Origin of the sequence: Arenibacter flavimaris (assembly GCF_030291335.1) — a bacterium.
Lineage (GTDB): Bacteria > Bacteroidota > Bacteroidia > Flavobacteriales > Flavobacteriaceae > Arenibacter.
Window position 1 is genome coordinate 19,254 of record NZ_JASWIM010000025.1, and the last position, 57,671, is coordinate 76,924.

The following is a 57,671-nucleotide window of genomic DNA, read 5'->3' on the forward strand; positions in this document are numbered from 1 at the left end:
GCAATCAATAAAAGGTATTAAACCTCAGGGCAGGCCTGTCTGCCGACAAAGGCAGGCCCTGAACCCATTAATAGGAATCGACCCTAGGGTAGAGGTATAGAACCTAGATCCCGCCGAAAAAGGCGGGATTAGTTCAACTTGCAATTTTAAGTGCGCCTTACCGACTTCCCAATATTGAGTTTCACTAATAAAAAACGGTTGACTAGACCCCAAAGTAGCTAACTACCAAATTACGACCACTTGCATGATTCCTGTGCTCGCACAAATAGATACCCTGCCAAATCCCCATATTTAATTTTCCATTGCTAATTGGTATCTGCACGGAGGCTCCCATCAAGGAGGATTTTATATGCGCCGGCATGTCGTCCGAACCTTCATAATCATGAAGGTAATAGGGAGCATTTTCCGGAACCATAATATTCATATGACTTTCAAAATCGGACCTTACAGTGGAATCCGCATTTTCATTTATGGTAAGGCTTGCTGAAGTATGTTTTATAAACACCTGCAGCATACCTGATTTAATCCTATTTAAGTGCGGTAGGTGTTCCAGTATGGTATCCGTAATTAAATGAAAGCCCCTGTTATAGGCCTTTAAACGCAATTCTTTCTGATAAAACAGCATAACTATTAGAGTATATAAAATTATTCAAATTTCGATAAATATTAAGAAATGTGAAACTTTATGCAAGAAGGCCATTAATTAGGTCAATATCAAATACCTTTGCATCTTAATTTATTTGAATGGATCTATCAAAGGTAAAAATGGTGGTCACCGATATGGATGGCACCTTATTGAACTCCAAACATGAAGTAAGTAATAAATTCTTCAAATTATTTGAAGAATTAAAAAAAAGGGACATTAGGTTTGTGGCCGCCAGCGGGCGGCAATACAACAGTATAGTGGACAAATTGGATACCATCAAGGATGATATCATAGTTGTAGCGGAAAATGGAGCTTTTGTTAAAAAGCGGGACCGGGAATTATTGGCTACCCCTTTGAACCAGGATACCATTAAGAAAACTATAGAACTATTAAGAAATGTTGAAGGCATACATCCCGTATTATGCGGAAAGAACAATGCCTATATCAATGGAAAATCCGATGATTTTGTAAACAAATTAAAGGAGTACTATTCCGAGTTCAGCATCCTAAACGATATTTCTTCCTTTGATGGGGAAGTCTTAAAAATAGCCATTTATCATTTTGAAAGTTCTGAAAAGTACATCTACCCTTTGGTAAATCATTTGGAATCCGAATTAAAAGTGAAAGTTTCTGGCGAGAATTGGTTGGATATTTCACATATGAACGCCAACAAAGGATATGCGCTTCAACATATTCAGGAAAAGTATGGGATAAGCAGAAAGGAAACCATGGTTTTTGGAGATTACAATAATGATCTGGAAATGCTGGCAATGGCCGATTTTAGTTTTGCAATGGCCAATGCCCACCCCAACGTAATAAAAGCTGCCAACTATCGTGCCGATAGCAATGATAATTACGGCGTAGAAAAAATCTTGGAATCGTTGCTCGCATATACATAACAACACTGCTAATTATTGGTCCATTCCCAACAAGGTACTTGGCAAATATCCCATGTTTTTCTTAAATGCCACTGTAAAATGTTGTGGGTTGGAATATCCTACCTCATAAGAAGCCTGGGCTATGGTATAATTATCCTCAAGAATCAATACTTTGGCCTTTTGCATTCGCAGACTTGTAATAAACTTAAAAATGGTAGTATTGTGGACCTTCTTAAAATAGCTTTTTAATTTTGTAGTATTATATCCAGCAACAGCCGATAATTCCTTAATAGTCAATGGTTTTTTTAAATGGGTCTCGATATAGCGAACCAAATTTTCAATAGTTTCATAATCCGATGTGGATAAAGACACCTCCCTATCCCTCGCAATCTGTGTTTCTTGCCCCAAAAATAAATCAATAAGCAACAATTTAATTTTAGATTCCAGATAGTGCACCTTGGCATTGCCGGGCAAACTGCAATTTAATATGTCATTCATCGCTAAATGCATTGGCATAGTTATTGGCTTGGATCTGCTCCAAAAACCAAGGGCAGTACTATCCTCAAACAAATTACCATCCACTCTACACTCTTTCCCCAACATTTCTTCAAGAAATTCTACCTTGTAAAATACTTCCAAGGCCACGTAATTTTGACCACTAAGTTTCTGTTCAATTACATCTTTGGACCAGTGAACAATATTATATGAACCAGAGGGTATAAGCAAATTAACAGAATCCTTATGGCGCATACACTCATAGGAGCCTTGCAATACGAAATGTATCCCTATATAGGAATCCTGGCCTTCTACCTCTTCCACAACCCCCTCTACCAAAGACAGTTTACGTATCAGGATCATGGCCTTGTCCATTCTAATCTCTTCTTGCCACCCCCCTATCTTGCCCTTAAGTTCATGTGAGATAAAAGCACTGGAGGATTTTTCCAATACCATTTGATCTACATCACTGTGGATAGGGGTGGACCTCCTTAAATTCCAAAGTCCATTATTCCTTACTTCTTTATTCGTTACTAATAATTCCTTTCTCGTTAGTCCCAACTGAAAACATAATTTAGATTTGCAAAGTTATTTATTTAGATTAAATCTTAATAAGAATAAGCAATTATTTAATGAAAAGATTACTACAACTTTTTTTAATGGTCATAATCTGGTCTGTACAAGGTCAAAAAACATCCGTCACATTGTCCGGAAGGGTAAGTGATGCCTTGGGAAAGCCATTACCCTATGCAAGTGTATTGTTGGAAGGCTTACAATTAGGTGTCCTCACGGACGACAATGGGGACTACTCCATTGGGAAGCTTCCCAAAGGCAAGCACAGGGTAGTGGTTTCCTTTCTAGGTTACCGTTCGCGCTCAATGATAATCGAGGTAAATGAAAACCACAGGGACATTAAAGTTGATTTTACCTTACAGGAAACCTTAGAAAATCTGGACGAGGTAACCGTTAATGGCAAGACCAAAGAGACAGAGCTTGAGACAGAAGGTTTTGCCGTAAATGCAGTAAAAACCGAAGAAGCCAGTCTGCGGAATATTCAGACAAACGAATTACTAAACACTACAGTTGGTGTAAAAATTCGTCAAAATGGAGGATTGGGCTCAGATGTAAGCTATAGTTTAAACGGATTATCGGGAAACTCTGTTCGAATATTCATCGACGCCATTCCCATTTCAACTTATGGCTCTTCCTTTAACTTAAATAGTATACCACCTTCAATGATTAAAAATATCGAGGTATACAAAGGGGTTGTTCCCGGACATCTGGCGGACGACGCATTAGGTGGCGCCATCAACATCGTACTTCATAAGGATACAAAAACCAATTTCAATACTTCGGTTTCCTATGGATCCTTCAACACCTTTCAAACCAGTACTAACGGGTTGTACCGCTTTAATGAATCAGGATTCACCGTTAAAGCGTCCTTTTTCCATAACTATTCCGATAACAATTACAAAGTTTCGGGTAGAAGTGTTGTAGTTACAGGCTTAGGAGGGGTACAAACACCAATCACAGCAAAAAGGTTCAATGACGCCTATAGGTCTACAGGTGGAATGGCCCAAATTGGTTATACCGATGTAAAATGGGCAGACCAATTTTTCATAGGCCTTACCGGTTCGGATGATTATAAAGAAGTTCAACACGGGGCTTTTATGACCATTACCCCCTACAAGGATAGGCACTTGGAATCCGATGCCCTTTTGGCAAGTTTAAACTACCAAAAGAAAGACCTTTTCACCCCTGGCCTCAATGTTGCTATAAACGGTCTGTACGGTAAAAGAAATCGTGCTGTCACCGATACCGTAGCATGGGCCTATAGTTGGAGCGGTGAACGAGCTATTGATTTTAGAGGAGATGAATTTGAGTACACTTGGGGTTCTCAACAAGAAGGTGGTCCTACCCTGGCAAAAATAAAAAGAAATGTTGCCTCCATTAGAACAGGAGTATCCTATTCCATCAATGACCACCACAAGGTATTATTGAACCATGTATATAGTAGTATTGATAGAGAAGATAGTGATGCATTAAGATCTGTACTGGAAAATACATTTATAGGAACCAGGGATCTACATAAAAATATATATTCCTTAACCTATGAATTAACAGCTTTTGACAAAAAATTAAGAGCCAGTTTATTTGGCAAACACTATCAACAAAAAACAGTAAGTGTTGATCCTGCCATAGAAACAGACGTCAACGGAAACGATCTGGTAGTTGATGAAGTTGTCAGCAGTCATAAGAATTACGATGGATATGGTTTTGCGGCCTCCTACGCCCTTATCCGTAATGTAACAGTTTTGGCTTCAGCAGAAAAAGCCATCCGATTGCCAAACGAAACCGAAGTATTTGGGAACGATGGAGACAATGTTGTAGCCAATTCAAGTATAGATCCTGAAAAAAGTAACAACTACAACTTAGGCTTCAGGTTTGGGACGTTTAATATCGATAAGCATGATTTTACCATATCAACAAATGTTTTTACCCGAAACATCAAGGATAGAATTGGTTTACCTATTGAAACTTCACTAAATGTAGATGACGAATTAATTGTATACGTAAATCAAGGCAGTGGTACATCCAAAGGAATAGACGCACAATTAAATTACACCTACAACCATAATTTTGGTCTCAATTTCAACATTTCGCGTTTCAATTTAAAAATTGAGAATCAAGGTATCGAGATAGACGTTCCAAATACCCCATTCTTTACAATGAACGGTGGTTTACGCTACTCCTTTGAAAATGTATTCCTCAAGAGATCACGTTTAAACCTTTTCTACAATGTCTATTTCACTGATGAATTTTCATTCCTGACCGCACAGGGGACGAACACCGTGGGCAATGAGTTTTTTGAAGTACCCCGACAATTGGCACAAGATATAGGACTTAGTTACAATTTTCCAAAAAACAGGTTTGTGCTGAGCTTTGACATCAAAAATATATTGGACGAACCCGTTTACGATAATCTTTCCGTACAAAAGCCGGGACGGGCTTTTTACTTAAAACTGAATTACGCAATTAATAAATTTTAACCTTTTAATAAATACCTAAAATGAAACGAACATTTTTAAACCTTAAAACCTTTGCTGCCATTGTATTAACAGCTGGTCTAATTGGCGCATGTAGCAGCGATGACGATACCATAACCACACCAGGTACCGACAATCCTGAAGAAACTAGATGGATTACCGTTGCCGGAGCCAAAATGGGCGACAACCCTGGCGACGGCAATGGAGGAACTTTAATATATTCAGTTTCTAGCGATGATGCCAAAGACCCAACAGTTTCAATTGAGCCTTTTCAAAATGGCTTTATAGCACCGTCCAATAGAACGGCAAGATTACAATCTTCCGAAGATGGCAACACCATTTTTAATATTAGTTACGCGGGAGATACCGGTGGCAATTATACAAAGTACACCGTAGAAGGGGGGCAAACATTTACACCAACAGGTACCGAGGTAAGCATTGCCCCTTACGTAGGCACCGCTCCAAGATGGATAAAGCTATTTGACGGGGATCAAACAGGGGCGGCAGTGTATGTCTCAACAGAACATGAGTTTGATGAAAACGATAATTATAGCCGTACAGAGGCTACCATCGGTGTAGTAACTTTGGATTTGGTCAACTCATCAATAAAAGAGTTTCAAGAACACAGTGTTGCCTTAAGTGCTGAGGAAGAAGCTAACGGTTACTATATTTCAAGAATCGATATGCCTACTTTAAATGCAGCTGGAAATAAATTATATATTGGTGCACGTTTAAGCAAAGTAAATCCTGCTACTGCTGAAAATGATAGTGATTATGAGATTTTAGGTTCCAAAACCATTGTACTGGACTACCCTTCTTTATTGAACCCATCCGTAATTACCTCCGCGGTAGGTCACGGAAATACAAATGGATACCGCAGTATTAATTCCTTCGAATATAACGGTAGTGTGTATCAGGCAAATCAGGGCGACCCAGAAGGTTCTTACATTTTAAAGATTGATGCTGACAACGAATATGACGATTCTTATGAATTTAATCTAGACGATGCTTTAGGGGTAGAAGGTGCTTACATCCTTGCTTGGAGGCCTGCAGCCAATGGAAAAGCAGTTATTGCCTACCGGCATGATGGTTCTGTAGAAGGAGTAGCAGGAGCGCAAGGATTTTTTGCTTTGGCCGATTTGAACGCTAAAACGGCACAAAAAATCGAAGCTATCCCCTATGACCCAGATTTCTACCTTTTCCAATATCAAGGCTTTGTAGTCGACGGAACTGAAATATACCTTACCCAAGCCCCTGTAGGGCAAAACGGAAATATATACATAGTAGATACCGAAACTGGTGAAGTAACCAAAGGAGCTGAATTGGTAAACGTAGCGGGAAGTCACTTTATAGGCGTTTTTTAAACCCACAGGAGTTATTTTCAGCATCAAAGTAATCCTATATAGCTTTGGCCGCCCGTACACAAAACGGTAGATATTGCTACCAGACACTATTATAATCCCTACCAGGGAATATAAAAAGAAGTGGATTTGAATGCCAAAGCCAATACCTTATAGATCCATACCGGTATACCTAGGATTACTTCACTGCCATAAATTTAAAGACCGTTATCGGAACCACGGTTTCGATAATGGTTTTAGATGTTCAAATACACAAAATCACAAGAAAATGAAAACTACTATTTTTAAGACCATTGCCCTTGTTGTTGCTACAGGCCTAATAGGATTTAGCGCCACAGCACAAAGAATCATGGAAAAATCGAGCAATCCTTTTTTAAACAGGGACTATTGGGAATCGCTACCAACTATTGACGATATTAAATCAGTACAAAAAGAAGGACATTCCATAACAGCTGCCAATGGTGGAGGTTTTGATGCCACTACTTTCGCTATCTTTGGCAACAACCCGGTAAGTACTATTGCGTATTTGGTTTCACAGGGCAATGATGTAAACAAACGTACCCATGACTCCCGTACCTACGTATTTTGGGCCGCATCCCGTGGTAATCTTGATATTGTTAAATTCTTGGTTGAAAAAGGTGCCAAATTAGACATGGCCGACTCTCACGGATGGGGACCTATATCATTTAGCGCTGCCAGCGGACAGACAGATACGGACATCTATGATTATCTTATTGACAAGGGTGCTGACATTCAAAAAGAACAAGACCACCATGGAAACAACGCGCTTCATGTGGCCGCCTCCAGGGCCAAAGACCTAAAGCTGGTCGACTATTTTATCCATAAAGGTATGGATATCAATAGTACGGATCACCAAGGCAATGGTATCTTTCACTACGCCGCACAAGGTGGTAATATTGAAATTCTTAAGCAATTGAAGGAAAGGGGCGTTTCCACAGCAAAGAATGATGCCACTTCTGAAAATGCTATCTTCTTTGCCAGCAAGGGCAGGGAAAGCTCCCTTGCTTTGTATAAATACTTAGAAAGTATAGGCCTCAGTGCCAAGGTAAAGACTAAAAAAGGTGTAACTCCCTTGCATAATTTGGCAAGTTCGTCCATAGACACCAAGATTTTCGATTATTTCATAGAGAAAGGGGTAGACCCAAATACAGTTGATAATGAGGGTAACACTACTCTGTTGACTGCGGCGGCACGAAATAAAATAGAAGCTGTAAAATACTTTGCCGATAAGGCGGATAATATAGACCATGCCGATAAAGATGGCCGTACGGCCCTGGCGGTTGCCGTTCAAAGTAATAGTGGTGAGGTGGTCTCTTACCTGATTTCTAAAGGAGCCGATGTGAACATTAAGGACAGCAAAGGAAACAACTTGGCTTCTTACCTCTTTGCCAGCCGGGGTATACCTCGTGATTTTGATGCCAAGGTGGCCTCGTTGAAAAATAATGGCTTTAATTTTAAACAACTACAGGGCGATAATAGCTCGGTATGGCATTTAGCGGTTTCCAAGAACAACCTGGGGCTACTGAAAAAAGTAAGTGCATTTGGTGCGGATGTCAATGGCAAGGATACCAATGGAAATACCCCACTGCACTATGCGGCCATGACGACAGACAATGCAGACATCCTAAGATATTTGATAAATAATGGAGCTGATCTACAGTCTACGACCGAGTTTGGTGAAACTGCATACGACCTGGCCAGTGAGAACGAACTGTTGGCCAAAAACAAGGTTGATCTTAAATTTTTAAACTAATATTCCATGAGAAATATAATGATCAAAGCAGTAGGAGCCCTGTGTTTGGCATCTACAATTTTCGTGTTGTCCTCTTTTATAAAAGAACCGGAAGTAAGCTATAAATGTATGATACAGATGACCAACTATACAGGTGAAAAAGCCTATGTAGTGGTTACGCTGATCAACCCTAAAGGGCAATACGAAAAGACCCTTTATGTTCAGGGAGACGATGAGGAATGGTTTCCTGATTTAAAAAACTGGTGGAAATTCAGTAATGGGGCCCAGGAAAACATAGATGCCATTACGGGAGCCACCATTGGCAACGGCGAACGAAACATCATCTCATTAGGCTTTAACGCTTCCCAAATTGATGCGGGTTACAAAGTTCGCTTTGAGTCGGCCGTGGAGAATCAGGAATATCATTCCGTAGATGCCGAAATTCAACTAAATTCGGCTACCATAAAGGAAAAGGTGGAAGGTAAAGGTTACATCCGTTATATAAGAATGGTTCCCAATAGATAGATTATATGATTGTATCGGTTTGGAGGTATGGGCATTTACTATTTGCAATTGCCTCTTCTATTTTTCTTTTGATTGCATCGGTCACCGGTGTTATTCTTGCTGTTGAGCCAATTTCGAATAAAATTGAGCCTTACAGTGTTGTCGGGGCCGATGACCTTTCTTTGGCCGAAACCTTAAAGAATATCAATGCTAAATATGAAGAGGTTTTGGCAGTGTCGCGAGACCGAAACGGTTTCGTAAGCGCTACGGTTATCATGGATGGAAAAAATGATGAATTTTACATTGATCCATTCACTGGTGAAAAACTGGGAAGTCTTATTCAAAAAAAGCCACTTTTTCAATTTGCCACCAACCTCCACCGCTCTCTCTTTCTTAAATCCACAGGCCGTTTTATAATTGGATTTTCCTCTTTCCTTTTAATCCTTATCAGTATTTCGGGCATAGTGCTCATTGCAAAGAGACAAGGTGGTTACAAGCAATTTTTTGCGCCTGTTGTCCGCGAGAATTTTTCCCAATACCATCATGTTGTTTACGCAAGATTTGCCCTAATTCCACTTTTGGCATTGGCTCTAACGGGAGTATATCTTTCCTTACTCCGTTTTGATATTATACCGGATTCTCCCGTCTCCCTACAAGTTGACTTCGATTCCATACAGGAGGAACCACTAAAAGATTACACCGAATTTGACCTTTTTAAAACCACCCCCCTATCAGAACTTCGGGAATTGGAATTTCCTTTCTCTGAATTTGTAGAAGATTATTATATAATTCAACTCAAGTATAGGGAAATATACCTCAACCAAGTTACGGGAGACATTCTGGCCGAAGAAACACATCCTACAATAAAAGTTTTGTCTTCGTGGGCAACTGTATTGCATACCGGGGAAGGTAGTATTTTATGGTCGATGGTACTCGGTTTGGGAAGTTTAGCGATACCCTTTCTCACCGTTACAGGTTTCATTGTATATTTCAAAAGGCCCAAAGCCAAGATAAAAAATGAACACTCCAAAAATGAAAGTGAATTTGTTATTTTGGTAGGTACGGAGGGTGGCACCACCCTTCAATTTGCGTTGGAATTACACAAACAACTTCTATCGGCAGGAAAGAAAAGTCACCTCACATTGATGAATCAATACACCCATTTTAAAAAAATAGACCATCTAATCATCATTACGGCTACGTACGGACAAGGAGAAGCTCCGGCGACAGCCGAAAACTTCCTCCAACTTGTTAAAAAAAACCACCAAAAACAAGCTTTCCAATTTAGTGTGGTGGGTTTTGGTTCTACAGCCTATCCCCATTTCTGCCAATATGCTTACACCGCAAATGACGCCTTAAACTCAGCTAAAAACAGTACTGCCCTGCTGGATGTATTTACAGTGAACGATCAATCTTTTGAAGCATTCAACCAATGGGCCAAAGCTTGGGCAAATAAAGTAGGCCTCCCCTTACAGCTGAAAAAACCCAAATTGATTTCCAATTCCAAGCCACCCTCGTCTTTTAAAATTATAAATAAAACCGAACTACCCCAAGATGAAACTTTTCTTTTGTGCCTAAAAAATCTAAATGGAGCAAACCCAATTTCAGGCGACTTGTTATCCTTGGCGCCAGCGGAAGGTGTTCGTGAACGACTGTATTCCATAGGAAAACTAAATAATGATACTTTAGTGATCAGCATCCGAAGGCATCCACAGGGCCTTTGTTCCAACTATTTGTATCAACTGGAACAAGATGAAAAAATTTCAGCCACTGTTATAAATAATAGAAATTTCCATTTTCCGAAAAAGGCCAAAAAAAACATTTTCATTGCTACCGGAACAGGGATTGGTCCGTTCTTGGGGATGATACAGGAAAACATTAAAAGAAAAGAAATCCATTTGTATTGGGGGGCCAGGACCAACGGTTCCTTTCAACTTTACAAAGATTATATTGAAAAGGCTATTCAGGATGGAAAACTGACCAAATTTAATACTGCATACTCCCGAAATCAAGCTGAAAAAATTTACGTACAGCACCTTATTCAACGGGATAAAGAGCTATTTATAGAGGTTTTGAAAAAGAAAGGTTGCATTATGATCTGTGGGTCCCTTGCCATGCAAAACGAGGTCTTACTGGAATTACGGCAACTCTGCCACGAACACTTGGGCAAAGACCTTAGCCATTACCAAAACCGTAAGCAGATTAGAATGGATTGCTATTAAGCCTATTAATATCCATCACTAAAAATGTTGAAAAACTGATTACAACTCAAGTCTTCTGCTTCTTTTTCTGGGCAGCCGGAAACAATACATTGTTTAAAATAAGTCGATAGCCCGGAGAGGTAGGGTGCAGTTCCAATTCTGTTTTGGGATCCCCTACCCTGTGCTGATAGTCTTCCGGATCGTGCCCTCCATAAAAAGTAAAGAACCCCTTGCCTTTAATTCCATGAATATATCGGGCCTCGCCATTAATTTTATTTTCACCCAAAACCAAGACCGTAGGCTTAATCTCCTCTCTGGCGAAAGCGGTGGTCTGCCCCATAAACCCTTTTACCAAAGCTGTATGGTTCTGACAGAGCATAGTAGGAACGGGGTCCCATTTGGCCGAGAAATCCATTAATGAAAAATAATCTGATTCCTTGGGCACATTACCCCTCCTCTTGGTCATATCTATGGAAGAAAATTCATATTGCAGCGGATTCCGTTCCAATATAAAATTAGTAAAGGCAAAAGTTTTCCCATAATCCAACCTAGCTTGATAATTGGCGTCCGAGGGGTCACCATCAAACATGGGCTCACATATATCCACGCCGTCAGCAGCCAAGGCTATATCAAAACTATCGGTAGCGGAGCACATAGCAAACATAAACCCTCCGCCAATAACGTAATTTCTTATTTTCAAGGCTACGGCCCGTTTTTCCTCCGAAACTTTATTGAACCCCAATTTTGAGGCCAAGGCTTCTGCCTGCTGTTTTCCTTCAATATACCAAGGTGCCGCCCTATAGGCGCCATAAAATTTCCCGTATTGACCGGTAAAGTCTTCATGGTGTAGATGCAACCAATCATATAATACCAATTTATCCTCCAATACTTCCTCGTCATAAATCTGATCATAGGGAATTTCGGCATAGGTAAGTACCATGGTAACCGCATCGTCCCAGGGGGAATTGTCCTTAGGGGAATAAACCGCAATTCTTGGTGCCTTCTCCAAAATTACAGCTTCCTGATTTTGTGAAGGACTCGATATTTCTTCCAAAATAACTTGGGCCCTGGAATCCGAAATAATCTCAAAGGATACTCCCCTTATCTGACATTCCCTACGAATGCTTTCGCCATCGGGCAACAAAAAAGATCCACCCCTGTAATTTAAGAGCCATTGTACTTTTTGCTGTTTGGACAATACCCAATAGGTAATACCGTATGCCTTTAAATGGTTTTTCTGACTATCAGCGTCCATAGGAATAAGAATGGACGAGGCCGAAATTTCCATTATAAAAAAAAGAATAAAGGAAAGGGAGAAAAAATACTTTTGCATGTACCAATTTCTAATGTGCATCCCCCCAAAGATAGTGGAAAATTGATGTTTCAATTTTGAAAAGGGTTAAAATTTTGAAAATGACCTTATACTGAGGGAATCGAAATTTCTACATTTTGAAGGTCCGTTACAGTCCAACTAAAAGAATCGGCCATATGATGGACCTATGCACCAAGATTAAAAAGGCACATCGTTATCATCCTGCATGGAATCATCGTTCATGGAACTTCCAAAGGCTTCATTGGCATTCGGCAGGTTTTTGGTGATGAAAGGATTATCATCATCGGCATTCATTTTCGATTGGAATTCGAAGGGAGAATCAAAATCATCCAAGTTGTCAAATTTACCTAAATGCCCAAGGAACTTGAGTCTGATATTTTCCAAACCTCCATTTCTATGCTTGGCCACAATAAATTCGGCCTGACCGGCAGTTGGTGAACGTTCTTCATCATCCCATTCATCAATCTTGTAATATTCCGGTCTATAGATAAAGGAAACAATATCCGCATCCTGCTCAATGGCCCCGGATTCCCGTAAATCCGATAAAATTGGTCTCTTACTACCGCCCCTGGTCTCTACCGCACGCGATAACTGCGACAGGGCTATTACAGGAACGTTCAATTCCTTGGCCAAGGCCTTTAAGTTCCTGGAGATGGTGGATATTTCCTGTTCCCGGTTTCCTCCTTTTTGACTCCCGCCCGCTGTCATCAACTGCAAATAATCAATTATGATCATTTTAATATCGTGCTGTGAAGCCAAACGCCTAGCCTTTGCCCTTAGGTCGAAAATAGAGAGCGAAGGGGTATCATCAATAAATAATGGCGCGGTCTCCAAGGCCTTTACCTTAACGTTCAACTGTTCCCATTCATGCTTTTCCAGTCTCCCTGTTCTTAATTTTTCGGAAGACAGGCCTGTCTCTGAGGAAATCAACCTGGTAATCAACTGTACGGATGACATCTCCAAAGAAAAGAAGGCCACTCCAATATTGGAATTCACCGCAATATTTCTGGCCATGGACAGGGTTAGTGCTGTTTTACCCATACCTGGACGGGCTGCCACAATAACCAAATCACTGGGCTGCCAACCTGATGTTAATTTGTCCAATTTGTCGAAACCGGATGGGATACCACTAAGTCCTTCCTTGCCTGCAATTTCCTCTATTCTCTTCTTGGCCTGAATAACCAAGTTCTGGGCCGTTTCCGCAGATCGTTTTAAGTTTCCTTGGGTAACATCGTACAATTTTGATTCAGCGGTGTCCAATAAGTCGAACACATCGGTAGCATCCTCATAGGCTTCTTCTATTATTTCATTTGAAATCTTAATAAGACTACGCTGGATAAATTTCTGCAGGATAATACGCGCATGAAACTCAATATGTGCCGAAGATGCTACCTTTTGGGTTAATTTTATCAAGTAAAAATCGCCCCCGGCACTTTCCAAACGACCATCCTTCTTCAATTGGGAGGAAACGGTTAATAAATCCACCGGCTCCGAGTTTTCGAACAATTTAAAAATGGCTTCATAGATATATCTATGGGCATCCTTATAAAAGACTTCAGGATGTAGGATATCTATTACTTCATCGACCCCCTTTTTGTCGATCATCATCGCTCCAAGCACAACTTCCTCTAAATCAACAGCTTGAGGGGGAATTTTCCCTTTCTCAAGACTAATGATGGTCGACTTGTCTATTCGATGACCAATAATGGGGTTCGTTTTTTCCATGAGTGCTAAATTATACAAATAAGAATTAAAAAGAGATTTGGGATATTAACAGTTGTTCAACATTATACCTGTTGATAAGTTACGAAATTTGTTCATAAGCAAAAAAAAACCGGAGAATTTCCGCTCCAGTTTTTTTTACCTTGACAAAAAGGGATACTATCCATTAAATACCCCCATATTGGCATATTTATCCATTCGGTTTTTCACCAATTCTTTTGGTGATAACTTTTTTAATTCCTCATAGTGCGAGGAAATTTTATTTTTTACAATTTCAAAAGTCTTATCCCTATTTGCATGGGCACCTCCTACCGGTTCACGAACTATCTCATCTATCAATTTCATTTTCTTCATGTCCGTAGCGGTAAGCTTTAAGGCCTCCGCCGCAATTTCCTTGTACTCCCAACTTCTCCAAAGAATGGAAGAGCAGGATTCGGGTGAAATAACGGAATACCAGGTATTTTCCAACATCAATACCTTATCCCCTACACCTATGCCCAATGCGCCACCTGAAGCACCTTCCCCAATGATGACCACAATTATCGGGACTTTTAAACGTGTCATTTCCAAGATATTCCTTGCAATAGCCTCCCCTTGGCCCCTTTCTTCCGCTTCAATGCCGGGATATGCCCCGGGAGTATCTATTAAGCATACTACAGGGATACCGAATTTTTCGGCAGACTTCATTAAACGCAATGCTTTTCTGTACCCTTCGGGGTTGGCCATCCCAAAGTTTCGCAACTGTCTGGTTTTTGTATTATAGCCCTTCTGTTGCCCGACGAACATATAACTTTGATCTCCAATTTTACCAAGCCCCCCTATCATTGCCTTATCATCCTTTACATTGCGATCTCCATGTAATTCCAAAAAGGTTTCTCCACAAATGGCCCTAATATAATCCAACGTATAAGGTCTGTTGGGGTGTCTAGACAGTTGTACCCTTTGCCATGCCGTTAGATTCTTATATATTTCCTTACGGGTCTCAATTAGTTTTTTTTCTATTTGTTTGCAAGTCTCAGAAACATCAACTTCACTTTCTTCACCGATTATCATGCACTTATCCAATTGCTCTTCCAGCTCCTTAATTGGCAGTTCAAAATCTAAATACTCCATAGGTTTATAGGTTTAGTTCTTTTCAACGAACAAATATAAAACTTTAATGGGAAGGTAACCCATTAGTCGTTTTTTTTAATTTTTTTCTATTTTTCAAAATCCCGTTTGCCACCACCGTTATCAATACCAATAGTGCCCCGACATAGAAAAGCGGTTTCATTTTTTCACTGTCCCCAAGAAGAAGAACTCCCAATATTATTCCATAGACCGGTTCCAAATTGTTGGTCAACATTACCGTATATGGAGAAATATATTTCAGAATCTTGACCGAGGCAATAAATGCATAAGCGGTACAGACCGATGCAAGTAAAAATATAAACAACCAATCACTTAGGGACAACTGAAAAAATTTCGGGTGATAACCACCTGAAAATGCCAGGTATAAAGACAGGAACAGCACACCACTTCCCAATTCATAAAAAGAAATTACCGAAGGCCTATGCACCTTTGTCAATTTACCATTGATCAATGAAAAAATTGCAGAAAGCAGGGAAGATACCAAGGCCAAAAGTATGCCATTTAAATAGCCCGTCTCCACGCTAAACATTATATAAAGGCCCAACATAACGATTAGTCCGAAAACCACTTCATAGCCTACCATTTTACGACCATACCAAAACGGTTCCAACACGGCTGTAAAAAATGCGCCTGTAGACATCGTTGCCAGTGCAATGGACACATTGGAAACTTTAATGGCCATAAAAAAGGTGACCCAATGCAAAGATACCACGATACCCCCCAAAATAAGGGTCAACAATGCTTTTGGGGGTACCTTCAAATGAAATTTCCTGATAAGAATATAGGCAAAAATGATCAGTGAAGCCATTAACATACGGTACCAGACCAAAGGAAGGGCATCAATAGTAATCAACTTACCAATGACCGCTGTAAAGCCCCAGACGAAAACAATAAAATGTAGGTGAAGATAATTATTGAGCTTAACGTTTGGCATTCTGCAACAAATAAAACGCTATGGCCCCGAACATAACATTCGGGATGATCACTGCCAATAAGGGTGAAAATCCGGATTGTTCCGCGAGTGTCCCAAAAACCTTGTCAAAAAAGATATATATAAAGGCAACCCCAATGCCAAAAGCCAGATTTACCCCCATACCTCCCCGTCTTTTTACAGAGGATACAGCCACGGCGATTATAGTAAGGATAAAGGCAGCTATGGGCAGGGACCAGCGCTTATACTTAACCAATACATAACTATTTATATTGGAAGCTCCCTTTTTTCTTTGCACTTCTATAAATTTGTCCAGCTCAAACATATTCTTGGTTTCGGCTATATAGGAAACCGGGGTAAGGTCATCTATCTTAAAGTCAAAAATAGTATCCAATCTTCGCTTTGATTCCACAATCTCTTGATTATTGACCAGTTTTCTTTTCTCATAGGACGTAAGCCTATAAACCGTATCCTTCTCTATCCAGCGAATATTGGCAGCAGATATCTTAAAGTCCAGCGTATTTTCCTCGTTAAAACGCTCCATAGTGAAATTATACCCAATCTGCCTCGCCGGGTCAAAACTGCTGACATAGATATAATCACTTTCATTCAATTGGTTAAATATGTTGGTGGTGACCCTATCCTGCTTCCCTTTCTTTAAATATTTAAATTTAAATTCGTTGTACCCCACGCTGGCCGGAGGCACAATAAACATATTCATAAAAAACATGATAATGGCTATAATCGTTGCCCCAATGAGATATGGCCGTAAAAAACGTCCGTAAGAAACCCCCGAACTTAATATTGCCACAATTTCAGTATTGTTGGCCAATTTGGAGGTAAAGAAGATTACGGACAGAAAAAGGAAAATTGGGAACAACAGGTTTCCTATGACCAAGGTAAAATTCCAGTAATACATTACGATTTCGGCAAGAGGAACCTCATTGTCGATCATTTTTCCAATCTGCTCCGCCAAATTTGCCATTATCCCGATAGGGATAAATAGCAACAACATCACAAAAAAAGTTGCCAGATAACGCTTTAGTATGTATTTGTCTATTATGGTCAGCACCTAGAGTCTTTTATCCATTTGTTTTACCATTACGGATTTCCATTCATAAAAATCCCCTGCTAAAATATGTCTTCTTGCCTCACGAACCAACCACAAATAAAATCCTAGATTATGGATGGTCGCAATTTGCTTGCCCAAATATTCATTGGCAGCGAACAAATGCCTTAGATAGGCTTTGGAATATTCCAAATCTACAAAAGTAGTTCCCATCTCGTCCAAAGGGGAAAAATCGTCTTCCCACTTCTTATTTTTTATGTTGATGGTACCATGTGCCGTAAACAACATGCCATTTCTGGCATTTCTGGTAGGCATCACACAATCGAACATATCTATCCCCAAGGCAATATTCTCTAAAATATTGATGGGGGTACCCACTCCCATTAAATATCTAGGTTTATCCTCTGGCAATATTTCACAGACCACCTCTGTCATTGCATACATTTCCTCAGCTGGCTCGCCAACGGAAAGTCCGCCAATAGCATTGCCCTCTGCTCCTACCCCTGCAATATATTCGGCCGACTGTCTCCTAAGGTCCTTATATGTTGAGCCTTGTACAATTGGAAAAAAAGTTTGTTCATAATCGTAGGTAAAAGGAGTTTTTTCCAAATGCTTAATACAGCGGTCCAACCACCTATGGGTCATGTGCATGGATCTTTTGGCGTAATTGTAATCGCAAGGATATGGAGTACATTCATCAAATGCCATAATGATATCGGCACCGATGACACGCTGTATTTCCATAACGTTCTCCGGTGTAAAGACGTGATAGGAACCATCTATATGGGATTTAAACTTAACCCCTTCTTCCTTTATCTTTCTATTAGCCGATAAGGAATAAACTTGATACCCCCCACTATCCGTTAAGATATTTCGATCCCAGTTCATGAACTTATGAAGTCCACCAGCCTGCTTCAAAATTTCAGTCTTAGGCCTTAAATACAGATGATAGGTATTCCCTAAAATAACATCCGGGTTTATCTCCTCCTTCAATTCCCTTTGGTGTACCCCTTTTACGGAAGCTACAGTGCCCACAGGCATAAAAATGGGAGTCTCTATCTTACCGTGGTCCGTGATAAGCTCCGCCGCCCTAGCTTTTGTCCTTGTGTCTGAATGTTGTAAGGTAAATTTCAAAAAAGTCTATTTAAAGTCGCAAATATAGTCAACTCAATGCCATTAAAACCTTAACAAAAAAATAAAGTTCTGTTATTGGCCATGATAGTTGATAAAATATTATAAATCATGCTTGTGTACCCAAAAGATTGCCATTACTTTTGAAAAGTTTAAAAAATATAGATAAAATGCCAAAACTTCAAGAATTACAAGATTTGACCGTTCAAGTTCGCAGAGACATTCTAAGAATGGTTCATAAGGTTAACTCCGGGCATCCTGGAGGTTCATTGGGCTGTACCGAATTCATTGTTGCCCTTTATAATGAGATTATGGAGCTTAAGGATGGATTTGATATGGACGGTGCGGGAGAAGATCTCTTCTTTTTGTCCAACGGCCACATATCCCCTGTTTTCTATAGTGTTTTGGCAAGAAAAGGTTACTTTCCTGTTGATGAACTGAATACCTTTAGATTAATCAATTCACGTTTGCAGGGTCATCCTACCACCCACGAAGGTTTACCAGGAGTAAGAATTGCCTCTGGATCTTTGGGCCAAGGTATGTCCGTAGCCCTGGGCGCTGCACAGGCAAAAAAACTGAACAAAGATTCCAAACTGGTCTACACGCTTCACGGTGATGGCGAGTTACAGGAAGGCCAAAACTGGGAAGCCATTATGTATGCTGCAGGTAAGAAAGTGGACAATATTGTGGCCACTATCGACTATAATGGACAGCAAATTGATGGAGCTACCAAAGACGTACTCCCGATGGGCGACCTAAAAAAGAAATTTGAAGCCTTCGGATGGGATGTAGTGGACATCAAGGAAGGAAATGATCTGGAAGCCATCCTAAAAGGAATGAAAGAAGCCAAGAGCAGGACCGGAAAAGGTAAACCGGTTTGCGTACTATTGCACACCATAATGGGACATGGAGTAGACTTTATGATGTATACCCACGCCTGGCACGGCAAAGCTCCCAACGATGAGCAATTAGCTACAGCAATGGAACAAAATCCTGAAACTTTAGGAGACTACTAATCCTTTTCCAACAAAAAATTAAAGAAAGTACAGATGAAAAAATATATAGATCAAGGTAAGAACGATACAAGAAGTGGATTTGGTGCGGGACTGGCCGAATTGGGCAGGACCAACCCTAATGTAGTGGCATTATGCGCCGATTTGGTTGGCTCGCTGAAAATGGAGAAATTCATAGAGGAAAATCCTGAGCGTTTTTTCCAAATTGGTATTGCCGAAGCCAATATGATGGGCATTGCTGCCGGACTTACCATAGGAGGAAAAATTCCTTTTACCGGAACTTTTGCCAACTTCTCTACGGGAAGGGTATATGACCAAATAAGACAGTCCATTGCCTATTCCAATAAAAATGTAAAAATCTGTGCTTCACACGCGGGGGTTACCTTAGGGGAAGACGGTGCAACACATCAAATTCTGGAAGATCTGGGATTGATGAAAATGCTGCCGGGAATGACGGTTATAAATACCTGTGACTACAACCAGACCAAAGCCGCAACCATTGCCATAGCAGCGTATCAAGGTCCCGTTTACCTAAGGTTCGGACGTCCAAAAGTGGCCAATTTTACCCCTGTAGACCAAAAGTTTGAAATTGGTAAGGCCGTTATGCTCAATGAAGGTACCGATGTCACCATTGTAGCGACCGGACACTTGGTATGGGAAGCTTTGATAGCAGCCGAAACTTTGGAAAAACAAGGTATTTCTGCCGAAGTAATAAACATACATACCATTAAGCCCCTTGACGGGGATGCGGTGTTAAAGTCTGTTAAAAAAACAGGCTGCATAGTTACTGCGGAAGAGCACAATTATTTGGGCGGACTAGGGGAGAGTATCTCTGGATTCCTTGCTACCACACGCCCTACACCCCAAGAGTTTGTTGCCACCAAGGACACCTTTGGCGAAAGTGGCACCCCCGAGCAATTAATGGATAAATATGGATTAAACAATAAAGCTATAGAGAATGCCGTTGTGAATGTGTTAAAAAGAAAGTAATCAAATCCCTTGTAGGGAGATGAGGATTCTTAACATGGAAAATGGTGAAAACTATGGAACAGAACGCAAAGAGACTGCTAAAGCTACCCAACAGCAATTAAGGTAGATTTTAGCAGTTTTTTTTGTGTCGTACCCGTTCATCCTTTCGTGTCAAGATAAATTCTTTTTAGGTTAACCTAGTAAAGACATTGTGTTTAATATTACACAATGTATTCTAATTTTAAAAGAACACATTATGATGAAGAAAACAGTTTTATTAGCAGTTATTGCCCTAATGGGCATTGGTGTACATGCTCAAAAAGGTCCGGGATTCGGCATTAAAGGCGGCCTAAACTATGGCGCCAATGGGGATTATTTTGAATCTGCCGGGGATGCGTACAAAGATCCCAAGAGCAATGTAGGCTTCCACCTTGGGGTTTTTGGAAAAATTGGTGACCAAATTTATCTTAGACCCGAATTGGTATACACCAAAACAAAATCGGACTATGAAAACAATAGTCTGGACATGAGCAAATTGGATCTTCCGGTGCTATTGGGTATCAATATCATTGGGCCCCTGAACGTTTTTGCAGGACCCTCATTTCAGTATATTCTGGACACGGATTATGACGGTATCACCATTGACGATGTTGAAAACGACTTTACCGTTGGCCTCAATATTGGCGCAGGGGTTTCTTTTGGCAATTTTGGGTTGGACCTAAGATACGAGAGGGGTTTTAGCGAAAATGAGATTACATTTATAAATATCAATGATAGAGTAGACACCAGGCCGGATCAATTGATCTTGAGTGCTTCCTTGAAACTTTAAAAAATAGCACAATACTAAAAATGCCCTGCGATTGCAGGGCATTTTTTATTATACCTACCTCACCCGGAACTACAAAAAAAGCAGTTCCGACCCTGCCTACCGGCAAAGGCAGGCTCTCCAAAGGAGAGGTAAACCCGTCCGGCACGGCACGGGCGGATTAAAAACCCTGCCTGCATGAGACATTGTCGTCCAAGGGATTTTTAATCAATTACTTATTATCTTTTTATCTTTATCTATCCTTGTCCAAGTAATCGGGAACACCATCGTTATTGGCATCTCCCAATTCGTCTTTGGTAAGGATACCGTCCCCATCATCATCGGTGTCCAAAAAATTCGGAGTAGCTTGTGCCCTATCTTTAATCTCTTGGGCACTGTCGGTATTATCATCAAATAAATAACCATTGTTGTTCAAGTCCTCCATATATGAGGGGATACCATCCCCATCATGATCTGTTTGATTAACGGCAAATATATCTATTTTAAACAGCAAAGGACTATAAGCAGGGATATTGGGTTTTGAAGCATTATAATAGCCCAATCCGGATGGAAAAACAACCAAGCCTATCCCATAACCTTCTACTGAAAAGGTACCATCCTCATTAATAATAGGTTCTCCGCCAGCCTTTAAGTTAGAAGCCCCTTCTCCAAACCCCCTTGCTCCGATTGCTTGAATATTAGCCAAGTCGAACCAGGTTGGGATTTTCTCCACTGCATCAAATGTTGTCCCGTCCAACAACGAGCCCTCATATCTTACATATACAGAATCCACCACATTCACTACTTCCCCTTCTCCTTCCCTTACCACCAAATAATAGTAGGTATGATCTACCATTCCTTCCGCTTCGGATCCAAATCTATTGGCAGGTACAGACACTTTTTGAGGGGTCATTTGGCTCATAAGCGGCTCCTTATCCGCATTCTCTCCCGCAATGGTATCTATTTTAATTTTATAATCAAAATCCTCCGTAGGGGTTTCAAATTCCTCATAATTATAGAAATGGGTCTCCAAGAATTTTTTAATATTGGCCTCATCTTCGGGCAATACCTCTTCCAGGTCCTTGGGCGGTACTACCACAATGTCATCACCATCATCTTTCTTACAAGACCAGATAACCACAAAAATTAAAGCAGGTAAAAGAATTCTCTTTATAGTCATTGATTTCTTATTTAGAGGGCGCAAGATACAATTTTCAGCTATTCTAGCAGAAGGCGTTAACAAAGATTTTTATTTATTTAGTTGAATCTCCAAATACTCATAAACTACAAATGACTTTTACAATTACTAAACAGAAAACAAAAATAATTGAAAGAAAAATATTTTAAATTAAAACGATAATTCTTACTTATAATATTTTATATTTGAATTATAACAAAACAAAAACGATATGAAAAAAATTATCTTAATCAACACCATTGTTCTACTCTCTTTAATTTCATGCACCAAAGATGGCAATCAAAACTATTTAGATGATTCCAACAACGCTTTACAACAAGAAGAAACATCGATCACTTACTTGTTCGGAAGCGAAGAAATTATAGTCAATTATACAATCGAAAACGATTCTCTCGTAGTTATTCCTAGTGAGTCATCCAAAAAAATTGAATCCATTTATGAAGATTTTCCGGAACTAATCCCATACATAAATAGTAATGATAGAATCACTTTATTTAAAAATGAAAATGATTTGTCCAATTTTATAGATAAATCCAAAAGCAAGATAAATAGTAATTTATCCCAAAAAAATCCAACATTAAGCACGTCATTATTAATCTATATTGATAAGAACTATATTAAACCAATAGAATGGGCTAAAATTTTCTACGGAGGAGATTATTCAAAACCAAATTTCCCTAATGGCACAAATGAAGAACGCCTAAAAGAACTAGGCGACAACTTACTTTGGCAGTATTTATGCTATTCCCCTTATGTTTGTAACTACCAGCAACCCATAAATGCAAATGACAGAATTTCAAGTCTTAAAGTAAGTGGTGCAATTTTTAGATTTTATGAAGACCGAGATTATAAAGGAAAATCATTTCTAGTTGATGCATCTACAGAGCCACAAAGCATTTCAAGCCTAAGCACACTGAGGTTAAACTGGCGGCATAGCTGGAATGATAAAATAAGCTCCATAAAGGCTTACTAAAACTATCTGTATATTTTTAAATTATAAATGTCTTAATTTTGTTAATTAAGACATTTATTTTTTTTATGCGAATTGACAAATACCTTTGGAGCACCCGCTATTTCAAAACACGAAACATAGCTACGGAGGCCTGTAAAAAGGGACATATAAGAATTAACGAACAAGTGGTAAAACCCTCAAGGGAAGTGTATCCCTTGGATAAAGTGGTGGTAAGGAAAGACCAGATAAATTATGAATTTACCGTACTTGATGTTCCCGAAAGTCGGGTAGGTGCCAAGTTAGTGGACATCTACCGAAAGGACACCACTCCCAAAGAAGCCTTTGAACACAACGAGCTATTACAGTTCTCCAAAGACTATTATCGAAAAAAAGGAACTGGAAGGCCTACCAAAAAGGATAGAAGGGACATAGATGGCTATTTGGATGAAGAAGCTGAATAAGGATTTCTGGGAAAAAAAGTATCAGCTAGGGGAAATGGGGTGGGACATTGGCCACATTTCAACGCCACTGAAAGAATACATTGACCAATTAAAGGATAAAAATTTAAAGATCCTAATACCCGGTGCCGGCAATGCATATGAATTGCTTTATCTTTTGGAAAAGGGTTTTACCAATGTTTTTGTTATCGACATTGCCAAACAGCCATTGGAAAATATAAAAAACAGAATTTCGGATTTCCCCAGGAACCAGCTCTTGGAAGGGAATTTCTTTGATCTGGAATTGGACAATTTTGACCTAATCCTGGAACAGACTTTTTTCTGCGCACTAGATCCAAGCCTTAGAATGGAATATGTTCTAAAAATGAAACAACTGTTAAAACCTAATGGCAAACTGGCAGGGCTGCTATTTAATTTCCCTTTAACGGAATCCGGACCGCCTTTTGGGGGTAGCCTATCCGAATATAAAAGCCTTTTTCAAGAACATTTTCAAATTAAGATCTTGGAAACCGCATACAATTCCATAAAACCGAGAGCGGATAAGGAACTCTTTTTTATATTTGAATCTAAATAAACATGACTATGTCCAATAGAATTTTATCCCACGAGCAAATCCAACATAAAATAAAACGGATTGCTTACCAGATTTATGAGACCAACGTTGACGAACCCGAAATTATTATTGCCGGGATAGAAGGAGGGGGATTAAATTTTGCCAAAAAGATTCAGGCCGTGCTACAGAAGATTACAGGAGCCAACATTATTTTGTGCAAAGTGATCATGGACAAGTCCAACCCTTTGGCCAGTGGGGTCAAGACTTCCATCCCTGAATCGGAATACACCAACAAATCGGTTGTCTTGGTAGACGACGTGCTTAATTCAGGGACAACTTTAATATATGGAGTGCATCATTTTTTACGAGTGCCGTTAAAACAACTTAAAACGGCCGTATTGGTAAACAGGAACCATAAGAAATATCCGGTAAAAGCAGATTACAAAGGGATATCCTTGTCCACATCGCTCCAAGAACACATCAATGTAGAATTCAAGGCCAAAAACGATTCTGTGTATCTAAGCGAGTAGTTCTTGTATTTCTGCAACCAAGGTCTCAGGATCCTTATTGTCACATTCCACTATATGTGTAGCCTTTAGATAGTAGTTATTTCTTTCAAATAAATGTTTGCCTATAAATTCGGGCAAGTCCGTATCCGCTATATTTTTGATCAAGGGACGATGTTCTTTTTCCTTTATCAACCTTTCAACGAGTCCCGAAATGGAAATTTTTAAGTAGAAAACATAGTCCGCCTTGTCCAACATAGCCTCCATATTTCCAGAATAACAAGGTGTTCCACCACCGGTAGATAGTATAAAGTTGTTGTTTTGGGACAAAACATCCATTAAATATTCATGTTCCTTTTTCCGAAAAAAAATTTCGCCCTGTCCTTTAAAGATGTTTGCAATAGAATTTCCCTGTCTTTCCTCAAAGATTTCATCCAGGTCTAAAAAACTAATTTTCAAATTCTTAGCCAACAATTTGCCTATGGTAGACTTACCACTACCCATATATCCTACCAATACTATTTTCACCTCCTTTTTTTTTTGTAAAAATGGTCTAATTTAATGGTAATTCAAAAAAAAATAAAAAATTCTCAAAAAGGCCTTGCAAAACAAACAAATGATATTATATTTGCACCCGCAAACAGCAATAGTCTGCAACACATTTTGACCTGGTAGCTCAGTTGGTAGAGCATCTCCCTTTTAAGGAGAGGGTCCTGGGTTCGAGCCCCAGCCCGGTCACAAAAAAGTTAAGTCACGTACTTAACTTTTTTTGTTTAAAATAGTTTCGAATTACTTAAATTTAGGGACTATTTAAGAATACTTAATAGTACCTTAACAAGACTTTTAGAGCCCACGTGGTGAAATTGGTAGACACGCCACCTTGAGGGGGTGGTGTTCGCAAGGACGTGCTAGTTCGAATCTAGTCGTGGGCACCAAAAACCGTTGACTTCTTAAATGAGGTTGGCGGTTTTTTTTATTCCCACACCCTATTTCCTGATCAAGAACAAGGATCAAGAACATTTTGGATCAAGTACAATTTCTGGGTATTTGGATATTTATGCAAATAATTGAGTTAACCTAAATAGGAAGAATTCTGTATTTCTAACGTCTCTGAATTGCGCCCTGATGCCTTGAAATTCGCGCTTGGTCAAACATATATCGTATAAGGAAATGATTGCAAGCCATCAATTACAAAATTTGCGCTACATATTCGGAAAATAAGCCTTATTTTCATAATCGGACGTTTAGCAAAATTGAAGTGCCGAAATTATATATAAATACCTATGGGCAAAAGTGTTATCATCATTGGATCTGGGTTTGCATCCCTTTCTGCATCCTGCTATTTGGCAAAACAGGGCTTTGATGTATCCATCTATGAGAAAAACAAAACTGTTGGAGGTAGGGCAAGGCAATTTATACGTGACGGTTTCACATTCGATATGGGGCCGAGCTGGTACTGGATGCCAGATATATTTGAAAGCTTTTTCAATGATTTTGGAAAAAGTCCATCGGATTTTTATCAACTGGACAAACTAGATCCTGCATATAATATTTTCTTTTCAGACGATGTGATGACCATAGGGGATAGTATGGATAAAATTTGCAGAGAATTTGAACGAATAGAAAAGGGAAGTGCGGAACCTTTGCGAAAATTCATTAAAAAAGCCCAGGACAATTACGAAATTGCGATTCACAAAATAGTACTTCGCCCAGGCCTTTCCCCTATGGAATTGATCACTAAAGATACCATAGTACGTCTGGACCAGTTCTTTAAATCTATAAGTAAAGAGGTCCGCAAACGTTTTAAAAATCCAAAACTAATTGCTACCCTGGAATTTCCAGTGCTGTTCTTAGGGGCGAAACCCAACAAAACCCCATCCTTTTATAGTTTTATGAATTTTGCCGATTTTGGACTGGGCACTTGGCATCCCAAAGGTGGAATGTACCAAGTAATTAAGGCTATGGAGCTTTTGTCCAAGGAACTGGGAGTCAAAATCTACACCGATCAAACGGTAACCAAGATTGAAGTAACCAGGAGTAAGGCCACAGGCATTAAAGTTAACGGCAACACCATTAAGGCAGATATTGTACTAAGTGGTGCCGATTATCACCATTCAGAAACACTGTTGGACCAGCAATATCGCCAATACTCGGAGGCCTATTGGAGCAAAAAGACCTTTGCCCCATCTTCCTTGTTGTTTTATGTGGGCTTTGATAAAAAACTGCAAAATGTATCCCACCATAACCTATTTTTCGACACCAGCTTTGAGCAACACGCCAAAGAAATATATGACAGCCCCAAATGGCCCGAAGCACCCCTCTTCTACGCCAACTTTCCATCCATTACCGATGCCAGCATGGCTCCAAAAGGTTGTGAAACGGGCTTTTTCTTAATTCCAATAGCCCCAGGTCTGGAAGATACCCTGGATCTCCGAAATAAGTATTTTGAAATTATTTTAAACAGGTTTCAAAAACTTACCGGACAAAAAGTAGAAAATAGCATGCTGTTTAAGGAAGACTTTTGTGTAAATGACTTTATAGATCAGTACAATTCCTATAAGGGAAATGCCTATGGCATGGCCAATACCCTTTTGCAAACCGCTTTTCTTAGGCCCAAACTGCACAGTAAAAAAGTGAACAATCTATTTTTTACCGGGCAGCTTACCGTACCTGGTCCCGGTGTACCGCCAGCCTTAATTTCCGGAAAACTGGTTTCCGAACTTATTGTTGAACATCAAAAAAAATAATTTATGAAGTCAATTTTTGATGCCGTTTCCCTAGATTGCAGTAAGCTCGTTACACAACATTATAGCACCTCCTTTTCCTTAGCCACTAAAATGTTGGCTACTTCCATTAGAGGGGATATATACAACATATACGGCTTCGTCCGATTTGCCGATGAAATTGTGGACAGTTTCCATGAATATGATAAGTTGTATCTATTGAATAAATTTGAGAAGGATTTAAATGATGCCCTTGAACAAAGAATAAGCCTTAATCCCATTTTAAACTCCTTTCAACATACGTTCCACAAATATGACATCCCCTTGCATTTGATAACCTCATTCCTAAAAAGTATGCGGATGGATTTAGAGAAAAGGATTCGTCTTACGGATAGCCAATATCAGGAATATATTTATGGCTCCGCCGATGCAGTTGGCTTAATGTGCCTAAGGGTATTTGTAAAGGGCAACAAAGCAGAGTACGAAAAACTTAAACCCTCCGCCATGGCTTTGGGGTCTGCTTTTCAAAAAGTAAACTTTTTAAGGGATTTAAAAACCGATTTTGAAGTTTTGAACAGGACCTATTTCCCGAACACCGATCTCCACAATATGACCGAAGATGCCAAAAACAAAATTGTCAATGAAATAAAAGCTGATTTCAAGTTGGGTTATTCTGGAATAATCCGCTTGCCCAAGGAAGCGAAATTTGGTGTTTTTACGGCATATCGATATTATTTTAAGCTATTGAAAAAACTGGAGGACACGCCATCATCGAAGATCATGTCTTCCAGAATACGGGTTTCCAACCTACGTAAATTTAGATTATTGGCTAAATCGTATATTGACTATAAATTTAAACTGGTTTAGAATGAAAATGTTGATTTGGATCTTAATTTTCTTTGCTACTTTTTCCTTTATGGAATTTATGGCCTGGTTTACCCATAAATATATAATGCATGGATTCCTGTGGTCGTTGCACAGGGACCACCATAAAAAGGATCATGATTCATGGTTCGAAAGAAACGATGCCTTTTTTTTGTTCTACGCAGGGGTCAGTATGACTTTCTTTTGGCTGGGCTCCCAAACCGATTTTTGGTACGGATGGCCCTTAGGTTTTGGAATATTGGCTTATGGCGCCGCTTACTTCTTGGTGCATGATATTTTTATACACCAAAGGTTTAAATTCTTTAGAAATGCAAATAATTGGTATGCCAAAGGGGTGAGGAGGGCACACAAAATGCATCATAAACACTTGGGAAAAGAGGATGGGGAATGTTTTGGAATGTTAATGGTACCCTTTAAATATTTCCAGAAAAAAGATAAATAGAACCAACCCCTATTACTACCGGCCCAACAGCCCATCTAAAAGCATCCTTGTTTCACTACTGTTCCAATCGGCAGCGCCTGTCTTTGCCACCACAATTCTTCCACCCCTATCAATGATGTAAGTAGATGGAATGCTTTTAGAGAAAAGCTGTTTTGGAGTGGTGGAATTCTCATAATAAACAGGCAATTCATAATTTCCTTTTTTCAAGAACTTTTCCACCCTTTTCTGTTGATCTTGAGCTACAAACATAAAAATTACCTTATCGCCATAATCCCTATATAAGTTTTGTAGCGATGGCATTTCCGCCACACATGGAGGACACCAAGAAGCCCAGAAATTGATCATTACTACCTCGCCTTTTACTTGCTCAAAATTAAAATCGCTATTCTCCAAATCCTGTAATTTCCAGTGATAGTCCGTTATAAGTTGTTGTTCACGTGCTTCAACTGGTGTAGGATTGAATGCCAAAATGCGGTTGACGTATACTTTTATATAAAAACCTACTGGAGTAAAAAGGAGTACAAGTACAGCCAGAATAAGCACACCGTTAAAAATCCATTTCCTATTGGGAACCATATAGCATCTATTTAGCAATAAGATCGTCCAGAATGGCCTTTACCTTATCATTGTCCCAATCCGCTACCCCTTCCTTGCTAATCACAATCCTTCCCTTCTTATCCAGCAAATAGGACCGTGGTGGCTTGGAACCATCCACTGGCATGGGATCGCCCACTATGGAATAGGTCACCGGAAAGGTAAAACCATGATCTGCCATAAATTTCTCTACCGGCTCCCTTTCCTCATTGGTAATGATATAAAAATCAATCTTTCCCTTATAATCGTCATATAGTTTTTGTATACTCTCCACTTCGGCTTCACTCGGAATATTCCATGACCTCCAAAAATTGATAAAGACAACACGACCTTTGGATTTCTTAAAATTGAAAAAATTCCAATTGGCATCCTTTAGTTTCCAATCGTAATCCTTGATCTGTCCCCTATTTATTTCTTTAGTCACTTCTGGCGAAAAGGAGAACCATTTATTTAACAACACCTTACTATAATCCCCTAAAGGGGTCACAAAAAAAGATAAAATCAAAGCCATTACAGCGATGTTCAAAACAGTTTTTTTTCGAATTTTCATTTAATTTATCCTTTTGTCAAAACTAAAAAACTCCTGATGAATATCAGGAGTTTTTACAAAGTATTTACAACACAATTTTAAGCTGCGTTCTCCCTCTTTATCACGTTAAGGGCAGAGCCTTCATTAAACCATTCAATCTGCGATTGATTGTAGGTATGGTTCAATTTTATTGTGTCCTTAGAACCATCTTTATGTACCACTTCCAAGGTAATTTGTTTTTCTGGTGCAAAATCCTTTATATCTACAAAGTTGAAGGTGTCATCCTCTTGAATTAAGTCATAATCACTTTCATTGGCAAAGGTTAGCCCCAACATTCCCTGCTTCTTAAGGTTGGTTTCATGGATACGGGCAAAAGACTTCACGATTACCACTGCAACGCCGAGATGTCTTGGCTGCATTGCGGCATGTTCACGAGAAGATCCTTCTCCGTAGTTATGATCTCCCACAACCACTGTTTTTATCCCAGCCGCCTTGTAAGCCCGTTGGGCATCAGGAACACCACCATATTCTCCCGTTAATTGATTCTTAACGAAATTTGTTTTTTTATTAAAGGCATTTACTGCCCCAATTAAGGTGTTATTGGCAATATTATCCAAATGACCTCTAAAACGCAACCAAGGACCAGCCATGGAAATATGGTCTGTAGTACACTTACCAAATGCCTTGATCAATAGTTTAGCGCCTTGAAGACTTTCTGGTTTTATAGGAGTAAAGGGTTCCAACAATTGCAAACGTTCTGATTTGGGATCTACCTTTACCTGAACCCCTGTACCATCTTCCATGGGTGCCAAATAACCTGCATCTTCCACTTCAAATCCTTTTGGGGGCAATTCAATCCCCAAGGGTTCGTCCAACTTAACTTCTTGGCCATCTTCATTGATGAGGGTATCGTTCATTGGATCAAAATCCAAACGACCTGAAATAGCTATGGCCGCCACCATTTCCGGGGAACCTACAAAGGCGTGGGTATTTGGATTTCCATCCGCCCTTTTGGAAAAGTTACGGTTAAAGGAATGTACTATGGTATTCTTCTCATCGCCTTTTAGATCACTACGGTCCCATTGCCCTATACATGGTCCACATGCATTTGTAAATACAGTGGCCCCTAAATTTTCGAATATCTGCAACAAACCATCCCGTTCCGCCGTAAATCTAATTTGCTCGGACCCTGGGTTGATTCCAAAATCGGATTTTGGCTTTATCTTTTTATCAACAGCTTGTTGAGCAATGGAGGCAGCCCTGGTCAAATCCTCATATGAAGAATTGGTACAAGACCCTATAAGTCCCCAATCCACTTTTAAAGGCCATCCATTCGCTTTGGCCTTTTCTCCCAACTGCCCTACCGGAGTAGCTAAATCAGGGGTGAACGGACCATTCAGATGTGGTTTAAGTGTGTTCAAATCTATTTCAATAATTTCATCGAAATATTTTTCAGGATTGGCATATACCTCTGGATCAGCCGTAAGGTAATCCTTGACCGCATTTGCCGCATCCGCCACATCGTTTCTATCCGTGGCCCTTAAATATCTTTCCATGGAGGCATCATATCCAAATGTAGAAGTGGTGGCCCCAACTTCAGCCCCCATGTTACATATGGTACCTTTACCGGTACATGACAAATTTTTTGCCCCTTCTCCAAAATATTCTATAATAGCTCCTGTACCTCCCTTTACGGTAAGTATACCTGCTACTTTAAGAATAACATCCTTGGCAGATGTCCAGCCAGAGATATTACCCGTTAACTTTACTCCTATCAATTTTGGAAACTTAAGCTCCCAAGCCATTCCGGCCATCACATCCACGGCATCTGCGCCACCAACACCTATGGCTACCATTCCAAGACCCCCGGCGTTAACGGTATGGGAGTCCGTCCCTATCATCATTCCTCCCGGAAAGGCGTAGTTTTCAAGAACTACTTGGTGAATTATACCTGCACCGGGCTTCCAAAAACCTATTCCGTACTTATTGGATACGGATTCCAAAAAATTAAAGACTTCGGCACTGGAAGTATTGGCCACTTTTAAATCGGCCACCGCACCACTTTTTGCCTGTATAAGGTGATCACAATGTACGGTGGTAGGAACTGCCACTTTTGGCTTTCCGGCTTGCATAAATTGCAATAACGCCATTTGGGCTGTAGCATCTTGACAGGCAATTCGATCCGGTGCAAAATCAACATAGTCCTTACCTCTTCTAAACGCTTTGTCAGGATTGCCTTCCCACAAGTGGGAATACAAAATTTTCTCTGAAAGGGTTAAGGGTTTGCCAACAATTTCACGTGCCTTATCAACACGTTCAGACATGTTGGCATACACCTTTTTAATCATATCAATATCGAATGCCATTATCTATAAAATTTTAGTTTAAGTTATTCTTCAAAATTAAGAAAATACCTTACGTTTATAAAACTTTTAAACCAAGAATACCCCAAGAATACGCCAAATTTATGTAATTGTAAAAAAGAATGCACTAATTGGAATGGAAATGCAATAAATTACAGTTTTTCAATACCATGAAAAGTAGTACTTCCTTGCCTATGAGGTTTGGCTATAAAAGCTTGAGGATAATATGCTCTACAGAAATTCCTTCGGCCTCCGCCTTGTAATTTTTTATTATACGGTGCCTTAGGATACCCAGGGACACTGCTTTTACATCTTCGATATCCGGAGAATATTTACCGTGTACGGCGGCATGGGCCTTGGCTCCCAATATCAAATTCTGGGAAGCTCGGGGACCTGCTCCCCAATCTACGAATTGCTTTACAAATTCCGAGGCATTGTCCTGGTTTGGCCTTGTACTGTTCACTAGCTTCACGGCATATTCCACCACGTTGTCAGGTACTGGAATTCTACGGACCAAATGCTGAATATCCATTATTTCCCCTGGGGTAAATAAGGGGACAATTATTTGCTTATTATCCGATGTGGTTTCCTTTACTACCTTAATTTCCTCCTCAATGGAAGGATATTTTAATTCTATGGCGAACATAAAACGGTCCAATTGTGCTTCGGGCAAAGGATAAGTTCCTTCTTGCTCAATTGGATTCTGCGTTGCCAAAACATAATATGGCAGATCCAATTTATATTGATTACCAGCTATGGTCACCGCTCTTTCCTGCATGGCTTCCAACAATGCCGCTTGGGTCTTGGGAGGGGTCCGGTTTATTTCGTCGGCCAAAATTATATTCGAAAAAATTGGTCCCTTAATGAACTTGAAATTTCTATTTTGATCCAACACCTCACTCCCTAGTATGTCACTCGGCATCAGATCTGGGGTAAATTGAATCCTTTTAAAGCCCAATCCCAAAGCAGAGGCAATTGTATTTACCATGAGGGTCTTGGCCAAACCGGGAACTCCGATAAGTAAAGAGTGCCCTCCTGTATATACAGAAAGTAGTATTTGATCTACCACTTCCTCCTGCCCAATAATAATTTTGGCTATTTCTTGTTTTAGAACCTTATTTTTTTCAACTAGAGCCTTAATTGCCGCTACGTCTGACATGCATTTATTCCTTTACCCAATTATTTGCAAAATCACATTCTTTATTCGCGGAATTAACACTCACATAGGTATCTTCAATATGTTCGTCCATCCATTTTTTAATGGCATTGTACTGCTTTTCCCTAAGTGCCAATTCCTGGATCTTTATATAATCCTTTGCAAAATCGGCAACATGCTCATCATAACGATTGGTGATTTTCATAATCTTGTACTTGGGAGCACCTCCCCTAGGATCATTTTCCAAGATGGGCATGGAAATTTCATTGTCCTTAATATCCCTCACCTGGTTATAGAGCGATGGTTCCATTTTGGTAAGCTCAAAACGGGAACTATAATCCTGTGGGTTTCTCAATAGTCCCCCATCAAACTTGGTTTCCTTTTCATCGGAAAAGTTCAGAGCTGCAGCTGCAAAGCTAAATTTACCGTCCAGCACCCCCTGCCTAATACTATCCAATTCATTTTTCGCCTTATCCAATTCTTTTTGGGAAACTTCCGGCATCATAATTATATGACGCACATCTCTTTCCTGACCTCTAATTTTTTCAACAAACACAATGTGGTATCCAAACATTGTTTCAAAAGGTTCCGAAATTTCCCCTTCCCTTAAACTAAATACTACATCTTTAAACTCCTTAACATATCCCGACTCTTTGGTGATACTTCCCAAAAGTCCACCACTGGACTTTGACGGTCCTTGGGAGTAGAGAATTGCCTTTACACTAAAACTGGCATCGTTCTCCATAATATCTGCCCTAATTTCATTTAGTTTATCTATAACCTTTTGCTTTTCTTCTTCGGATGCCTTGGGTTGTTTTACAATCTGGGCTATTTCCAACTCTGCACCGAAGATCGGTCTCTCATCTACCGGGATCTTATTAAAGAACTGTCTTACCTCCTCCGGGGTAATCTCTATTTCCGAAACAATCTTGTTCTGCATTTTTTCGGAAAGCATTCTCAACTTGTTAATCTTGTACAGTTCTTCACGAAAACTGATCTCATCATCCTTTTTATAATAGTTTAATACTTTCTCCATAGAACCAATTTGGGAAACCAATTGTTGCAATTGTCGATCCCCTTGGGCATTTACCTCATCATCCGAAACCAATATACTGTCTTGTACAGCCTGATGCGCGTACAGACGATCCTCCATTAGCTTACCTAAAAGGCTACATCTTGTTACATCGGCAGTGGAAGCCCCCTGGCTCTTTAGATCTATCAAAGTTTTTTCAATATCCGATTCCAGGATTACATAATCCCCTACCACAGCAGCTATCCCGTCCAACTTAATTCTTTTAAAATTGTTGACAGTATCGTTCTTGGAAACCATTGATTCCTCTACCTTCACCTCTTGCGGTTCTACCTGGGTGTCCGGCATACCTTCCGATTCCTGTGCACTTATTATCCCTGTCAAAAATAAAATAGAAAGGGAAAAACCTGTTTTAATTACCTTGTTCATAAACTTCAAATTCTTTTTCTTTAATAGCTTCATCCATTACCTCTACCTCCAATTTTTTCATATAATCCAACTTCCTTCTATTTAAAAGCAGTTGTTTAATGGTAGGTTCAATATAAGTAAGGGGAGCAATATCGTTGATATCCAACATATCGTTTACCTTCACCAAATATACCCCTAAAGAGTCCTGTAATTCAAAAAATTGTGATTTTTTTAAGTACTTGTCCTGATTTTCAGTAGTTAAGGGAGTAATCTCTTCCATTACCCGAAAAACATTTACCCAAATAGAATCGTTAAAATTCACTTTTCTAAATTGCACACTTATAGAATCCAAATAGCGTTTATCGGACTCCTTAAAATCCTTTAACTTCTTAGCAACCACATCCTTGTCCAAGAATTGCGTGGGCAATTCCACAAACCGTAACTGTATTATCCGTTCCTTAAGCTTAAAATTTTCCTTTTCGCGTTCGTAGAACTCGGTGAGTTGGTTACGGGTTATAGCCGTATCGTGCGATTGTAGCACCAGTGCCTCCTTATAGGCACCCGTGTACAAATCCGTTCTATAATTGGATACCAATTGCTCAAAATGCTCCAGCTTCTCCTCGGGTAGATTTATTTTGGACTTGGAAAGCAACAGCTGCTTATAAGCCCAATTGTTAATATAGTTGTTCACCAAAGAGGTACTGTCCGCTTTGGACATATTGGTCAAAAGCAACTCTTTTAGGTCTTCCTTGTACAAATATGTATCCCCTACCCTGGCCACAGGAATTTTGTCTTCCTTCTTATTAAAAAGCGAATCACAGGATATAAAAGTGCATAACAATACTACACTTACTAAAAACACTGATACTTTTTCCAGCTTTAATTGACAAAAATCCATTCCGCAAATTTAGCAATTAAGCAGCATTATGCAAGTCCTCATTTCCCAATAAAATCCTCCAGCATTTATCGGAAGGTTTACTGCTATTATTATTGCTTTTATCATTAATTTTATTCCATGACGGATAGACAAATAAAACTCATTTGGGATTTTAGGGGTGAAGCGGCCCAAAAAACAGCAAAACATCATGAAATACATCTTAAAGAATATGTGTTGACCCAAAATATGACCTTGAACATTACGGGAAGTGCAGACATTACCAATATGCACTCCATAGCATTTCTAGTGGTAAACGAATCCCAGATGATTGCCGTCAGGGACGCCTTAAGGCCTCATCGCGGTGAAGTCTATACTCCAATAGACTAGCTTAAATCCATATAAAGAACCCATGGGCAGTAGATTCTTAATTTTCATTTTCCCAATAACGACCCTATTTTTCTCATGTACCCACCATACTGAGGATCCTGACCTATTAAAAATAGCCCTGGCCTCCAACAATTCCAAAATAAGAAAGGTTATGGATAGCTTGGACCAATATGAGCTGCAAGCAAGATATACCCGAATTGACAGGAACAGGGACAGTATAATTTTTACTGATTTCAATTTTCAGGTTAACGACAGCAACTACTTCTACCCGGCAAGCACGGTTAAAACCCTAACCGCCATACTTGCCCTAGAAAAACTGAATGAAATGGATTCCTTGGACCGCTACACCCGGTTTTATGTGGAAGGTGATTCCATTGAAACAACATTTGCCAACGAAATTATCAAGATTTTTGCCGTAAGTGACAATGAAGCCAATAATCGACTTTTCGAATTTTTGGGACAGGACCGAATAAACATGAGTTTAAAGGACAAGGGTATTGCACCGGTGAGAATCTCCCATCGACTTTCAACGGAGAATGCTTTTGAGGTTACTACAAAACCACTTATTGTCTTCCTAAACGACACTACACTAAGCTGGTTAAAACCGAGCGTAAACAAACCTGCTGTTCCCTTGGCCCTGAACAGGATAAAAAAAGGTACGGCCCATTATGAAGAAAATACCCTAATTAAGGAACCCTTCGATTTTAACTTAAAAAATTATTTTCCAATTAGTGCCCAGAACGAGGTTTTAAAAAGGATAGTTTTCCCGGAGCAATTCCCGAAAAGTGAGCGATTCAACCTTAGCCCCGACCAACATAGTTTTCTCATGAAGGCCATGAGTGACCCTCCTAGAGATTTGGGGTACGATGACATGGATTATTACGACGGCTATTGCAAGTTTTTTATGTTTGGAGATACCAGGGATACCATACCAGAATATCTCAAAATATACAATAAAGTAGGCAATGCCTATGGCACAGTGACGGATTGTGCCTATATATGGGACCGTAAAAATAATGTGGAATTTATACTTACTGCCACTCTTTTGGCCAATAAAAATAAAATCTTTAACGATAACTCCTATGAATACGAAGATATAGCACTTCCGTTTTTGGCTCAATTGGGCAGAGAGATCTATCATCTGGAAATAGCAAGAAAACAACGACAATGACAGCCTTAAATTTTGCCCCCCCCTTTACAAAAAACCAATATGGAAAAAATCTATTGGGCCTGGTTTACAGCTGAAGGGATTACGTCTTGGTTTTTGAGCAAGGCCACTTATATATCACCTGATGGCCGTACCAAGACAGCACAAGAGATGATTGCCGAAGGGGACAGCTATATCCGGGAATGGCATAATAAATGGCCTACAAAACCAAGCTTGCGCGGGATCTGAATTTGTAATTATTTAGGGGATGTCAATATTATAAGAATTTAACTAGTTTAAGGACAGCAACAAATCTTCTTATTTCCTATTTTTGGGCATTTTTCAAAAATGATAACAAAACCTCGTATCGCCCTAATTATCGGAATAGTTTGTATTTCCATATTCCCGGTATTGGTGAAACTGAATTATACTCCGGGCCTTATTTCCGCCTTCTATCGTATGGCTATCGCGCTAAGCATAATCTTGCCTTATGTTCTATTTACCAAACAATTGAAAATCCCGGATCTGCGCACATTATTGCTTACTATTATTTGCGGAATATGTTTTGGATCTGACGTGGCAGTATGGAATATTGCCATTCAGGAATCCACGGCCACACAAGCGTCGTTCCTGACAAACCTATCTCCGGTTTGGGTAGGCATCGGTACATTTTTCTTTTTAAAACCTAAACCTTCCATTAATTTTTGGATAGGTACCGTAATTGCCCTCTTAGGGATGATCACCTTGGTCGGATTTAAATTCTTTGCCCAATTTTCTTTTGATATTGGCTTTAGTTTTGGATTATTGTCCGGGGTGTTCTACGCCATCTATATTCTAATCAGTAAAGAAGTCCTGACCAAGACATCCATAGTAAATTTTATGACGCTAAGCCTAATATCTTCTTCCCTGTTTTTAGGAATCCTGTCCTATGCCCTGGACGAGCCTTTTACAGGCTTCTCAACTATTGGTTGGTTCGTACTGTTTATCCAAGGATTGGTCTGCCAGTTATTGGCATGGTTGTCCATAAGCTATTCCACCCAACATATGCGAGCCACAAGAGTCTCCCTAAGTCTATTGGCGCAGGCCATCTTGGCCGCCATCTTGGCTTGGATATTCCTCAACGAGTTAATTACCCTACAAATGATTTTAGGCGGTATTATTTTACTCTTGGGAATACGAATCACCTTTTACGACAAGCCACTTGTTTTACCGATGCGGAAAAAGGCTAAACTCCCGCCTCTTTAATAACTTTCAAGGTCTTTTGTAAGCCGGTCTTGGCCACCTCCAACAAATCCATACTGTGGTACTCCGGATTGTACAGCTCCAAGGAAATACAACCGTTAAAACCTGTGCTTTTAAGGTCTTTCAATATTTGTGGCAACGGTAAAATTCCGTCACCTGGAAAAACCCTATGCTTATCCTCCATATCGGCCATTTCCATTCCTTTGGGAGCATCGTTAAATTGAAAAATGGCAAATATATCACCGTTCAAAAGCCTTAACCCTTCAAAACCTCCTTCCGAAATATACATATGATATACATCGGGTATTATTTTGGCTTTGGGGTGATTGGCGTCAAGGGCAACAGCGGATGCCTGGCCCATGGTCTTGAGAGGGAACATCTTTACAAATACCAAAGCCGGTATTACATTATACTCCTTAATTCCTATTTCCAATAACCTTCGGTAACAAGAGGCAACAAATCCAACATCGTAATTATCCCCCACCTGATTGGGTATGGCCTGTACATAGGTACAACCTATTTCAGATGCCATTCTCATTCTGTTTTTGGTAGCTGGTAAGGATTTTTGAAACTCTTCCTCATTCCTGGGAATGCAACCCCACAGGCCTATCATACTGGGCACAAACAATCCGGCTTCCTTTATTTTAGCGCCTAATTTTTTAAGATCGCCGCCACTCTTCTCGTATTCCTCCAAATCGCTGTCCCATGGTTCTATGGCATCGTAACCAGCAGCTATGGCAATCTCTACCTTTTTTTCCAAACCCTCGGCAGGTCTTATGGTCGCCGTATCCAAACAAATGGGCCACGGACTCTGTCCATTTTGGTATCTTTTTTCTTTTTTTGGAATTTCCATTGGCACGGTGTTGGCCAATGTGATTGTTGCAACACTAGCTGTGGCTGCTCCTGCAATAAAGGATCTGCGATTCATATTAAAGTTTATTATTCGACTAAAATATGAAAAAAAGTGACGTATTTCCCACTTACAGGCTAGAACTAACAGTTCAAGATTCTAATGTAACCAATAGGCCCCAAAGGGGTCATGGACCTATTATCGTATGGCTGCTACAACGAGTTGGAACTTAATTTTAACAGATCAACCTTGAATTGGCTCTCCATAAAGGTCAAAATCCGCAGCTTCAAAAATATGAAGGTCAACAAATTCCCCTACTTTCAGATAATGCTTTGCCGCATCCACCAAGACTTCGTTATCCACATCGGGGGAATCGAACTCCGATCGTCCCATAAAATACTTGCCTTCCTTTCTATCTATTATACAACGTAAAGTTTTACCCACTTTTTCTTGGTTCAACTCCCATGATATCTGTGATTGGAGCTCCATAATTTCCGAAGCTCTTTGTTGTTTCACCTCCTCGGGAACGTCGTCTACCAAATTATAGGCATGCGTATTTTCTTCATGACTATAGGTAAAACATCCCAATCTTTCAAAGCGCATTGCTTCCACCCAACTTTTCAAAGTTTGAAAATCTTCTTCTGTCTCGCCTGGATAACCTACAATTAGGGTGGTCCTAATGGTCATTTCCGGTACCGCAGCCCTAAAGTCCTGTAACAATTTTGTGGTCTTGGCCTGGGTTGTTCCCCTACGCATACTCTTTAATATGGCATCCGAAATGTGCTGCAACGGAATATCCAGATAATTACATACCTTAGGCTCGCGTTTCATCACTTCCAAGACATCCATAGGAAATCCGGTAGGGAAAGCATAGTGCAATCTAATCCATTCAATACCATCTACCTTTACCAACTCGTTCAGCAATTCTGCCAAATTCCTTTTCTTATAAAGGTCCAATCCGTAATAAGTAAGATCTTGGGCAATAAGGATCAATTCCTTAACCCCTTTGGCTGCTAATTTATTAGCTTCCATTACCAAATCCTCTATAGGAGTACTCTTGTGTTTGCCCCGCATGATGGGGATGGCACAAAAAGAACAGGGACGATCACATCCTTCCGCAATTTTCAGATAAGCATAATTTTTTGGCGTGGTCGTTAATCGCTCCCCTATAAGTTCGTGCTTGTAATCGGCCCCCAGGGCCTTTAATAGATTGGGCAATTCGCTGGTTCCGAAATATTCATCCACATTAGGGATCTCTTTTTGCAGATCAGGTTTATAACGTTCACTTAAGCAACCTGTAACAAATACCTTATCCACTTCCCCGGCTTCCTTTTTTTGAACGTACTCCAAAATGGTATTTACGCTCTCTTCCTTGGCATTGGCTATAAAACCGCATGTATTTATCACCACAACATTCCCTTCCTCTTCATGTACGACTTCCTTGTTGTTGGCCTTCAATTGTCCCATCAACACCTCTGAATCGTACACATTCTTGGAACACCCCAAGGTTACTACATTTATCCTATTCTTCTTAAGTGATTTAGTACGCATATTTTTCAAATAAAGTGCAAAAGTACAACTTGAAAAAAGATTGTAGTCCCAATATATCTTTTTTTATTCTTTTAACGTTAAACCTTTATAACCAATTGAGCTCTAACTCATAAAGCCCTATGAAAACCCAACTTTTTATTTCCGGTTTATTTCTGATTTGCAATTTAATGGGATGCTCCAAAGGCAATGATGACCAAATCCCGATTCCACCCGAGGAAGCCCTGTATTTTCCACCCTTAAATTCCGACGAATGGAAAACTGTGTCCCTGGAAGAGCTAGATTGGAATTCAAATGCGGAACAACCACTATATGACTTCCTGGAAACAAATAAAACAGAGGCCTTTATCTTATTGAAGGATGGAAAAATTGTGATGGAAAAATACTTTGGAAGTTTCAACGCTACAAAAAATCACTCCTGGAACTCGGCAGCCAAAACTTTGACCGCCTTTACTGTGGGAATTGCCCAAAAAGAGGGACATCTTGCCCTGGACCATCCCTCATCGGACTATATGGGAACGGGCTGGTCTTCCCTTAGCCCAGCGCAAGAGGCGCAGATTACCGTAAAAAACCATCTCACCATGACAACTGGGCTGGATTATACCGTAGAAAATAATTTTTGCACTGATGCTGAATGCCTGATTTACAAAGATGATCCCAACAGCTTTTGGTACTACCATAATGCCACCTATACCTTATTGGACAATATTATAAGTGGTGCTGTTGATCAAGAGTATAAGGAATACTTTAACAATAAGGTCCGTGACAAGATTGGGATGCAGGGATCCTGGGTAAAGACAGGATATCTTAATCTGTACTTTAGCAACGCCCGAAGTATGGCCCGATTTGGACTCTTGAACCTGAACAAAGGCATATGGGGCGAAACCGTAATTCTGGACGATCCCAATTATTTCACCAGCATGACCACGACCTCCCAAGAACTGAACAAGTCTTATGGTTATCTCTGGTGGTTGAATGGAAAAAGTAGTTTTAGATTGCCCGGTACCGAAGAACTATACCCTGGCAAATTAATCCCCAATGCTCCGGACGACCTAATAGCCGGACTAGGTGCCTTTGACCAAAAACTATATGTGGTACCCAGTAAAGGATTGGTAATTATACGAATGGGCGATTCTGCCAATGAAGATGAATTGGGACCATCTACCTTTGATAATGATTTATGGGGAAAAATAAATGCCGTAATCAACTAAATTATATTGAAACCCAAAACCTTTACTTGACCGGGTGAAGATGCACCACTTCTTCCAAGAACCCTATGGTTTCCCTTTTTACGGACTCCAGATCTTTTGATGTTATATAAGAGGTCATTACATGGTTACCCACTTGTGGAAACGCAACTTTGCGCTTTAAATGGCTCTTTACCCCTAATTCATCGTACATTTCCAACAAGGCAGGGACCGATACCACCTTATCCTGTTCTTCCTCATTTTTATAGTAATATCCTAAAAAAGTGGGTTGATGGATCTTCTGAAAGACATCCGGTTTCATTGTTACATCCAATAAGGCCTGTAATTGCGTCAATGCCTCTACCCTGTATCTTGTTGTCCAATAACTCTTTTTTAAAGAATCCGCTTCAGATTCATAAAAATCGCTATCCATAATGGTTTTGGCTATTTCCAATCCCCAAGGCCCCGACAGTAATACTGCTGACGGGTCGTAGATCTTTACGTTTGGGGAATACAAAAGAAGGCTCGCTATATCCTTGTCCCCTTGGGCCAAATAAAGTGCCAGGGTACCACCAGTGGAAGTCCCCATAACAATAACCTTTTTTCCAATCCGTTTTGCTATGGCCAAAGCCTCCTTTGCCGAATCAAAATAGTCTGTAGCCGTTAGGTGAAGCATTGCTTGTTCTTCCCGGACTCCGTGCCCTTCCAAACGGGGCAAGTATACATTGGCACCATATCTTTGCCCCAATTCCCTGTGCAAAGGCGCACCCTCCTCATGACTGGCGGACCAACCGTGAAGATAAAGAATAGAATATTCTGTTTTTCCAGGGATAGAATCGTACCAAATTATTCGCGATTCGTTATTGATCTTAATTTTTGTATTTTCCTTTTCCCTTTGTAGAAGATTGTTGTTCAGTATATTTAAATCCGTTTCCACTACTGGCAAATCAATTGTCAATACAGGCCTATCTACTTTGGGACCTAAAAAATAAACAATAAACAACAGGAGAAGTAAAAAAAATATTCCTTTCAATAATCGACGGACTATCTTCATTCTTTTCCACTAAAAAACGAATCCACAAACTCAATCTTATTAAAGACCTGCAAATCTTCCATTCCTTCCCCTACCCCAATATACTTTACCGGAATCTGGAATTGATCTGAAATACCAATAACCACACCACCTTTAGCGGTACCATCCAATTTTGTCACTGCCAAGGATGTTACTTCCGTGGCCTTGGTAAATTGTTTTGCCTGCTCAAAGGCATTCTGCCCTGTGGATCCGTCCAAAACCAAGAGGACCTCATCAGGAGTACCTTCAACCACCTTTTGCATAACGCGCTTCACTTTGGTCAATTCATTCATCAAATTAACCTTATTATGCAGTCTACCCGCAGTATCGATAATTACCACGTCCGCATTCTGCTTAAGTGCCGAACTCAGGGTGTCAAAGGCCACAGAGGCAGGGTCGCTGCCCATATTTTGTTTTATGATAGGGACATCTACCCTATCGGCCCATACCTGAAGTTGGTCTATTGCGGCTGCTCTAAATGTATCGGCCGCACCAAGGACTACCTTTAAACCTTGTTTTTTAAATTGATAGGCCAATTTACCTATAGTGGTAGTTTTACCTACCCCATTGACACCAACAACCATTATTACGTAAGGCTTTCTTATCAAGGGAACCGTAAACTCGGTTTCTGATCCAGAATTGGTTTCGGACAGTAATCCTGCTATTTCCTCCCTTAATATAACATTAAGCTCGTCTACCCCCAAATACTTATCCTTGGATACACGAGCTTCTATACGGTCTATTATTTTTAGAGTGGTATTTACACCTACATCGGAGGAAACCAATACTTCCTCCAAATTATCCAAAACATCATCATCTACCTTGGATTTTCCAACTACCGCCTTACTAAGTTTGGATAAAAAATTGGTCTTGGTCTTTTCCAGACCTTTGTCCAAAGATTCCTTTTTTTGTGCAGAAAATATTTTCTTAAATAAACTCATATTTTTGGCATGTTCCTTTTCATCAAAGATATAAAAATAAAAAAGCTACTTTCATCAGAAAGTAGCTTTATAACCAATAAATTTAGGTTATTATTTTTTTTTCAACCAGTCGTTTACCATTTCCGGACTCATTACAGACTCCATAAAAGTGTAAGCACCTGTTTTGGGCGACTTAACCATTTTAATGGCCTTGGTCAATCTTTTTGAACTTGTTTGTAAACTCGCTACCGTTTTCTTTGCCATGACGTATTATTTAATTTCTTTATGAACTGTCATTCTCTTTAGAATAGGATTGAATTTTTTAATTTCCATCCTATCTGGAGTGTTCTTTTTGTTCTTAGTGGTTATGTACCTTGAAGTACCTGGCATGCCAGATTCCTTATGCTCTGTACATTCCAAAATAACCTGAATTCTGTTACCTTTCTTTGCCATTATAATCTTAGTATTTCAGGATTATTTAATTAACCCTTTTTCCTTTGCCTCTTTTAAAACAACGGAAATTCCTTTTTTATTGATACTCTTTAGCGCCTTGGCTGAAACCTTTAAGGTTACCCAACGATCTTCTTCTGGAATATAGAAACGCTTTTTAGAAAGATTTACATCAAATCTTCTTCTGGTTTTATTAATCGAGAAGGACACATTATTCCCAAACATGGCTCTCTTTCCAGTAACATCACAAACTTTTGACATCTCTCTACTTTTATTTTGTTATAAACAGGGTGCAAATTTAAATTAATTTTATGGGACGGACAAAATTCTTTGTCAGAATTTTAAAATTTCTTTTCGAAGCATTTCAAAAGCCTTATTTACAGCCTTTTGCACAATTCTTTCACGCTGGCTCCCCAAATGATATTTCTCTACCACCACAGCTTCGGGGCTAGCAACTGCAATAAACACAGTTCCTACCTCCGCATCCGAGTCTCCTTTTGTTGGACCTGCGTTCCCAGTAGTGGCTATAGCAAAATCGGTCTTCAGCATATTTCGCAGATTAGTGGCCATTTCAATGGCTACTTCCGCGCTCACTACTGAAAATTGTTCAATAGTTGTTTTGGAAACTTTAAGGACCTCTATCTTGGTTTCTGTGGCATAGCTTACAATACTCCCTTTAAAATAGGCGGATGCACCTGGCATACTCGTAATCTGTTGGGCTATTTTACCCCCGGTACAACTCTCCGCCGTACCCATTGTCATCCTTTTTTTTGTCAATAATTGGGCAATCACCGATTCTACAGATTCTCCCCCCTCCTCACCGAAGACAATATCGCCCAAGAGGTTTCTAATTTTCTCCGCCTCCAACTCCACCATGGAGTTTAGCTCCTCACTATTGTTTCCCTTTGCAGAAAGTCTAAGCCTAACGGACCCAAGACTTGGTAGATAGGCCAATTTTACCATACTGGGCAGATTGTCCTCCACAGAGGATATCCTATCGGCCAGCGAACTTTCCCCCATCCCATAGGTAATAATGGTCTTATGGACAATATAAGGCCGCTTAAACTCTTGTACTATTCTAGGAATGACCTTGGATGTTATTAAATTTTTCATCTCGAAGGGTACACCTGGCAATGAAACGAAGACCTTTCCATCTTTTTTTAACCACATACCGGGCGCTGTACCAAATTCATTGTGGAGTACATCGGCCGTAGAAGGCACCAAGGCTTGATTTTTGTTGACCTCCAACAAAGGTATTCCCAAGTGTTTTTTAAAGATAGCCTCCACATGGGACAACACTTCCTTGCTTTCCACCAGGGTATCATTGAAATACTCGCACAGCGTATGTTTGGTGATATCATCTTTGGTAGGGCCCAATCCCCCCGTTATTATAATAATGTCGGCTCTAGATTCCGCTTCCTTAAGAGCTTCGAGAATATGAAGCCTTTCATCCTGTACTGAAGAAATCTGATATACGGAAACCCCTATCTTATTTAGTTCCTGGGCAATGAAGGCCGAATTTGTATCTATAATTTGACCAATGAGAATCTCATCGCCAATAGTTATGATTTCAGCAAACATTAAATTCTAAAGTCATTTTTTAATTCTGAAACCACTTGATCTACGTCCTTTTTAAGTAATGGCACCAAACGCTCAATTTCTTCAGTATCCTCTACCTTTTTTCCCAAAGTCTCTATCTGAAGGGCTATTTCTCGGGTTTGTTCCATGCCCAATAAATCTACGTTAGGTTTAATCTTATGTGCCAGTTTATATACGCTATCATAATTTTTTACCCCCAATGCTTTCTCAAGTTCATCCAAATCCTGAGGAACTTCTTCCAAAAAAACAGCTACGACAGATTTAATAAATTCATCATCACCTTCTGCCATTTCATTTATCTTGTCCAGATTATAAATCATCTATTTTATATTTAATGAGAACATTTGTTCATTCTCCAATGTACCCGAAAGATAATCATTTGCACTTATTCTACCAACACCGGCAGGGGTACCGGTAAAAATAATGTCTCCCTTTTTCAAAGTAAAAAAACTAGACGCGTAGGAAATTATATCATCTATCTTCCAAAGCATTAACCCGGTGTTCCCATCCTGAACAACTATATTGTTCTTTTTAAGTTGGAAATTTAAATTATTTACATCATCAAAATTGGATTTTGGCAACCATTTACCTATAACCGCAGATCCATCAAAACCCTTGGCCTTTTCCCAAGGCAATCCTTTTTCCTTTAATCGAGATTGTAGATCCCTAGCCGTAAAATCGATTCCCAAACCCACCTCATCGTAATAATTATGTGAAAATCGCGAATCTATATGCTTTCCTACTTTTTTAATTTTCACCAACACTTCCACTTCGTAGTGTATATCCTCGGAAAATTCAGGTATATAAAAATCCTGTTCTTTAGGCAAAACGGCCGAGTCCGGCTTAATAAACAAAACCGGATCTGAAGGCCTCTCGTTATTCAATTCCTTTATGTGATCCACATAATTGCGACCAATGCAAATAATCTTCATATTACAGAGTGATGTTCGGCAATTGACTTTGGGCATTTGTTTTGGAAAAGTAGGGCAAGTAACCTTTTTGAAAATCGGTAACTACCATTATACCAAATCCTTAGCCCAATTTGTTGTTCAATTTGCTCAATTTTATTTGGGTCAAAACCTTTTTTGTGTACAATGGAAAATCGGCATTTAAGATCCAACCAAAATACCCAGGTTCCTTTTCCAGAACAGCATGCACCTTTTTGCCCTTATGCTTTCCAAAGGAAAAAATCTCCTCCCCCTCTTCATCCAACACAATAAAGCCCGCAAAATCAACCGCTTGTTTCCTAGTAGTAAATTCGGATAGCTTTTTAATATTGTTCTCCAATTCAGGATAACGGTCCAATTGCGACAATAGCACTTCATAAGTAGCCATGGTATCGGCCTCAGCACTATGGGCATCCACAAGGTCTTTATCGCAATAAAACTTATAGGCAGCTTCCAAGGTTCTTTTCTCCATTTTGTGGAAAATGGTCTGCACGTCCACAGAAACCGTATTCTTCATGTCAAAATCTATTTCGGCCCTGAGCATCTCCTCGGCCAACAGAGGAATGTCAAAACGATCCGAATTATAGCCTCCCAAATCGCTATCCTTTATCATTTTGTAAATTTCCTTGGAAAGCTGTTTAAATGTAGGTTCGTTGGCCACTTTTTCATTGGAAATGCCATGAATGGCAACTACCTGGGCAGGGATTTCCATTTCCGGGTTCACCAACCATGTTTTGCTCTCCCTATTTCCATTTGGATACACTTTCAAAATAGCTATTTCCACTATCCTATCCTTGGCAACATTAGTTCCCGTGGTCTCCAAATCGAAAAAACAAATTGGTCTTGTAAGCTTTAATTGCATGTTGTAGGTTCTTTATACAAAGATAGTTTTTACAAAGGTTTTGACTAAAAATAGCCCACAAAATGTTTAAAATCCTTTTAGAAGCAGGGAAATTCAAGAATATCCATCAGAATTAAACACACAACTCCACAGACCAGCGGAACAAACCATGCTAAAAAGCATAATTAAAAATAACAAGGAAAATAAATCAATCCCAGGGATTTATTAAACTTCCCTATTCTCGTCCCAGGCCTCCAAATAATCGGCTACAGCCTTTACAAACATTCCTCCCAAAGCCCCGTTCACTACCCTGTGATCATAACTATGGGACAAATACATCTTACTTCGAATGGCTATAAAATCGCCCTCTTTGGTTTCGACTACTGCGGGTATTTTACGTATAGCCCCCAATGCCAATATACCAACTTGTGGTTGATTGATAATTGGCGTACCAAAAACACTGCCAAAGGTACCCACATTGGTAACGGTATAGGTACCATCCTTCACCTCATCTGGTTTTAACGCATTATCCCTTGCCCTCTTGGCCAAATCGTTGACCGCTTTGGCCATACCTACCAGATTTAACTGATCGGCGTTTTTAATCACGGGAACAATCAAATTTCCATCGGGCAAGGCCGCTGCCATACCAATATTGATATTCTTTTTCTTTATGATGGTATCGCCATCCAAGGATATATTCACCATGGGATACTTTTTTAAGGCAATGGCCACCGCTTCCATAAAGATAGGGGTAAAGGTTAGTTTCTCGCCTTCCCTTCTTTCAAAGGCATCCTTAACCTTATTTCTCCAATTGACCACGTTGGTCACATCAACCTCAACAAAACTTTGCACGTGGGCCGAAGTAGCAACACTTGCTGTCATATGCTGGACAATCAATTTACCCATACGTGTCAAAGGAATATGCTCGTCGCCATTAATTGGCAGCTCCTTCTCCAAAGTCGGTTTAACCTCCTCCTGTTTTGTTTCCTCCTTTTTGTCGGGAACAGGTTTGGCAACTTGTTCCTCCATTTCTACCACAGGCATTGCATTCTCTTGCTTTTTCTCCTGAAAAGGCTGCCCTTGGCCCACCTTGCCCGAAGCAACATAATCCAAAATATCGTTTTTGGTTACCCTACCCTCACTTCCAGTGCCATTTATGGTATCCAACTCCGCCAAGGTAATTCCCTCCTGCTTTGCTATATTTTTTACCAAGGGAGAATAAAAACGATCGGTTCCACTATAATCAATTACCGGCGCGCTAGTACTTTCCTTGGCACTCAAAACCGCAACTTCCAATTCCTCTACCACTTTGTTCGAAACATCATCCTTTACAGAAACACTATGACCATCCCTTTCATTATCAGACTCTAATCCGCTTCCATTTATTTCTATAATGGCAACGGTCTGGCCTACTTTAACAACATCGTCTATTTTGAATAATTTCTCCACTAAAATGCCATCTACCTCGCTAGGAACCTCAGAATCTACCTTATCCGTGGCTATTTCAAAAACGGCTTCATCCATTTCTATGGTATCGCCAACTTCCTTCAGCCATGAGGTAAGTGTTGCCTCTGCAACACTTTCTCCCATTTGTGGTAATTTTAGCTCAAATTTTGACATATCCTTATTTAATACACTTGTAATGATTAATAAATTGCAAAACTAACAAATAAAAGGTCGTATTTTTGATTTTTATTCATTCTTTTTACTAACAACTCCTATACTTTTAATGAATTCTCAAACGGAATTCTATTCAGAATACTTCTCCCCAAAGTTACCTCATCCGCATACTCCAATTCATCTCCCACCGCAATGCCCCTTGCAATGGTTGAAGTTTTTATGTCCAGACCTTCTAATTGCCTGTAAATATAAAAGTTGGTGGTATCCCCCTCCATTGTAGAGCTTAATGCGAATATTAATTCCTTTATTTTTCCTCGTTTTGCTTTGTCCACCAAGGAATAAATAGACAGATCCTGGGGCCCAACACCTTCCATAGGGGAGATTTTCCCTCCTAGGACATGGTACAACCCTAAAAACTGACCTGTATTCTCTATGGCCATCACATCCCGAATATCCTCTACCACACAAACAAGACTTTCGTCCCTTCTGGGGTTTGAACATATCTCACACACCTCCACATCGGAAATATTATGGCAATTTTTACAGAATTTGATATTGTCCTTTAAATTGATCAATGCATTTGCCAATCTAGCGGTTTGCTCCTTTGGCTGTTTTAAGAGATGTAGGACCAACCTCAGCGCGGTACGTTTTCCTATACCTGGTAATTGGGACATCTCATAGACCGCATTTTCCAATAATTTAGATGAAAATTCCATAACCACAAAATTACAATTTTATACCATTAATTTAAGGCATTCCCACTAAAAGTAAATTTCAAGCATTTTACAATTCATATCATCAAGGCCCAACGATAAATACTTGCCATTAGTTTTAAATGTGAATATGCCCTGCAAATTGAATGTTGGCAAATCACCTTTCTTATCGTACCATTTTCCACTGTAAATGCTTTCCCAATATCTGCTTACCATTTGTCGAAACAAATAACCTTTCATCGATAGGCAACTCAATACGTTATAAATAATTTTCAGATTCAAAACAGTCCATCAAATTGACCCCTAATTCACACAGGTGTAACAAGGCATATGGAACCAACACAAGGAACAATCTTCTTACATTCTGATTTACAACAAATTAAACACACACCCCACAACATACATTTCACAATCCACTCCCTGAGACTTGTATTTATTAATACTAAATGCTATCAATTTAAAGTCGTTTTACAGGAAATTAAGATAAAGTTGTGAGTGGTATATTTTGATAATAAAATAATTAACCCTTATTTTGTTCAAGGCATAGTTCCCCCAGTCCTATAGCCGCAATGCAATTTGAATTTATTGGCTTATTTCTTTAAAAGAACGGCACCCAAAAATTGGTATTAACACTCTACTATATTGAAGTTAAAGTGTGTTAATACTTGTAAGAAGGTAATGGAATATTCGTACTTTAAGGTGTATATAAAAATTTTGGTCATTGATAACGCTATATATTTATAGTTAATGGTTAGTGTTTAGTATAGTCTATCAATGAAAGAAACCCGGGACATATGTTCCGGGTTTTGTTTTTATATATTATAATTTTGAATCCTTTACCACCTTATTATAGCGCTGCCCCAAGTAAATCCGCTACCAAAAGCGGCTAGCACTACCAAATCCCCAGACTTGATTTTTCCCTGCTCCCAAGCTTCGGTCAAAGCAATGGGTATGGAAGCCGCAGTAGTATTGCCGTATTTCATAATATTATTGAATACCTGATCATCCCCTAGCCCGAATTTCTTTTGGATATATTGGGATATCCTCAGATTGGCCTGATGTGGCACCAACATATCTATTTCCTTTGCCTCAAGATTGTTGGCCTTTAATCCTTCAATGATTACTTCACTAAAACGGACCACCGCGTTCTTAAAAACAAATGGGCCGTTCATATAGGGCAAATAGGACTCATCGTTGGGGTCATTATCCTCCAAAATATCCGTTACCCAACGCTTTCCCATTCCTGGTGCTATAAGGGACAATTCCTCGGCGTGCTGTCCTTCGGAATGCAAATGGGTGGAAAGAATGCCCTTCTGGGTGTCTTCCTCCCTACTTACGATGGCAGCCCCGGCCCCATCGCCAAAAATCACCGATACCCCCCTACCCTTGGTAGTCATGTCAAGGCCATGGGAATGTAGCTCGGAGCCGATTACCAAAACATTTTTATACATCCCAGTTTTTACATATTGATCGGCAATAGACAAGGCATAAATAAATCCAGAGCATTGGTTGCGCACATCCAGGGCTCCAACAGTCTTTATATCCAAATCCCTTTGTACCAAGACCCCGGGACCAGGAAAATAGTAATCGGGACTCAATGTGGCAAAAACAATGAAATCGATATCATTTTTATCTATTCCAGAACGTTCTATAGCAATCTTTGCCGCTTTAACCCCCATAGTGGTAGTGGTATCCCCGTCGCCTTTTTTAACATGCCGTCTTTCCTGGATACCGGTACGCTCCTGAATCCAAGTATCATTGGTGTCCATTATTTTAGACAAATCATCGTTGGTAACCACATTTTTTGGTACATAGTAACCAAGACCCGTTATTTTTGAATTGAACATCTGTTGGAAAATTAAGTTATTAGGGAGCCAAGGCTCCCCTCTTTTTCTATTATAAAATCTAAAATATGGGAAATAATTTTAGTTACATCCAATTTAAATAAAAATATATTGGAATATAATGATATTGATCATAAGGCCATTGGGAGAATTTCAATACACACAATGGCATTTGGAGTATTTTCGACCCCCTAAAAAATGTCAGTTTGTCACTTCCACCAACAATGGTATTTTTTTTGACAGTGTTAAGTCGTTAAACTAAAAAATATAGAAGTATGGCCACAGGCAAGATCAATGTTTCCGTAGAGAACATATTTCCGCTCATAAAAAAATTCCTTTACAGCGACCATGAAATATTTTTACGGGAGCTTATTTCGAATGCAACAGATGCAACCTTAAAACTTAAGCACCTTACCACCATTGGAGAAGCCAAGGTTGAATATGGAAATCCACTTATCGAGGTAAAGATCGATAAGGAGGGAAAAAAGATTCATATCATTGATGAAGGTGTAGGTATGACCGAGGAGGAAGTACAAAAATACATCAATGAAATTGCATTTTCCGGGGCTGAAGAATTCTTGGACAAATACAAGGATTCTGCCAAGGACTCAGGAATTATTGGCCATTTTGGACTTGGGTTTTATTCGGCCTTCATGGTAGCATCCAAAGTGGAAATTATCACCAAGAGTTATAAAGACGAGCCTGCAGCACATTGGATCTGCGATGGTTCGCCCAATTTCACCCTAAAAAAGGCCAAGAAAACCACCCGTGGTACGGAAATAATCCTACACATCGCGGATGATTCCACAGAATTTTTGGAAGAAGGTAAGATTGGCACACTACTTCGAAAATACAACAAGTTTATGCCAATCCCGATTAAGTTTGGGACTACAACGGAAACTCTTCCCAAACCCGAAGGAGCAAAAGAAGAAGACCCTGCACCTACAAAAGAGGTAGACAATATAATTAACAACCCCAACCCGGCATGGACCAAACAGCCAACGGAATTGAAGGAGGAGGATTATAAGGAATTCTATAGGGAACTCTACCCAATGCAATTTGAGGAACCTTTATTTCACATACACTTAAACGTTGATTATCCTTTTAACCTTACAGGGATTTTATATTTCCCAAAACTCACCAATGATTTAAATACCCAAAAGGATAGGATTCAATTATACCAAAATCAGGTATTTGTCACTGACAACGTGGAAGGAATCGTCCCTGAATTTTTGACCATGCTCAGAGGGGTCATCGATTCTCCGGATATACCGTTGAACGTTAGTAGGTCTTACTTGCAGGCCGATGGTGCGGTCAAGAAAATATCGACCTATATCACCCGTAAAGTTGCCGATAAATTAAGCTCTTTATTTAAAAATAACAGAGAAGATTTTGAGGCAAAATGGAACGATATCAAAATCGTTATCGAATATGGTATGCTTTCGGAAGACAAGTTCTTTGAAAAAGCGGATAAATTTGCATTGTACCCAACTGTGGACGGCGCCTTCTATACTTTTGAGGAACTACAGGAAAAAATAAAGTCGAACCAAACGGACAAGGACGATAAATTAGTAATCCTTTATGCCTCCAATAAGGAGGAACAGCACAGTTATATAGAGGCTGCCAAGGCCAAAGGATTCGAGGTCTTACTGTTGGATTCGCCTATAGTATCGCATTTAATGCAAAAACTGGAAACCTCCAAGGAGAAAATTTCCTTTGCACGTGTGGATGCGGATCATTTGGACAATCTCATCAAAAAAGAGGACACCCAAATTTCCAAGCTGTCCGATGAGGAGAAAGAAGTCTTAAAAACCGATATCGAGACTGCCATCAACAATAAAAGCTATACCGTTCAATTGGAGGCCATGGATAGTAACTCCTCTCCGTTCATTATAACGGAACCTGAGTTTATGAGGCGTATGAAAGAAATGCAGCAAACCGGCGGTGGTGGAATGTTCGGTATGGGAAATATGCCGGAAATGTACAATTTGGTAGTGAATACAAATCACGATTTGGTTTCGGAGATTTTAAACACAAAAACGACCAAAAAGAAAGAGCGACTCATTAACCAGTCCCTTGATCTGGCACGTTTGTCCAAAGGTCTATTGAAAGGTGAGGAACTTACCAAATTCATTAAAAGAAGTTATGAAATGGTGAAATAATCATTTTTCACAGACAATTTAGAGGCTGAATTACTTAGGTAATTCAGCCTCTTTTATTTATATCTTTACCCAATGGATTTCCCTTGGCACCTTTACCTTCTAGGATTTATTTATGTCATTGCCGGTATCATGCATTTTATGGTTCCCAAAATATACCTGAGAATAATGCCCAGGTATTTGCCCCATCATAGACTCTTGGTATTCCTAAGTGGACTGGCCGAAATTCTTCTGGGCATAGGCCTATGCTTTCCCGCAACCAAAAATGTTTCCATTATCGGCATTTTATTAATGTTGACCATATTTCTATTGGTACACCTCTATATGTTGAAGGGCAAAAAGGAAGGAGCAGGTATCCCAAAGTGGATCTTACTTCTTAGAATCCCACTTCAATTTGTCCTTATGTACTGGGCGTATACTTATTTAGGCCTATAAATTGATTGCACCCTCCGTTCCACAGTTGCCCCCTACATCTGCACCTTCTAGGTGGACATTGCTACTCTTACTAGTTTTAGGTTGCCAATAATTTTACTATGTGATTCGATTAAATTTTAATATTATTATGTTCCTTCATCAATATTATAATTGGAGTATTTCTATCTTTATAATATGAAAATTATCTCCACCAATATTGGAAAAGTTACCAGCTTTCTCTGGAATGGCAGGGTAGAGCAAACAGGGATATTTAAATACCCTACGAACGATCCTCTTTTTCTTGGCAAAACGGATGTTCTTAAAGACACCGTTATAGATAGGGAGCATCATGCTGGAATCAACAAAGCCTGTTATCTCTTTTCATCTGCTCACTACCCATTTTGGAAAACAAGGTATCCAGTATTGAATTGGGACTGGGGAATGTTCGGAGAAAACCTTACTGTGGAGGGTATGGATGAATCCCAAATGAGGATCGGTGACATATACAGCATCGGTAGTGCGTTGGTACAGGTTTCACAACCTAGGGAACCTTGTTATAAGTTAGGGGTACGCTTTAATGATCCCAAAATTTTAAAGCAATTTGTAGATTTTGGTTATTCGGGCACTTATGTACGTATTTTACAGGAAGGCCCTGTAAAAAAAGAGGACCCCTTAATTTTGGTCGAAAGATCCGAAAACACCCTTACCGTAAAGGAGTGCTTCCAAATAATTCTTTCGAAAGAAAAGGACCCCATAATATTACAAAAGGCCATCAACAACCCGGCATTACCGAAATATAAAAGGGATCGACTTAAAAAATTTTTATCCCTATAAATAAAATAGGGGCCAAAGGCCCCTATTTTTCACTTTAATAGTATTTACTTTTCAATAAATTAATTCACCGAAATTGTTTCGTAATAGACATTGGTGCCTTCACTTACAGATACTGTGTAATCATCCTTTACAGCAGTACTAAAGTTGAATACCTTTCCAACAACCAATTCCTTTTCAAATTTTTGGGTAAAGACAACCCTGTTGGCACTATCCACAACATTAATAACTACTGGATTTAACTTCTGGTTGAAGTAGTTCAAATAAAGAACATCCCCATTTTTCCTAAAGAATGGTTTTGTTACTTCGTCACGGGCTATAATGTTTACCTCAGAATCCTCTACACTTATTGTGAACTCTACTGTCCTGATAAGACTTTCCATCCTTAAATAATAAAGACCTTCTTCCAATTTGGACAAATCGAACTTCTTGGTATAATCTTCATCTTCCTTAATATTCTCCATGAATATTTGATGCTTCCCGGTATCGGTCAAGGTCAATGTAGTAGATTCAGTTTGCTTATTTAACTTAAGAACCAATCTTTTGGCTTCTTTAACTGTTGTCAAGTACATTCCTGGGTCATTGGCCATTGCTAAAGTACTACTAAGTAGCAAAGCTGCCATTGCTGTTAATTTTAAAACTGCTTTCATAACATTTAGGATTTAATATTAATAAATCATTTATGGGACAAATGTAGAACAGGAATTCCCCTCCCACTACTCTATAATTCCCCACTTTCTATTCTATTTTACCATCATGCAATATTAAATAATTGTTAACAGGTTAATTTTAGACACATTTAAGTTAAATTTGCATAGAATTGTCTAAAATGGCAGTATTACCTTTACTTAACCTAATGAAATTAACATATGATACCTAAACCTACCTTTGAGGTCATAGAGCCCGACTTCGGTCATTCTTATACCTATCAACAGTTTGATGAACACACCCCTAATAAAATTGGAGTATGGCATTATCATCCTGAAATTGAACTGGTTTATGTTAATGGAGGTTCCGGAAAGCGACAAATTGGAAGCCACGTTTCCTATTATACCGATGGCGATTTGATTTTAATAGGTTCCAACCTACCGCATTGTGGATTCACAGATGTGCTTACCGGCAACAAAAATGAAAGTGTGGTTCAAATGAAACAGGATTTTTTAGGCAACGATTTTTTCAACATCCCCGAAATGAAAAAAATTCAAAGCCTTTTTCAAATAGCCAAAGGAGGTGTAGCTTTCACAGGTAGTACCAAGAAAAAAATTGGTGAAAAAATAGAAATCATGGAATATCAGACAGATTTTCAACGTCTACTCTCCATTCTTAACATCTTAAATGAATTGGGAAATTCCAAGGAATATCAAGTATTGAACGCCCAAGGCTTTTCGCTTCAAACGGAAGTGAAGGATAATGACAGGATAAATATTGTCTTCAATTTCGTAAAAACAAACTTCAAGGAGGAAATAACACTAGAGGAGATTTCCGATTTGGTGAGTATGACGGTACCGTCGTTCTGCAGATACTTCAAAAAAATAACAAATAAGACCTTCATACAATTTGTCAATGAGTGTAGATTGGTACATGCCTCAAAATTATTGGCAGAAAAACCCATTAGTATAACAGAAGTATGTTTTGAAAGTGGCTTCAACAATTTCTCACATTTCAACAAGTCCTTTAAAGCATTCACTGGCCAGAATCCTTCCGAATACAGAAATGAACTGAAAAGTGTACTTCAATCTTGAACCCGTTTTTGACCAACAAAATAGAACTTCCACTCCCGGATAGCGAAATAATCTATTATCCCAATTTTTTAAAAACAAGTGAAGCGGATCATTATTTAAAGATAATTAGAGAAACGACCCCTTGGCAACAGGATCGTATTACGGTATTTGGCAAAACACACCCCCAACCCAGGTTAACCGCCTTATTTGGAGACAACAGCAAACCTTATTCCTACTCCAATATTACAATGCACCCACATCTGTTTACAGCCGAATTACTGGAATTGAGGAATAAGTTGAAAACCGAATTTGGCATACACTTTACCAGTAGCTTAATAAATCTTTACAGAAATGGAAAAGATAGCAATGGTTGGCATGCAGATGACGAGAGGGCCTTGGGCAGAAATCCAGTAATTGCATCCATAAGCCTTGGGCAAGTGCGATACTTTCACCTAAAACATAAAATGAAAAAGGATTTAAAGTTCAAATTATTATTGGAACATGGGAGTTTGCTCC

The 57,671-nt window shown here is 39.5% G+C and carries 57 protein-coding genes and 2 tRNA genes (1 of these 59 only partly in view); 28 read left to right on the forward strand and 31 right to left on the reverse strand.

Features of this window, described 5'->3' with window-relative positions:
* Positions 1 to 202: 202 nt before the first annotated feature.
* Positions 203 to 625: a secondary thiamine-phosphate synthase enzyme YjbQ gene (locus QSE00_RS17170; RefSeq protein WP_286106881.1), complete on the reverse strand. Its 423-nt coding sequence runs from the start codon at positions 623 to 625 to the stop codon at positions 203 to 205.
* Between the two features lie 119 nt (positions 626 to 744).
* On the opposite strand from QSE00_RS17170, the gene QSE00_RS17175 reads away from it, so the two are divergent.
* Entirely contained in the window at positions 745 to 1,545 is an 801-nt protein-coding gene (locus QSE00_RS17175) for an HAD family hydrolase (RefSeq protein ID WP_286106882.1), read from the forward strand.
* Positions 1,546 to 1,557: 12 nt separating this feature from the next.
* Here the strand turns inward: QSE00_RS17175 and QSE00_RS17180 are convergent, their stop codons facing one another.
* Complete coding sequence (locus QSE00_RS17180; protein WP_110358099.1) at positions 1,558 to 2,580, reverse strand: helix-turn-helix domain-containing protein; 1,023 nt, start codon at positions 2,578 to 2,580, stop codon at positions 1,558 to 1,560.
* Between the two features lie 71 nt (positions 2,581 to 2,651).
* Between QSE00_RS17180 and QSE00_RS17185 the strand changes: the two genes are divergently transcribed.
* The 5 genes from QSE00_RS17185 (at position 2,652) to QSE00_RS17205 (ending at position 10,906) form a co-directional block, all read left to right on the forward strand.
* Positions 2,652 to 5,069, forward strand: a complete 2,418-nt coding sequence (locus QSE00_RS17185; protein ID WP_286106883.1) for a TonB-dependent receptor — start codon at positions 2,652 to 2,654, stop codon at positions 5,067 to 5,069.
* 20 nt (positions 5,070 to 5,089) lie between these two features.
* On the forward strand, positions 5,090 to 6,430 hold the full coding sequence (locus tag QSE00_RS17190; protein WP_286106884.1) for a hypothetical protein: 1,341 nt from the start codon (positions 5,090 to 5,092) through the stop codon (positions 6,428 to 6,430).
* A 265-nt stretch (positions 6,431 to 6,695) separates the two neighbouring features.
* On the forward strand, positions 6,696 to 8,201 hold the full coding sequence (locus QSE00_RS17195) for an ankyrin repeat domain-containing protein (protein ID WP_286106885.1): 1,506 nt from the start codon (positions 6,696 to 6,698) through the stop codon (positions 8,199 to 8,201).
* Between the two features lie 6 nt (positions 8,202 to 8,207).
* A complete protein-coding gene (locus QSE00_RS17200) occupies positions 8,208 to 8,705 on the forward strand; it encodes a DUF2271 domain-containing protein (protein WP_110358103.1) in 498 nt (165 codons plus the stop codon).
* 5 nt (positions 8,706 to 8,710) lie between these two features.
* Complete coding sequence (locus QSE00_RS17205; protein ID WP_286106886.1) at positions 8,711 to 10,906, forward strand: PepSY domain-containing protein; 2,196 nt, start codon at positions 8,711 to 8,713, stop codon at positions 10,904 to 10,906.
* A gap of 46 nt (positions 10,907 to 10,952) precedes the next feature.
* Here the strand turns inward: QSE00_RS17205 and QSE00_RS17210 are convergent, their stop codons facing one another.
* From QSE00_RS17210 to tgt, 6 genes are all read right to left on the reverse strand, one after another.
* Positions 10,953 to 12,218: an asparagine synthetase B gene (locus QSE00_RS17210; protein ID WP_110358105.1), complete on the reverse strand. Its 1,266-nt coding sequence runs from the start codon at positions 12,216 to 12,218 to the stop codon at positions 10,953 to 10,955.
* A 177-nt stretch (positions 12,219 to 12,395) separates the two neighbouring features.
* Entirely contained in the window at positions 12,396 to 13,943 is a 1,548-nt protein-coding gene (gene dnaB, locus QSE00_RS17215; protein WP_110358106.1) for a replicative DNA helicase, read from the reverse strand.
* Positions 13,944 to 14,099: 156 nt separating this feature from the next.
* On the reverse strand, positions 14,100 to 15,053 hold the full coding sequence (locus QSE00_RS17220; RefSeq protein WP_286106887.1) for an acetyl-CoA carboxylase carboxyltransferase subunit alpha: 954 nt from the start codon (positions 15,051 to 15,053) through the stop codon (positions 14,100 to 14,102).
* A gap of 43 nt (positions 15,054 to 15,096) precedes the next feature.
* Complete coding sequence (locus tag QSE00_RS17225) at positions 15,097 to 16,005, reverse strand: DMT family transporter (RefSeq protein WP_286106888.1); 909 nt, start codon at positions 16,003 to 16,005, stop codon at positions 15,097 to 15,099.
* Positions 15,992 to 17,071 (reverse strand): LptF/LptG family permease, encoded by a 1,080-nt coding sequence (locus QSE00_RS17230; RefSeq protein WP_110358158.1) that lies wholly within the window; start codon positions 17,069 to 17,071, stop codon positions 15,992 to 15,994. The genes QSE00_RS17225 and QSE00_RS17230 overlap by 14 nt, the downstream gene beginning before the upstream one ends.
* 3 nt (positions 17,072 to 17,074) lie before the next feature.
* Positions 17,075 to 18,205, reverse strand: a complete 1,131-nt coding sequence (tgt, locus tag QSE00_RS17235) for a tRNA guanosine(34) transglycosylase Tgt (RefSeq protein WP_286106889.1) — start codon at positions 18,203 to 18,205, stop codon at positions 17,075 to 17,077.
* 140 nt (positions 18,206 to 18,345) lie between these two features.
* On the opposite strand from tgt, the gene QSE00_RS17240 reads away from it, so the two are divergent.
* The 3 genes from QSE00_RS17240 (at position 18,346) to QSE00_RS17250 (ending at position 21,013) form a co-directional block, all read left to right on the forward strand.
* Positions 18,346 to 19,218: a transketolase gene (locus QSE00_RS17240; RefSeq protein ID WP_286106890.1), complete on the forward strand. Its 873-nt coding sequence runs from the start codon at positions 18,346 to 18,348 to the stop codon at positions 19,216 to 19,218.
* Between the two features lie 33 nt (positions 19,219 to 19,251).
* Complete coding sequence (locus QSE00_RS17245; RefSeq protein WP_286106891.1) at positions 19,252 to 20,205, forward strand: transketolase family protein; 954 nt, start codon at positions 19,252 to 19,254, stop codon at positions 20,203 to 20,205.
* Positions 20,206 to 20,443: 238 nt separating this feature from the next.
* Positions 20,444 to 21,013 carry a porin family protein gene (locus QSE00_RS17250; protein ID WP_286106928.1) on the forward strand — a complete coding sequence of 190 codons (570 nt, stop codon included), beginning with the start codon at positions 20,444 to 20,446 and terminating at the stop codon, positions 21,011 to 21,013.
* Positions 21,014 to 21,242: 229 nt separating this feature from the next.
* Here the strand turns inward: QSE00_RS17250 and QSE00_RS17255 are convergent, their stop codons facing one another.
* Positions 21,243 to 22,169 (reverse strand): FKBP-type peptidyl-prolyl cis-trans isomerase, encoded by a 927-nt coding sequence (locus tag QSE00_RS17255; protein WP_286106892.1) that lies wholly within the window; start codon positions 22,167 to 22,169, stop codon positions 21,243 to 21,245.
* A 229-nt stretch (positions 22,170 to 22,398) separates the two neighbouring features.
* On the opposite strand from QSE00_RS17255, the gene QSE00_RS17260 reads away from it, so the two are divergent.
* The 4 genes from QSE00_RS17260 to QSE00_RS17275 all read left to right on the forward strand — a co-directional run bounded on the left by QSE00_RS17260 (position 22,399) and on the right by QSE00_RS17275 (position 24,680).
* Complete coding sequence (locus QSE00_RS17260) at positions 22,399 to 23,160, forward strand: hypothetical protein (RefSeq protein WP_286106893.1); 762 nt, start codon at positions 22,399 to 22,401, stop codon at positions 23,158 to 23,160.
* Between the two features lie 65 nt (positions 23,161 to 23,225).
* Positions 23,226 to 23,600, forward strand: coding sequence for an RNA-binding S4 domain-containing protein (locus tag QSE00_RS17265; protein ID WP_286106894.1), 375 nt, complete (start codon positions 23,226 to 23,228; stop codon positions 23,598 to 23,600).
* Positions 23,584 to 24,171 (forward strand): methyltransferase, encoded by a 588-nt coding sequence (locus tag QSE00_RS17270; RefSeq protein ID WP_286106895.1) that lies wholly within the window; start codon positions 23,584 to 23,586, stop codon positions 24,169 to 24,171. Before QSE00_RS17265 ends, QSE00_RS17270 begins: the two co-directional genes overlap by 17 nt.
* 8 nt (positions 24,172 to 24,179) lie before the next feature.
* Positions 24,180 to 24,680: a phosphoribosyltransferase family protein gene (locus QSE00_RS17275; RefSeq protein ID WP_110358160.1), complete on the forward strand. Its 501-nt coding sequence runs from the start codon at positions 24,180 to 24,182 to the stop codon at positions 24,678 to 24,680.
* Here QSE00_RS17275 and QSE00_RS17280 read toward each other — a convergent pair.
* A complete protein-coding gene (locus QSE00_RS17280; protein ID WP_286106896.1) occupies positions 24,669 to 25,184 on the reverse strand; it encodes a shikimate kinase in 516 nt (171 codons plus the stop codon). The two genes, QSE00_RS17275 and QSE00_RS17280, sit on opposite strands and share 12 nt — an antisense overlap.
* A 137-nt stretch (positions 25,185 to 25,321) precedes the next feature.
* Between QSE00_RS17280 and QSE00_RS17285 the strand changes: the two genes are divergently transcribed.
* The 5 genes from QSE00_RS17285 (at position 25,322) to QSE00_RS17305 (ending at position 28,706) form a co-directional block, all read left to right on the forward strand.
* Positions 25,322 to 25,394: transfer RNA gene (locus tag QSE00_RS17285), tRNA-Lys, on the forward strand.
* A gap of 110 nt (positions 25,395 to 25,504) precedes the next feature.
* A tRNA-Leu gene (locus QSE00_RS17290) sits at positions 25,505 to 25,591 on the forward strand.
* 348 nt (positions 25,592 to 25,939) lie between these two features.
* Entirely contained in the window at positions 25,940 to 27,403 is a 1,464-nt protein-coding gene (locus QSE00_RS17295; RefSeq protein ID WP_286106897.1) for a phytoene desaturase family protein, read from the forward strand.
* A 3-nt stretch (positions 27,404 to 27,406) separates the two neighbouring features.
* Positions 27,407 to 28,246: a phytoene/squalene synthase family protein gene (locus QSE00_RS17300; protein WP_286106898.1), complete on the forward strand. Its 840-nt coding sequence runs from the start codon at positions 27,407 to 27,409 to the stop codon at positions 28,244 to 28,246.
* Position 28,247: 1 nt separating this feature from the next.
* Positions 28,248 to 28,706, forward strand: coding sequence for a sterol desaturase family protein (locus QSE00_RS17305; RefSeq protein WP_110358117.1), 459 nt, complete (start codon positions 28,248 to 28,250; stop codon positions 28,704 to 28,706).
* A gap of 15 nt (positions 28,707 to 28,721) precedes the next feature.
* Here QSE00_RS17305 and QSE00_RS17310 read toward each other — a convergent pair whose 3' ends face one another.
* The 6 genes from QSE00_RS17310 to QSE00_RS17335 all read right to left on the reverse strand — a co-directional run bounded on the left by QSE00_RS17310 (position 28,722) and on the right by QSE00_RS17335 (position 35,684).
* Complete coding sequence (locus QSE00_RS17310) at positions 28,722 to 29,282, reverse strand: TlpA family protein disulfide reductase (RefSeq protein WP_286106899.1); 561 nt, start codon at positions 29,280 to 29,282, stop codon at positions 28,722 to 28,724.
* 7 nt (positions 29,283 to 29,289) lie between these two features.
* Positions 29,290 to 29,850: a TlpA family protein disulfide reductase gene (locus tag QSE00_RS17315; RefSeq protein WP_286106901.1), complete on the reverse strand. Its 561-nt coding sequence runs from the start codon at positions 29,848 to 29,850 to the stop codon at positions 29,290 to 29,292.
* Positions 29,851 to 29,927: 77 nt separating this feature from the next.
* Positions 29,928 to 32,195 carry an aconitate hydratase gene (locus tag QSE00_RS17320; RefSeq protein ID WP_110358120.1) on the reverse strand — a complete coding sequence of 756 codons (2,268 nt, stop codon included), beginning with the start codon at positions 32,193 to 32,195 and terminating at the stop codon, positions 29,928 to 29,930.
* Between the two features lie 202 nt (positions 32,196 to 32,397).
* Positions 32,398 to 33,351, reverse strand: a complete 954-nt coding sequence (locus QSE00_RS17325; RefSeq protein WP_110358121.1) for an AAA family ATPase — start codon at positions 33,349 to 33,351, stop codon at positions 32,398 to 32,400.
* Positions 33,352 to 33,355: 4 nt separating this feature from the next.
* Positions 33,356 to 34,807 (reverse strand): peptidylprolyl isomerase, encoded by a 1,452-nt coding sequence (locus QSE00_RS17330; RefSeq protein ID WP_286106902.1) that lies wholly within the window; start codon positions 34,805 to 34,807, stop codon positions 33,356 to 33,358.
* Positions 34,791 to 35,684, reverse strand: a complete 894-nt coding sequence (locus QSE00_RS17335; RefSeq protein ID WP_286106903.1) for a peptidyl-prolyl cis-trans isomerase — start codon at positions 35,682 to 35,684, stop codon at positions 34,791 to 34,793. The genes QSE00_RS17330 and QSE00_RS17335 overlap by 17 nt, the downstream gene beginning before the upstream one ends.
* Positions 35,685 to 35,801: 117 nt before the next feature.
* Between QSE00_RS17335 and QSE00_RS17340 the strand changes: the two genes are divergently transcribed.
* The 4 genes from QSE00_RS17340 to QSE00_RS17355 all read left to right on the forward strand — a co-directional run bounded on the left by QSE00_RS17340 (position 35,802) and on the right by QSE00_RS17355 (position 38,442).
* Positions 35,802 to 36,050 (forward strand): hypothetical protein, encoded by a 249-nt coding sequence (locus tag QSE00_RS17340; RefSeq protein WP_110358123.1) that lies wholly within the window; start codon positions 35,802 to 35,804, stop codon positions 36,048 to 36,050.
* A 22-nt stretch (positions 36,051 to 36,072) separates the two neighbouring features.
* Positions 36,073 to 37,221 carry a serine hydrolase gene (locus QSE00_RS17345; RefSeq protein ID WP_286106904.1) on the forward strand — a complete coding sequence of 383 codons (1,149 nt, stop codon included), beginning with the start codon at positions 36,073 to 36,075 and terminating at the stop codon, positions 37,219 to 37,221.
* Positions 37,222 to 37,260: 39 nt separating this feature from the next.
* On the forward strand, positions 37,261 to 37,446 hold the full coding sequence (locus QSE00_RS17350) for a hypothetical protein (RefSeq protein ID WP_286106905.1): 186 nt from the start codon (positions 37,261 to 37,263) through the stop codon (positions 37,444 to 37,446).
* A gap of 99 nt (positions 37,447 to 37,545) precedes the next feature.
* On the forward strand, positions 37,546 to 38,442 hold the full coding sequence (locus QSE00_RS17355; RefSeq protein ID WP_286106906.1) for a DMT family transporter: 897 nt from the start codon (positions 37,546 to 37,548) through the stop codon (positions 38,440 to 38,442).
* On the opposite strand, the gene QSE00_RS17360 is transcribed toward QSE00_RS17355, so the two are convergent.
* Positions 38,423 to 39,367, reverse strand: coding sequence for a sugar phosphate isomerase/epimerase family protein (locus QSE00_RS17360; protein ID WP_286106907.1), 945 nt, complete (start codon positions 39,365 to 39,367; stop codon positions 38,423 to 38,425). The two genes, QSE00_RS17355 and QSE00_RS17360, sit on opposite strands and share 20 nt — an antisense overlap.
* Before the next feature lie 165 nt (positions 39,368 to 39,532).
* Positions 39,533 to 40,840 carry a 30S ribosomal protein S12 methylthiotransferase RimO gene (gene rimO, locus QSE00_RS17365; protein WP_286106908.1) on the reverse strand — a complete coding sequence of 436 codons (1,308 nt, stop codon included), beginning with the start codon at positions 40,838 to 40,840 and terminating at the stop codon, positions 39,533 to 39,535.
* Positions 40,841 to 40,959: 119 nt separating this feature from the next.
* On the opposite strand from rimO, the gene QSE00_RS17370 reads away from it, so the two are divergent.
* On the forward strand, positions 40,960 to 42,048 hold the full coding sequence (locus QSE00_RS17370) for a serine hydrolase domain-containing protein (protein WP_286106909.1): 1,089 nt from the start codon (positions 40,960 to 40,962) through the stop codon (positions 42,046 to 42,048).
* Positions 42,049 to 42,070: 22 nt separating this feature from the next.
* On the opposite strand, the gene QSE00_RS17375 is transcribed toward QSE00_RS17370, so the two are convergent.
* The 12 genes from QSE00_RS17375 to QSE00_RS17430 form a co-directional block, all read right to left on the reverse strand.
* Complete coding sequence (locus QSE00_RS17375; RefSeq protein ID WP_286106910.1) at positions 42,071 to 43,078, reverse strand: alpha/beta hydrolase; 1,008 nt, start codon at positions 43,076 to 43,078, stop codon at positions 42,071 to 42,073.
* Entirely contained in the window at positions 43,075 to 44,037 is a 963-nt protein-coding gene (gene ftsY, locus QSE00_RS17380) for a signal recognition particle-docking protein FtsY (protein WP_110358131.1), read from the reverse strand. Before ftsY ends, QSE00_RS17375 begins: the two co-directional genes overlap by 4 nt.
* Before the next feature lie 90 nt (positions 44,038 to 44,127).
* Entirely contained in the window at positions 44,128 to 44,280 is a 153-nt protein-coding gene (locus QSE00_RS17385) for a DUF4295 domain-containing protein (protein WP_110358132.1), read from the reverse strand.
* Positions 44,281 to 44,286: 6 nt separating this feature from the next.
* The gene (rpmG, locus tag QSE00_RS17390) at positions 44,287 to 44,469 is read right to left on the reverse strand and encodes a 50S ribosomal protein L33 (protein WP_031444791.1); all 183 of its coding nucleotides are present in this window, start codon (positions 44,467 to 44,469) and stop codon (positions 44,287 to 44,289) included.
* A 21-nt stretch (positions 44,470 to 44,490) separates the two neighbouring features.
* Positions 44,491 to 44,727, reverse strand: a complete 237-nt coding sequence (gene rpmB / locus QSE00_RS17395) for a 50S ribosomal protein L28 (protein WP_031444792.1) — start codon at positions 44,725 to 44,727, stop codon at positions 44,491 to 44,493.
* A 72-nt stretch (positions 44,728 to 44,799) separates the two neighbouring features.
* Entirely contained in the window at positions 44,800 to 46,047 is a 1,248-nt protein-coding gene (locus QSE00_RS17400; RefSeq protein ID WP_110358133.1) for a competence/damage-inducible protein A, read from the reverse strand.
* Positions 46,047 to 46,385 (reverse strand): Hpt domain-containing protein, encoded by a 339-nt coding sequence (locus QSE00_RS17405; RefSeq protein ID WP_110358134.1) that lies wholly within the window; start codon positions 46,383 to 46,385, stop codon positions 46,047 to 46,049. Before QSE00_RS17405 ends, QSE00_RS17400 begins: the two co-directional genes overlap by 1 nt.
* Positions 46,386 to 46,997: a fumarylacetoacetate hydrolase family protein gene (locus QSE00_RS17410; RefSeq protein ID WP_110358135.1), complete on the reverse strand. Its 612-nt coding sequence runs from the start codon at positions 46,995 to 46,997 to the stop codon at positions 46,386 to 46,388.
* 100 nt (positions 46,998 to 47,097) lie between these two features.
* Positions 47,098 to 47,874, reverse strand: coding sequence for a 3'-5' exonuclease (locus tag QSE00_RS17415; protein WP_110358136.1), 777 nt, complete (start codon positions 47,872 to 47,874; stop codon positions 47,098 to 47,100).
* 204 nt (positions 47,875 to 48,078) lie between these two features.
* The gene (locus QSE00_RS17420) at positions 48,079 to 49,473 is read right to left on the reverse strand and encodes a dihydrolipoamide acetyltransferase family protein (RefSeq protein WP_286106911.1); all 1,395 of its coding nucleotides are present in this window, start codon (positions 49,471 to 49,473) and stop codon (positions 48,079 to 48,081) included.
* A gap of 98 nt (positions 49,474 to 49,571) precedes the next feature.
* On the reverse strand, positions 49,572 to 50,189 hold the full coding sequence (recR, locus tag QSE00_RS17425) for a recombination mediator RecR (RefSeq protein ID WP_110358138.1): 618 nt from the start codon (positions 50,187 to 50,189) through the stop codon (positions 49,572 to 49,574).
* Positions 50,190 to 51,022: 833 nt separating this feature from the next.
* Complete coding sequence (locus QSE00_RS17430; protein ID WP_286106912.1) at positions 51,023 to 52,033, reverse strand: 3-oxoacyl-ACP synthase III family protein; 1,011 nt, start codon at positions 52,031 to 52,033, stop codon at positions 51,023 to 51,025.
* Between the two features lie 272 nt (positions 52,034 to 52,305).
* On the opposite strand from QSE00_RS17430, the gene htpG reads away from it, so the two are divergent.
* From htpG to QSE00_RS17445, 3 genes are all read left to right on the forward strand, one after another.
* Entirely contained in the window at positions 52,306 to 54,192 is a 1,887-nt protein-coding gene (gene htpG / locus QSE00_RS17435; RefSeq protein ID WP_286106913.1) for a molecular chaperone HtpG, read from the forward strand.
* 72 nt (positions 54,193 to 54,264) lie between these two features.
* Positions 54,265 to 54,624, forward strand: a complete 360-nt coding sequence (locus tag QSE00_RS17440) for a DoxX family protein (protein WP_110358142.1) — start codon at positions 54,265 to 54,267, stop codon at positions 54,622 to 54,624.
* 174 nt (positions 54,625 to 54,798) lie between these two features.
* Complete coding sequence (locus QSE00_RS17445) at positions 54,799 to 55,437, forward strand: MOSC domain-containing protein (protein ID WP_286106914.1); 639 nt, start codon at positions 54,799 to 54,801, stop codon at positions 55,435 to 55,437.
* 59 nt (positions 55,438 to 55,496) lie between these two features.
* On the opposite strand, the gene QSE00_RS17450 is transcribed toward QSE00_RS17445, so the two are convergent.
* Positions 55,497 to 56,084, reverse strand: coding sequence for a hypothetical protein (locus QSE00_RS17450; protein ID WP_286106915.1), 588 nt, complete (start codon positions 56,082 to 56,084; stop codon positions 55,497 to 55,499).
* A gap of 219 nt (positions 56,085 to 56,303) precedes the next feature.
* Between QSE00_RS17450 and QSE00_RS17455 the strand changes: the two genes are divergently transcribed.
* The gene (locus QSE00_RS17455; RefSeq protein WP_110358145.1) at positions 56,304 to 57,176 is read left to right on the forward strand and encodes an AraC family transcriptional regulator; all 873 of its coding nucleotides are present in this window, start codon (positions 56,304 to 56,306) and stop codon (positions 57,174 to 57,176) included.
* Between the two features lie 8 nt (positions 57,177 to 57,184).
* On the forward strand, positions 57,185 to 57,671 hold the 5' portion of the coding sequence (locus QSE00_RS17460) for an alpha-ketoglutarate-dependent dioxygenase AlkB family protein (protein WP_286106916.1). 101 nt of this gene lie beyond the right edge of the window; only the first 487 of its 588 coding nucleotides appear in the window; it begins with the start codon at positions 57,185 to 57,187; its stop codon lies beyond the right edge, outside the window.

Bases quoted from the DNA above. Each gene is read 5' to 3' on its own strand.
- QSE00_RS17295 (WP_286106897.1), top strand. From the start codon at position 25,940: ATGGGCAAAAGTGTTATCATCATTGGATCTGGGTTTGCATCCCTTTCT.
- QSE00_RS17370 (WP_286106909.1), top strand. From the start codon at position 40,960: ATGAAAACCCAACTTTTTATTTCCGGTTTATTTCTGATTTGCAATTTA.
- QSE00_RS17170 (WP_286106881.1), bottom strand. From the start codon at position 625: ATGCTGTTTTATCAGAAAGAATTGCGTTTAAAGGCCTATAACAGGGGC.
- QSE00_RS17315 (WP_286106901.1), bottom strand. From the start codon at position 29,850: ATGAAAATTCGAAAAAAAACTGTTTTGAACATCGCTGTAATGGCTTTG.
- ftsY (WP_110358131.1), bottom strand. From the start codon at position 44,037: ATGAGTTTATTTAAGAAAATATTTTCTGCACAAAAAAAGGAATCTTTG.
- rimO (WP_286106908.1), bottom strand. From the start codon at position 40,840: ATGCGTACTAAATCACTTAAGAAGAATAGGATAAATGTAGTAACCTTG.
- QSE00_RS17330 (WP_286106902.1), bottom strand. From the start codon at position 34,807: ATGAACAAGGTAATTAAAACAGGTTTTTCCCTTTCTATTTTATTTTTG.
- QSE00_RS17225 (WP_286106888.1), bottom strand. From the start codon at position 16,005: ATGCCAAACGTTAAGCTCAATAATTATCTTCACCTACATTTTATTGTT.
- QSE00_RS17400 (WP_110358133.1), bottom strand. From the start codon at position 46,047: ATGTTTGCTGAAATCATAACTATTGGCGATGAGATTCTCATTGGTCAA.
- QSE00_RS17340 (WP_110358123.1), top strand. From the start codon at position 35,802: ATGACGGATAGACAAATAAAACTCATTTGGGATTTTAGGGGTGAAGCG.
- QSE00_RS17455 (WP_110358145.1), top strand. From the start codon at position 56,304: ATGATACCTAAACCTACCTTTGAGGTCATAGAGCCCGACTTCGGTCAT.
- htpG (WP_286106913.1), top strand. From the start codon at position 52,306: ATGGCCACAGGCAAGATCAATGTTTCCGTAGAGAACATATTTCCGCTC.
- QSE00_RS17375 (WP_286106910.1), bottom strand. From the start codon at position 43,078: ATGAAGATAGTCCGTCGATTATTGAAAGGAATATTTTTTTTACTTCTC.
- QSE00_RS17245 (WP_286106891.1), top strand. From the start codon at position 19,252: ATGAAAAAATATATAGATCAAGGTAAGAACGATACAAGAAGTGGATTT.
- QSE00_RS17200 (WP_110358103.1), top strand. From the start codon at position 8,208: ATGAGAAATATAATGATCAAAGCAGTAGGAGCCCTGTGTTTGGCATCT.
- rpmG (WP_031444791.1), bottom strand. From the start codon at position 44,469: ATGGCAAAGAAAGGTAACAGAATTCAGGTTATTTTGGAATGTACAGAG.
- recR (WP_110358138.1), bottom strand. From the start codon at position 50,189: ATGGAATTTTCATCTAAATTATTGGAAAATGCGGTCTATGAGATGTCC.
- QSE00_RS17220 (WP_286106887.1), bottom strand. From the start codon at position 15,053: ATGGAGTATTTAGATTTTGAACTGCCAATTAAGGAGCTGGAAGAGCAA.
- QSE00_RS17355 (WP_286106906.1), top strand. From the start codon at position 37,546: ATGATAACAAAACCTCGTATCGCCCTAATTATCGGAATAGTTTGTATT.
- dnaB (WP_110358106.1), bottom strand. From the start codon at position 13,943: ATGGAAAAAACGAACCCCATTATTGGTCATCGAATAGACAAGTCGACC.
- QSE00_RS17185 (WP_286106883.1), top strand. From the start codon at position 2,652: ATGAAAAGATTACTACAACTTTTTTTAATGGTCATAATCTGGTCTGTA.
- QSE00_RS17420 (WP_286106911.1), bottom strand. From the start codon at position 49,473: ATGTCAAAATTTGAGCTAAAATTACCACAAATGGGAGAAAGTGTTGCA.
- QSE00_RS17205 (WP_286106886.1), top strand. From the start codon at position 8,711: ATGATTGTATCGGTTTGGAGGTATGGGCATTTACTATTTGCAATTGCC.
- QSE00_RS17410 (WP_110358135.1), bottom strand. From the start codon at position 46,997: ATGAAGATTATTTGCATTGGTCGCAATTATGTGGATCACATAAAGGAA.
- QSE00_RS17195 (WP_286106885.1), top strand. From the start codon at position 6,696: ATGAAAACTACTATTTTTAAGACCATTGCCCTTGTTGTTGCTACAGGC.
- QSE00_RS17270 (WP_286106895.1), top strand. From the start codon at position 23,584: ATGAAGAAGCTGAATAAGGATTTCTGGGAAAAAAAGTATCAGCTAGGG.
- QSE00_RS17275 (WP_110358160.1), top strand. From the start codon at position 24,180: ATGTCCAATAGAATTTTATCCCACGAGCAAATCCAACATAAAATAAAA.
- QSE00_RS17415 (WP_110358136.1), bottom strand. From the start codon at position 47,874: ATGCAATTAAAGCTTACAAGACCAATTTGTTTTTTCGATTTGGAGACC.
- QSE00_RS17175 (WP_286106882.1), top strand. From the start codon at position 745: ATGGATCTATCAAAGGTAAAAATGGTGGTCACCGATATGGATGGCACC.
- QSE00_RS17385 (WP_110358132.1), bottom strand. From the start codon at position 44,280: ATGGCAAAGAAAACGGTAGCGAGTTTACAAACAAGTTCAAAAAGATTG.
- QSE00_RS17450 (WP_286106915.1), bottom strand. From the start codon at position 56,084: ATGAAAGCAGTTTTAAAATTAACAGCAATGGCAGCTTTGCTACTTAGT.
- QSE00_RS17445 (WP_286106914.1), top strand. From the start codon at position 54,799: ATGAAAATTATCTCCACCAATATTGGAAAAGTTACCAGCTTTCTCTGG.
- QSE00_RS17255 (WP_286106892.1), bottom strand. From the start codon at position 22,169: ATGACTATAAAGAGAATTCTTTTACCTGCTTTAATTTTTGTGGTTATC.
- QSE00_RS17300 (WP_286106898.1), top strand. From the start codon at position 27,407: ATGAAGTCAATTTTTGATGCCGTTTCCCTAGATTGCAGTAAGCTCGTT.
- rpmB (WP_031444792.1), bottom strand. From the start codon at position 44,727: ATGTCAAAAGTTTGTGATGTTACTGGAAAGAGAGCCATGTTTGGGAAT.
- QSE00_RS17325 (WP_110358121.1), bottom strand. From the start codon at position 33,351: ATGTCAGACGTAGCGGCAATTAAGGCTCTAGTTGAAAAAAATAAGGTT.
- QSE00_RS17305 (WP_110358117.1), top strand. From the start codon at position 28,248: ATGAAAATGTTGATTTGGATCTTAATTTTCTTTGCTACTTTTTCCTTT.
- QSE00_RS17320 (WP_110358120.1), bottom strand. From the start codon at position 32,195: ATGGCATTCGATATTGATATGATTAAAAAGGTGTATGCCAACATGTCT.
- QSE00_RS17345 (WP_286106904.1), top strand. From the start codon at position 36,073: ATGGGCAGTAGATTCTTAATTTTCATTTTCCCAATAACGACCCTATTT.
- QSE00_RS17430 (WP_286106912.1), bottom strand. From the start codon at position 52,033: ATGTTCAATTCAAAAATAACGGGTCTTGGTTACTATGTACCAAAAAAT.
- QSE00_RS17250 (WP_286106928.1), top strand. From the start codon at position 20,444: ATGAAGAAAACAGTTTTATTAGCAGTTATTGCCCTAATGGGCATTGGT.
- QSE00_RS17335 (WP_286106903.1), bottom strand. From the start codon at position 35,684: ATGGATTTTTGTCAATTAAAGCTGGAAAAAGTATCAGTGTTTTTAGTA.
- QSE00_RS17405 (WP_110358134.1), bottom strand. From the start codon at position 46,385: ATGATTTATAATCTGGACAAGATAAATGAAATGGCAGAAGGTGATGAT.
- QSE00_RS17265 (WP_286106894.1), top strand. From the start codon at position 23,226: ATGCGAATTGACAAATACCTTTGGAGCACCCGCTATTTCAAAACACGA.
- QSE00_RS17310 (WP_286106899.1), bottom strand. From the start codon at position 29,282: ATGGTTCCCAATAGGAAATGGATTTTTAACGGTGTGCTTATTCTGGCT.
- QSE00_RS17190 (WP_286106884.1), top strand. From the start codon at position 5,090: ATGAAACGAACATTTTTAAACCTTAAAACCTTTGCTGCCATTGTATTA.
- QSE00_RS17210 (WP_110358105.1), bottom strand. From the start codon at position 12,218: ATGCAAAAGTATTTTTTCTCCCTTTCCTTTATTCTTTTTTTTATAATG.
- QSE00_RS17360 (WP_286106907.1), bottom strand. From the start codon at position 39,367: ATGAATCGCAGATCCTTTATTGCAGGAGCAGCCACAGCTAGTGTTGCA.
- QSE00_RS17440 (WP_110358142.1), top strand. From the start codon at position 54,265: ATGGATTTCCCTTGGCACCTTTACCTTCTAGGATTTATTTATGTCATT.
- QSE00_RS17350 (WP_286106905.1), top strand. From the start codon at position 37,261: ATGGAAAAAATCTATTGGGCCTGGTTTACAGCTGAAGGGATTACGTCT.
- QSE00_RS17260 (WP_286106893.1), top strand. From the start codon at position 22,399: ATGAAAAAAATTATCTTAATCAACACCATTGTTCTACTCTCTTTAATT.